The following is a 57,512-nucleotide window of genomic DNA, read 5'->3' as shown; positions in this document are numbered from 1 at the left end:
CACTTCGCTCCAGCTGTAGAACGCCGAGACACGGCCGTCGCCTTGCTGCGGGTCGGGCTTGGGGGCGTAGGTCGGGGCGGCCAGGGCGCTGATCGAAAAGGCCAGGGCGCTAAGGCTGAAGACGAGGGTGGCAGGCAGTTTCATGGACGGGTCTCTTTTCGGAAATTCAGGGTTGTTTGCTCAATTGCGTGGCGACCGCAGGCCAGTAGCCGGTGAGCTGCAGGTCTTGCAGGGCCTGGCGGGTGAAGTGGGTGGCGAGGTCGTGGCGAATGTCGTAGGGCGTGCGGATCAGCCGGTTCTCCAGGGCGTAGCGGGCCAGGGCCTGGTAATGGGCTTCGAGCTGGGCGTCGGTCTTCGGTGCCCAGCGGTCTTTCCAGGCCACCGGGTCGTCCTGGTCATCGCGGCGCAGCACGCTTTCGGCAATGCCGGCGCGAGAGGAGAGCGTGTAGTAGGCGTCGCGGTTCTCTGCCTGGGAGATCCACCAGGCGGCCTTGACCCAGGCGGTGGCGACCAGTTGGGTGAGGTCGGGGTGCTGCTCGACGAACAAATCGGTGCCGAACAGGTCGGAGACCAGGCGCCAGTCGTTGGCGCCTTGCTTGGTCGACCAGAGAATGCGCGCCACGCCTTTGTCTTCCAGGGCATAGGCTTCGTTGAGCAGCACGGCGGCATCGACCTTGCCGGCGGACACCGCGGCGGCGCCAACCTGCGGGTTGAGGTTGGCGATCTTGAAGTCGGCCAGGCTCAGGCCCTGGCTGTGCAGGAAATTGCTGAAGGCGAACTCCCACGGACGGCCACGGTGCAGGGCCAGGCGCTTGCCCTTGAGGTCCTGGATGCTGCGCACTGGCGAGTCGGTGGGCACGACGAGGTAGATGTTGTTGCCGCTGCCACCGGGCACGACCAGCTTGCCCGGCACGCCACCGGCACCGGCGATCACGGTCGGCAGGTCGCCGCGCACGGCGAAGTCCAGGCTGTTGTTGCTGAAGCCCTCGTTGATCTGCGGACCGGCGCCGGCGTGGGGCAGGGCGACCCATTCGAGCTTGACGCCGCGCTCGGCCAGTTGTTGTGCCAGCCAGCCCTCTTCGATGACCCGGCCAGGGATGCCGCCGAATACCGGCGCGCCGCCCTGGGTGAAGGCGACGATGGCGATGCGCACGGCGGGCGGGGCTTCGGCGGCGATGGTGGAGAAGCTCAGTAGCAGGCCGGTGAGCAGGGCCAGGGCGTGACGCCAGGGGGTGTTCATATGCGGCTCCAGGAGGTGGTGGTGCGGTCGGGGCTGCGGTGCAGCCCATCGCGGGGCAAGCCCGCTCCCACAGGTACCGCGCGGTTCTCAGGACCTGCGCTGAACCTGTGGGAGCGGGCTTGCCCCGCGATGGCCGCACAGCGGCCCCAACCACCAACAGGGTGTTACCTCCCCTTGAGCGAAATGCATGCCAGCACCGGCCCGGATCCGCTCCAGCCCCGGTGGCACTAGGCCTTCAGGCCCTCAACCCAGAGCCCTCGCGATGGCCTGGCTGCTGATCCCTGCGCAGGCCATTGCTGGCCCGCTGCTGCTCCAGCAGCAATCGAGGTGTTGATTTTTTCAATATGTTAATTTCGAATATATAAATATTTATTAATAATTTTTGGGTCTAAATTTATTCGTGCACTATGAGGGCGCGCTTCAACTGCCAGGAATGCATCATGTCGCTGATCACTCACCCCAATGCCCGAGAGCTGACCAAGTCGGTACGTGCCACCGTGCTCGTCTTCAAGGACCCACGCTCGCAGGAGCTGCTCAGCCGCATCGAGCGCCTGGCCCCGAGCGAGGCCAACACCCTGATCATCGGCGAGACCGGCACCGGCAAGGAGCTGGTTGCCCGCCACATCCATCACCTGAGCCGCCGTGGCCGTGAGCCGTTCGTAGCGGTCAACTGCGGCGCTTTTGCAGAAACCCTGGTGGAGAGCGAACTGTTCGGCCACGAAAAGGGTGCCTTCACCGGCGCAACCTCGAACAAGGCCGGCTGGTTCGAGGCCGCCAATGGCGGCACGCTGTTTCTGGATGAAATCGGTGACCTGCCGTTGAACATGCAGGTCAAGCTGCTGCGCGTACTGCAGGAGCGCGAGGTTGTGCGCCTGGGCTCACGCACGCCGATCCCGATCAACGTGCGGCTGGTGGCGGCGACCAACGTCAACCTGGCCGACGCGGTGGTGGCCGGGCATTTTCGCGAGGACCTGTTCTACCGTCTGCACGTGGCGACCATCCGCCTGCCGCCACTGCGCGAGCGACCTGGGGATATCCTGCCGCTGGCCGAATTCTTCATCGAAGAGCACTGCCGACGCCTGGGCTATGACCGCGCGTCACTGAGTCTCGAGGCTGAGCGCAAGCTGCTGGCGCATAGCTGGCCTGGCAACATCCGCGAGCTGGAAAACGCCATCCATCACGCGCTGCTGGTGTGCAGGCAGCAGGTGGTGGCACCGCAGGACCTGCACCTGGTGGACATGCGCCCGCAGGCGGTGTTGCCGGGAGAAGTGGCCGTGACGGCAGGATTGCCAGCAGCGGCAGCGGCGCCGGTGAGCCTGGAAAGCGCACTGCTGGCGCTGTTCGAGCAGAACGTGCCGAACCTGTACGAGCATATCGAGGAGACGGTGTTTCGCGCCGCCTACCGCTACTGCCATGGCAACCAGTTGCAGACTGGGCGTTTGCTCAATATCAGCCGCAACATCGTGCGGGCGCGGTTGGAGAAGATCGGTGCGCTGGGGAAAGCCGGGTAGCCGAGGCTTGCTCGGCATGGGCCGCGGGGTGCCTGAGCACCCCACGCAGCCCGCTTAGCCTTCGTAGCCCAGATTCGGCGCCAGCCAGCGCTCGCTCACGCTGACATCCTGGCCTTTGCGGGCGCTGTAGCTGTCGATCTGATCCTTCTCCACCTTGCCGACGGCAAAGTACTGCGCCTGCGGATGGGCGAAGTACCAGCCGCTGACCGCCGCCGCCGGGAACATCGCGAAGTGCTCGGTGAGGAACACGCCGCTGGGGCCGGTTTCGCCGATGGCCGTGCCATCGAGCAGGCGGAACAGGGTCTCTTTCTCGGTGTGATCCGGGCACGCCGGATAGCCCGGGGCAGGGCGGATGCCGCTGTACTGCTCCTTGATCAGCGCATCGTTGTCCAGTTGCTCGTCCTTGGCATAACCCCAGTAGTCTTTGCGCACCCGCTCGTGCAGCCATTCGGCGCAGGCCTCGGCCAGGCGGTCGGCCAGCGCCTTGACCATGATCGAGCTGTAGTCGTCGCCCTTGTCCTGGTAGGCCTTGGCCACTTCCTCGGCACCGATGCCGGCGGTGGTGATGAACCCGCCCACATAGTCGCTGATGCCACTGTCCTTCGGTGCGACGAAGTCGGCCAGCGACCAGTTCGGCTTGCCGTCGGGCTTGATGGTCTGCTGGCGCAGGTGGTGCAGGGTGGCCAGCGGCTTGCCGTCGTCGCCATAGACTTCGATGTCATCATGCGCGACCTGGTTGGCCGGCCAGAAACCGAACACCGCGCGGGCGCTGATGAGTTTTTCACTGATCAGCTTCTCGAGCATGTCGCAGGCGTCCTGGTACAGCGCGGTAGCCGCTTCGCCGACCACCTCGTCGGTGAGGATGCGCGGGAACTTGCCCGCCAGGTCCCAGGAGATGAAGAACGGTGTCCAGTCGATGTACTTGGCCAGTTCGCGCAGGTCGATGTCCTCCAGCACCTTGACGCCGGTGAAGGAGGGCACTGCTGCCTGGTAGTTGGCCCAGTCGTACTGCGGCTTGGCGGCGATCGCCTGCGCATAGCTCAGACGCTCGGTGCGGGCGCTGCGGTTGGCGGTGCGCTCGCGCACTTCCACGTACTCCTGGCGGGTCTTCTCGACGAAGCCAGGCTTGAGCTCCTTGGACAGCAATTGCGTGGCCACGCCCACGGCGCGCGAGGCGTCGGTGACGTAGACCACCGCGTCGTTGGCGTACTTGGGTTCGATCTTCACCGCGGTGTGCGCCTTGGAGGTGGTGGCGCCGCCGATCATCAAGGGCAGGTGGAAGTCCTGGCGCTGCATCTCGCGGGCGACGTGGACCATCTCGTCCAGCGACGGGGTGATCAGGCCGGACAGGCCGATGATGTCGCAATTCTGCTCGCGGGCGGTCTGCAGGATCTTCTCGGCCGGGACCATCACGCCCATGTCGACGATGTCGTAGCCGTTGCAGCCCAGCACCACGCCGACGATGTTCTTGCCGATGTCGTGCACGTCGCCCTTGACCGTAGCCATGAGGATCTTGCCCTTGGCTTCGGGCTTGTCGCCTTTTTCGGCCTCGATGAACGGGATCAGGTGGGCCACCGCCTGCTTCATCACCCGCGCGGACTTGACCACTTGCGGCAGGAACATCTTGCCCGCGCCGAACAGGTCGCCGACCACGTTCATGCCGCTCATCAGCGGGCCTTCGATGACTTCGATGGGGCGCGACGCTTGCTGGCGGCACTCCTCGGTGTCTTCGACGATGTAGGCGGTGATGCCCTTGACCAGCGCGTGTTCCAGGCGCTTGTCCACGGGCATCGAGCGCCACTCTTCGTTTTCCACTTCCTTCGCCGCGCCGCCACCCTTGTAGTCGTCGGCGATGGCCAGCAGGGCGTCGGTGCCTTCAGGGGTGCGGTTGAGCACCACGTCCTCGACCTTCTCGCGCAGTGCCGGCGGGATCTCGTCGTAGATCTCCAGCTGGCCTGCGTTGACGATACCCATGGTCAGGCCGTTCTGGATGGCGTGGTAGAGGAACACCGAGTGGATCGCCTCGCGCACCGGGTTGTTGCCACGGAACGAGAACGACACGTTGGACACGCCGCCGCTGGACAGCGCGTAGGGCAGGTGGTCACGGATGTAGGCGCACGCCTCGATGAAGTCGACGGCGTAGTTGTTGTGTTCCTCGATGCCGGTGGCGACGGCGAAGATGTTCGGGTCGAAGATGATGTCTTCGGGCGGGAAGCCCACTTCGTTGACCAGGATGTCGTAGCTGCGCTGGCAGATCTCGCGTTTGCGTGCCGCGGTGTCGGCCTGGCCGACCTCGTCGAAGGCCATCACCACCACGGCGGCGCCGTAGCGCTTGCACAGCCGGGCGTGATGCTTGAACTGCTCGACGCCTTCCTTCATGGAGATCGAGTTGACGATGCCCTTGCCCTGGATGCACTTCAGGCCCGCTTCGATCACCTCCCACTTGGAGGAGTCGATCATGATCGGTACGCGCGAGATGTCCGGCTCGCCGGCGATCAGGTTGAGGAAGCGGACCATGGCGGCCTGGGAGTCGAGCATCCCTTCGTCCATGTTGATGTCGATCACCTGGGCGCCGGCCTCGACCTGCTGCAGGGCGACCTCCAGGGCTTCGGTGTAGTTTTCCTCGCGGATCAGCCGGGCGAACTTGGCGGAACCTGTGATGTTGGTGCGTTCGCCGACGTTGACGAACAGCGACTGGCGATCGATGGTGAACGGTTCCAGGCCCGACAGGCGGCAAGCCTTGGGAATGTCCGGAATGGCCCGCGGCGGGTACTTGGCCACGGCCTCGGCGATGGCCTTGATATGCGGCGGGGTAGTACCGCAGCAGCCGCCGATGATGTTGAGGAAACCGCTGGCGGCGAACTCCTCGACCACGGCGGCCATTTCCGCCGGGGTTTCGTCGTATTCGCCGAAGGCGTTGGGCAGGCCGGCGTTGGGGTGCGCTGACACGTGGGTGCCGGCCTTGGTCGACAGTTCTTCCAGGTACGGACGCAGGTCCTTGGCACCCAGGGCGCAGTTCAGGCCGACCGAGATCGGGTTGGCATGGCGCACCGAGTTCCAGAAGGCTTCGGTGGTCTGACCCGACAGGGTGCGGCCGGAGGCGTCGGTGATGGTGCCGGAGATCATGATCGGCAGTTCGATGCCGTCATCCTCGAACACCTGCTGCACGGCGAAGATCGCCGCCTTGGCGTTGAGGGTGTCGAAGATGGTCTCGATCAGGATCAGGTCGGCGCCGCCTTCGATCAGACCGCGAGTGGCCTCGATGTAGTTTTCCACCAGCTCGTCGAAGGTGACGTTGCGGTAGCCGGGGTCGTTGACGTCCGGGGAAATCGAGCAGGTGCGGCTGGTCGGGCCGAGCACGCCGGCGACGAAGCGCGGGCGGTCGGGGGTTTCGAGCGTCTTGGCGTCGGCTACCTGGCGTGCGATGCGCGCGCCCTCGACGTTGAGCTCGTACACCAGCGCTTCCATGCCGTAGTCGGCCTGGGAAATCTGCGTGGCGTTGAAGGTGTTGGTCTCGAGAATATCGGCTCCGGCGTCCAGGTAGGCCTTCTCGATGGCGGCGATGACATCGGGCTGGGTGAGCAGCAGCAGATCGTTGTTGCCTTTAACATCGCTTGGCCAATCGGCGAAGCGCGTGCCACGATAGTCGTCTTCCTCGAGGCGGTAGCTCTGGATCATAGTACCCATGCCGCCGTCGAGAATCAGGATGCGCTCCTTGAGGGCATGCTGGAGTGCTTGGAGACGAGCGCTGCGGTCGGACATGAGAACTACCTGGTCGGACAAATAACGGAAGTGCGGAATAATAACAAAGCTGCACGGATTTTAGGCGCATCGCCCGGTCTCATGAATTTGATTCATGTTGGTGGTGCCAAGGCTCAGTCCCAGGGACAGAAAGGCAAATCGTGACAGCTATCAAGAACCAGGACATTCGGCACATGGTGCATCGTTTTATCGTCGCCATCTTCGCCCTGCTCGTCAGCGGCGCAGCATTGGCGCAGGCCCCTCAATCGAGCTCGGCCATCTCTTATACCCGTGACATCCAGCCGATCTTCACCCAGAAGTGCGTGGCCTGCCACGCCTGCAACGACGCCGCCTGCCAGCTCAACCTGGGCAGCGCAGAAGGTGCCGAGCGCGGCGCCTCCAAGGTGCCGGTGTACCAGGGCGAGCGCAGCCAGGCGGTCGCCACCACGCGATTGTTCTATGACGCGCAGAATGAAGAGGGCTGGCGCAAGAAAGGCTTCTACTCGGTGCTCGACAATCAGGGCAGCCAGGCCGCGCTGATGGCGCGCATGCTCGAACTGGGCCACAAGACGCCGCTCACGCCTAACGCCAAGCTGCCCGAGGAGATCGTCCTGGGCCTGAACCGCAATAACATGTGCCCGCTGCCGCACGAGTTCGACGCCTATGCCGGTGCGCACCCGAAAGAGGGCATGCCGCTGGCGGTTACCGGGCTGACCGACCAGGAATATTCGACCCTGCAGCGTTGGCTGGCGGCCGGTGCACCGGTCGAGTACCAGCCGATCCAGCCAAGCCCCAGCGAAGCGAAGCAGATCGCCGACTGGGAAGCTCTGCTCAACCGTCCGGGCTCCACCGAGGCGCTGGTCGGGCGCTGGCTGTACGAGCATTTGTTCCTGGCGCACATCTATTTCGTCGGCGGCGAGCAGGGGCACTTCTTCCAGTGGGTCCGCTCGCGCACGCCCAGTGGCCAGCCGGTCGACGTGATCGCCACGCGCCGCCCCAACGACCCGCCGGGCAATGACTTCTACTACCGGTTGATCCCGGTGCAGGGCGTGATCGTGCACAAGACGCACATCACCTACCCGATGGGGCCGCAGAAGCTCAAGCGGGTCAAGCAGCTGTTCTACAGCGGCGACTGGCGCGCCACCTCGCTGCCGGGCTATGGCCCGCAGCGCCGGGCCAACCCGTTCGAGACCTTCGAGGCGATTCCGGCGGTGGCGCGCTACCAGTTCATGCTCGACAACGCCGAGTACTTCGTGCGCACCTTCATCCGTGGCCCGGTGTGCCGCGGGCAGATCGCCACTGACGTGATCCGCGACAACTTCTGGGCGCTGTTCCAGGAGCCGGCCCATGACCGCTACGTCACCGATGCCGCCTACCGCGGCCAGGCCACGCCGTTGCTGGCCATGCCGGGGCAGATCGACGATGTCGGCAGCGTGCTGAGCCTGTGGCGTGCCTACCGCGACAAGCGCAACGACTACGAGACCCTGCGCCGCGAGGCCTACGCCGAAATGCCAGCGCCGAGCTGGTCGACGCTGTGGGCAGGCAACGACAACGCCTTGCTCAGCATCTTCCGCCACTTCGACAGCGCCTCGGTGAGCAAGGGGCTGATCGGTGACGTGCCGTTGACCATCTGGCTGTTCGACTACCCGCTGCTGGAGCGCACCTACTACCAACTGGCGGTCAACTTCGACGTGTACGGGAATGTCTCGCACCAGTTGCAGACGCGCCTGTACTTCGACCTGATCCGCAACGGCGCCGAGGTCAACTTCCTGCGCCTGATGCCGGCCAACAAGCGCGGCGCGATTCTCAGCGACTGGTACCAGAACAGCGGCAAGGTGAAGATGTGGCTCGACTACACCGACATCGACACCGATACCCCAAGCGCCCTGCAACTGAACGAGCACAATGCCACGCGCGACTTCGGCCTCAAGCTGCTGCAGCGCACCGGCAGCCTGAACGCAGCACCCGATCCGATCAACCGCTGCACCGGTGCCTACTGCTCGCGACCACAGATGAACGAAGCGTTTCGTGATGTGGAGCAGAGCCTGAGCCGCCTGGTGTCGCGCCCGGCGGCAGGGCTCAAGGTGATCGGCCAACTGCCCGAGGCGACCATGCTGCGCATCGAAGGGCAGGGCGGTCAGCGTCAGGTCTACAGCCTGTTGCGCAACCGCGCGCACAGCAACGTCGCCTTCCTGCTGGGCGAGGCCTATCGCTACCAGCCGGGGCTGGACACCCTGACCCTGTATCCGGGCGTGCTCAGCAGCTACCCGAACTTCATCTTCAACATTCCGGCCAGTGACGTACCGGAGTTCGTCGAGGACATGGAGGCTGCGCGTGACGACCAGGGCAAGTTCGAGCGTATCGTCGAGCGTTGGGGCGTGCGCCGCAGCCACCCGCAGTTCTGGCGGTACTTCCACGACCTGAACACCTACATCAAGGAGACCGAGCCGGTGGAGGCGGGCGTGCTGGACATGAACCGCTACGAGAACCTCTGATCGATTGCCGGGAAAGGCGTCCGACCTTTCCCGGCTTTCTGCGGTCGGACCTGTGGGTGGCCCCGGCGATGCGTTGCAGCCCATCGCGTGACAAGCTCGCTCCCACAGGCGGGAGCAGGCGGGTTCCGTGATTCGCGCGAGCAGTGCTCGCCGGTGGGCCTGAATGCACCAAGAACCGCAGGACAACCCATGCTGTATTCGCTTCAAGCGCTTCGGGCGTTCGCCGCCTGGGTGGTGGTCTGCCACCACTTCATGCAGATCTTCTTCGATTTCAATGCCAAAGGCCCCGTCGGCCGCCTGCTCGCCGAGCGCGGCGCGGTGGGGGTCGACATCTTCTTCGTCATCAGCGGCCTGGTGATCTACCTCTCGACCCGCGACAAGGAGATCGCCCCGCGCGAATTCCTGCTCAACCGCGCCTTGCGCATCGTCCCGGCGTACTGGTTCTACACCTTGCTCATGGCGCTGCTGTTGCTGGTGGCCAGCCGCTGGATGCCGCATCAGGTGTTCGAGTGGCAGCACCTGGTGCTGTCGCTGTTGTTCGTGCCAGCGGAAAACCCGGGTGGCTATGGGCTGTACCCCACCCTCAACGTGGGTTGGACGCTGAACTTCGAGATGTTCTTCTACCTGCTGTTCGGCCTGGCGTTCCTGGTACGCCAGCGTCATCACCTGGTGCTGGTCACCGCGGCGCTGCTGCTGGTCAGCGAGGTGCTGGGGCGCCTGGGTGTGCTCAGCCGCTTCTACAACAACGACATCATCTACGAGTTCCTGCTGGGCATCGGCCTGGGTGTGCTGTACCGGCGTGGACTGATCCGCGAGGGGCTGTGGCTGCCGCTGGCGGTGCTGGCGGCGGCGGGGTACGCGCTGTACCAGCTCGACGCCTCGCAGCGCCTGCTGCACTGGGGCCTGCCGAGTGCGATGGTGGTGCTGGCCTTCATCGCGCTGGAGCCGTACTTTCGCGGCAACCGGGTGCTCAAGGCGCTGGGCGACTGTTCGTACTCGGTGTATCTCACCCACGTGCTGGTACTGTGGGGCGGCTGGTTCATCAGCCAGCGGCTGCGGCTCAATCCGTATCTGGTGTTCGCCTTCTGCGTACCGTCAATCGGACTAATGTCGTGGTTCAGCTACCAGTGGCTGGAGCGTGGCCTGTATCGGCGCCTCAAGGCCTGGTTCGGGGCGCGCGGGACACGGCAGGTGGCGCCTGCACTATCCCGAGTCAATTACTAGGACTTTGTTCGAGGCCTGGCTTGGCGTACACTGGGCGGCAAGTCTGTGAGGAACTTCCATGAGCGCTATAACCATTACCGACGCCGCCCATGATTATCTGGCCGATCTGCTCTCGAAGCAGAACACGCCCGGGATCGGCATCCGCGTTTTCATCACCCAGCCGGGCACCCAGTACGCCGAGACCTGTATCGCCTACTGCAAGCCGGGCGAAGAAAAGCCTGACGACACCGCCGTGGGTCTGAAGAGCTTTACCGCCTACATCGACGCCGTCAGCGAGCCGTTTCTCGAAGACGCACTGGTCGACTACGCCACCGACCGCATGGGCGGGCAACTGACCATCAAAGCGCCGAACGCCAAGGTGCCGATGGTCAACGAAGACAGCCCGATCAACGAGCGCATCAACTACTACCTGCAGACCGAGATCAACCCCGGTCTTGCCAGCCACGGCGGCCAGGTGAGCCTGGTCGATGTGGTCGACGACGGCATCGCCGTGCTGCAGTTCGGTGGCGGTTGCCAGGGTTGCGGTCAGGCGGACGTCACCCTCAAGGACGGCATCGAGCGTACGCTGCTCGAGCGCATCCCGGAGCTCAAGGGTGTGCGTGACGTGACCGACCACACGCAAAAAGAGAACGCCTACTACTGATAGGCCCTATCGCGGGGCAAGCCCGCTCCTGCAGGTACGGCGTCGTACCTGCAGGAGCGGGCTTGCCCCGCGATTGCATTCGCCACCCGCCAAAAATGCCTTTGCCTAGCAACAAAGTGTTACTGTTTCAAGCCCTGCGACAACAGGCCGCAGCCCGTAAATCAAGGGCTGCGGGCCGATCTTCCGGGTGTCGGGTAGCTGGTCTCAGGGTGTCATGCCAGAATGCCCCGGTTTTTCGACCGGCCCTGCTCGAGGGCCGGCACCTTCCCTGTAAAGGATGGTTCCATGACTGATCTACTGACCCGGCGCGCGGTCGTCGCCGGGATGGGCGTACTGGGGCTTGGCCTGCTGGCGGGTTGCAACCCGGCCCGGGGCCTGGACTTCAAGTACGGCAAGAACATGAGCAACGAGATCCTTGGACGCAAGTTCAAGCTCAAGGATCCGCAGGGTAACGAGCGTACCCTGTCGAGCTTCTACGGCTCGATGCCGATGATCTTCTTCGGTTTCACCCAGTGCCCGGCGGTCTGCCCGACCACGCTGGCACGCGCCGCGCAGATCCGCAAACTGCTCAAGGGCCGTGACCGCGACCTGTTCCAGGTGGTGTTCATCACCCTGGACCCGGAGCGTGATACCCCTGAAGTGCTCGACGCCTACGTCAAGGCCTTCGATCCATCGTTCGTCGCCCTGACCGGCACCCCGGAAGAAATCGAGGAGGTGGCCAGGGAGTTCAAGGTGTTCTACGAAAAGGTCCCTGCCGGCGACACCTATACCATTTCCCACTCGTCCACCAGCTACGTCTACGATACGCGTGGCACCCTGCGCCTGAGCCTGGGCCATTCCCTGAATGCCCAGGAATGCGCCGAAGACCTGCGCACCCTGATGGAGATCTGCTGAATGTCGATGCAACCGATCAAGCGCGGCCTGGCCGCTCTCGCCCTGCTGGGCCTGGCCCTGCCGGCCCTGGCCGACACCACCGTAAGCGATGCCTGGGTGCGCGCCAGCGTGCCGCACCAGCAGTCCACCGGTGCCTTCATGACCCTGACCGCCAGCACCGACAGCAAGCTGGTGAGCGTGGCTTCGCCGGTGGCCAAGACCGTGCAGGTGCACGAGATGACCATGAATGGCGATGTGATGGGCATGCGTGAAGTGAAGGGCGTGGAGCTGCCGGCCGGCAAGCCGGTGACCCTCGATCCCAACGGTTTGCACGTGATGTTGATGGGCCTGAACGAGCAGGTGAAGGAAGGGCAGCAGGTGCCACTGACCTTGACCATCGAAGATGCCAAGGGCCAGAAGCAGACACTCGAGGTGCAGGCGCCGGTCAAGCCGCTGACTGCCGAGATGGATGCCGGGCACGACCACATGCACATGAAGCACTGAGTACCGACAAGGGCCGCGCAAGCGGCCCTTGTTCTTTCTGCTTGCTGTCGTTCAGCTACGGAATCGCGGCAGCGGCCGGTCGATGGTCAGCGAAGTCAGGGTTTTGCGAACCTGGGCTTCGTCGGCCTCCAGGGCCTTGAGGCTCGCGCGGATCTTGCCGGCCGAGGGCACATCGCCCTGCCGGTCGATCCAGTCGGCGATTTCCTTGCAGGCGCTGCTCAGGCAGGCCTGGCGCTGGTTCATCAGCGTGATGAGGGTGGTGAGCTCTCGTTCTGACATGGCAGGATTCCTCCGTTCAGCCTTCTCAGTGTAGCAGCGGCTGGCGGTCTTGCCGGGCGACGGGTCAGTGGTTCAGGCAGGCGAGGCGGTAGGCGCCTGGCGTCACACCGAAGGCCTGTTTGAACTGCCGGCTGAGGTGGCTTTGGTCGGCGAAGCCCAGTGCAAAGGCCACTTCCGAAGCCGGCAGGCCACGGCGCAGGAACTCCCGGGCGCGGGCCAGGCGACGCTGCTTGAGCCAGGCATGGGGCGGCAGCCCGGTGGCCTGGCGAAACACCCGGGCAAAGTGGAAGGGTGACAGGTTGACCGCCGCGGCCAGTGCCTCCAGCGAAGGCGGGTCGGCCAGTTGGCTCTCCAGCAGTTCGCGGGCCCGTGCCACCGCCAGCGGTTCGTGGCCGGGGGCAGCAGGTTCGCTGCAGTGGCCATGACGTTGTACCAGCGCCAGGACCGCCTCGCGCCAGGCGGTTTGCTGCTCCAGCGCGCTCGCGCCGGCCTCCGACAGGCGATGCACACGGCTGAAGGCCGCCGCCAGGGTCGGGTCCTGCACCACGCTCTGCCTGAAGTGCGGCAAGCCGTGGCGGCCCAGCTCCAGCTCGTCCAGCACCCCGGTGACACGTTCGTGTTCCGGATAGAACGCACGGTAGCGCCAGCCCGCCTCGTGGGCCTTGGCGCCGGTGTGCAATTCGTCGGGGTTGATCAATACCACGCTGCCGACCGGCGCCAGGTGATCACTGCCCCGGTGCCAGAAACACTGGGCGCCGGACTCTATCACGGTGAACACATAGCCTTCGTGCACATGCGGCGCAAAGCGCTGCTGTACGTAGCGGGCGTGCAGCATCTCGACATCGCCGAGGGCTGGTGCCTGCCACAGGTGGATCTGTTCGCGCAGGGGCGTGCTCATGTCAGCCAGCTGCGCAGGACAAAGAAGATCAGCATGCTCGCCAGCATGCTCAGCAATACGCTGCGGGTCAACAGCACCAGGGCGATGGCCACCAGCGAGCCGAGCAGGTACGGATTGAGCGGATCGAGGTTCAGCTGATGCTCGGGCAGGAAGATGATCGGCCCGCAGATTGCCGTGAGCATTCCCGGCACGGCGAAACCGAGGAACTGGCGCACGTTGGAGCCCAGGCGCAGGGGCAGGCGCGGCTCGAGAAAGACGTAGCGATTGAGGAACACCACCACACCCATGGCGACGATCAGCAGCCAGATCATGCGCGGCTCCCGGCGAATTTCTGACAGACAAAACCCGCAGCCATGCCCAGCAGGCCGGCGGCCACCAGCGCCGTTTCCCAGTGCCAATGGCTGAACAGCACCGAGCAGAACAGCGACACCGCCACGCACACCAGGGTCGGCACGCTGCGTACCAGCGGGGTGATCAACGCGACGAAGGTGGCGACGATCGAGAAGTCCAGGCCGAGCTGGTCCAGGTGCGGGATGTTCTGGCCGAGGATGATGCCGGCCAGTGTGAAGAGGTTCCAGGCCACATAGAAGGTCAGGCCCACCCCCAATGCGTACCAACGGTTGAACTGTTGCTGGTCGTGGTGGCTGGTCAGGGCGAAGAGTTCGTCAGTAAGCAGAAAGCCCAGCCCCAGTCGCCAGCGGGTCGGCAGGCCGGACACCACAGGGCGCATCGACAGCCCATAGAGTAGGTGCTGCGACGTCAGCAACAGGGTGGTGAGCAGGATCGACAGCAGCCCAGCGCCGCTCTTGAGCATGCCGATCGCCACCAGTTGCGCAGCTCCAGCAAAAACGATCGCCGACAGCCCTTGGCCTTCCCAGGCGCTGAGGTTGGCTTCGATGGCCATGGAGCCGGCCAGCAGCCCCCAGGGCGCAACGGCGAGCGATAACGGCAGGATGGCGACGGTGCCTTGGGTGAAAGCATGGCGGGCGAGGGGCGGACTGCTGGACATGGCGGCTACGGACAGGGGCAGGGATGTTCAGCATGCCAGAGGAAAAAGCTGCCTGGCTTGAACGATCTTGCTGGTTTGCGGGTGCGATGCGCTTCACGACATTTTTTTCACATCCCCTTGCTAGGATCGCCGCCACAAGAAGGAGCGATCGATGATTCAAGTGTTGCGCAAGCGTGGTGTAAAGCTGACCTTGACGGCGACGGCAGGCGTGGTGGCCTGCGCCCTGGGCTTCTTCGCCTGGCAGACGTTCTATCCGGTGCAGGCCTCCGATGGCTGGCACGTGCAGGTGCTGCACCGTGACGTGGCCAAGGCCGCCTCGCTGCTGCCGCTGGCCGATGGCAGCCTGTTGGTCAGCCGTGAGCTGGACGATGGGCTGGGCAGCATTCTCAAGATCACCCCACAGGGCGAGCGGGTGGTAGTGGTCGATGGCCTGTCCAAGCCTGACGGCATGGTCGCGGTCGAGGGCGGCTGGGTGTTCAGCCAGGAGGGCGGACTGGCCCCGGTCAGCGTGTCTCGCGATGGCCAGATCACCGCCTTGTTCAACGGCGAAAGTGTGCAGGGCCTATGGAACGATGGCGATCACCTCTACGCCATCGAGGATCGCAAGGGCGATGGCCGCCTGATGCGCTACGACTGGCAGAGCGGCCAGGTGGAAGTGCTGCGCTCGGCGCTGACTGAAACCGAAGGCCTGACCCGCTGCAGCGGTGGTCAGTTGCTCTATACCGAAAAGGCTGCCGGCAAGATCCGCGCGCTGAACGAAGGGGGTGAAGACCCGGTAGTGGCCGAGGGGCTGCGCAATCCCACCTTCCTGTTCTGCGACCAGCGCGGGCTGTGGATCAGCGAAGACTCCACGCATCGCGCGCGCCTGCTGCGCATCGATGCCGATGGCAAGCGGCATACCGTGTTGTCCTTCCTCAAGGCGCCGCAGTCGATCGTGCCCGATGGCAAGGGTGGCTACCTGCTCGCCGAAGGCGGCCGCGATCGCGTCCTGCACCTGTCGCCGCCCGAGCAGGAACTGGATGCGCATGTGGCCAGCCTCGACGGCCAATAGCCCTGGCCCGTTGGGCGGGCAATGCGTTGCGGCAAGCCCTCCCAGGGCCGGCAAGCGTTTCACTTGGGTTGCGCGATCAGCAGCAGCGACTGCGGCCCCGGGCTTTGGGGGTGTTGCGGCTCCTGTAGCGTGCACAGGTTGAAGCCTGCCATGTCCAGTGCGGCAAGCCAGCTGGACAGCGTGCGGAAATACCAGGGCATGGGTTCCCAGTTGCCCTCGAAGCCTGCAAAGGACTCGACCCGCCAGCCATCCTGGTAGTTGCCCGCGGCAGCACTCCACGGGTGCAGGGTCTGGATCAACAGTGCGCCGTCGTGTGCCAGCCTTGGCGCCAAGGCGCCGAGCAGCGGGATGATGTCCTGATGCAGCAGGGCGAAGTTGGCACAGATCAGCGAATAGTCCCGACCGATCTCCACCTCGGCGCCAATCAGTTGCGCGTAGCTGGCCAGGTGCACCTGCGCCGAGCCTGCAGCCTTGGCCGACTCGACCAAGGTCCTGTCGCCGTCTACACCCACCGCCTCGATTCCCCGGCTCTCCAGGGCGCGCAGCAGCCAGCCCTCGCCACAGCCGAGGTCGAGCACACGCTCCGGCTGGCGGCCGAGGATCGCCAGCAAGATCGCCTGGTCGGTGACCTGGCGGCGCGAGGCGATGCTGCCGCTGCGCACGGCCTCGATCCAGGCCTTGGCATTGTGCTGCCAGCTGTCCAGTAACTGGGTGGTGGGATTGGGCATTGATTGGCCTGCGTAGCGTGGGCGGTGAACAGCATTCTAGTGCAACCCTGCCGCGATACTTGTGCATCGGCCCATGCCGCCGCCACACTGGCCTCCCTGGACAAGGAGCAGCGCATGGCACTTTCGACGACGGATTTCACCACCCGATTGCTGATTGACGCGGGCATCGGCCCTGGCATGCGGGTGCTGGATGTCGGCTGTGGAACGGGCGATGTTAGCGTGCTGCTCGCCGAGTTGGTGGGGCCTGACGGGGCGGTGGTCGGCGTCGACCAGTCTCTGGCCGCGCTTGAGCTGGCGCGCCAGCGTTCGCCTGTTTCAGGCCATGCCCCGGTCGAGTTCGTCGCCTGTGACCTGCATCGCTTGCCTGAAGCCCTGGGGCTGTTCGATGCCATCGTCGGTCGGCGGGTGCTGATGTACCAGCCAGACGCCGTCCTGGCTGTGCGCAGGTTGTCCAGGCTGTTGCTGCCTGGTGGCGTGCTGGTGTTCCAGGAACACGACAGCACCCTGACTCCGGCAAGCCTGGCGCCTTTTCCGCTGCATCGCCGTGTCCAGCAGTGGCTGCAGCGCATGCTCGCCCACGAAGGGGCGGACCTGCATATCGGCTTCAACCTGCATCGCATCTTCACCGAAGCCGGACTGCAGGTGCAGAGTCTGCGCGCCGAATGCCTGTTGCAGACCCCGGACAGTCCCTACGGGCTGGCAGCGATCATACGTGCGTGCCTGCCACGAATCCTCGAGCACGGCATCGCCACGGCGCGTCAGGTGGGGATCGAAACGCTACAGGCACGGCTGGATGCCGAGCGCATGCAGTCGCAGGGGATCTATATCGGCGACATGGCCTTCGGGGTGTGGGCGAACAAGCGTTGACGCAATAGGAGAGGGGCTTGCCAATCGCTAATGATTCTCGTTAATGTAATGTTATTACGTTATCAAATGCCCTATCGGAGAATCACCATGCAAGTCTTGTCATCCCTCAAGCACGCCAAGCTGCGCCACCGCGACTGCCAGGTGGTCAAGCGCCGCGGCCGCCTGTATGTCATCTGCAAGTCGAACCCACGCTTCAAGGCGCGCCAAGGTGGCGTGAGGAAGAAGCGCGGTTGAGCGGCAGGTCTGCTTTCAAGGGTGTGAGCAAGACGGTTGCTCCCATCCGCGAATGTGCGGCGGTATACTCGCCGCCCGTTCGACTGTTAATCCGAGTATTTCAATGGGTTTTTCCGCTACCGTCACACCTGAGCCGCGTCGCCTTGGCGCGCCGCTGATTGCCCTGGCCCTGCTGCTGGCAGGCGCCTGGTTCCTCAACCTCAATGCCGGTTTCAAGCAGGTGCTGTTGCTGTTGGTTGGCGCGGCGCTGGGCCTGACCCTCTACCATGCCGCTTTTGGCTTTACCTCGGCCTGGCGGGTGTTCATCAATGAACGCCGTGGCGCAGGCTTGCGCGCGCAGATGGTCATGTTGGCGCTGGCGGTCCTGCTGTTCTTCCCGGCGCTGTCGGCGGGCAGTTTGTTCGGCAACCCGGTCACCGGTCTTGTGGCCCCAGCCGGGGTGTCGGTGGTGTTCGGCGCGTTCATCTTCGGCATCGGCATGCAACTGGGCGGTGGTTGTGCCTCGGGCACGCTGTTCACTGTCGGTGGCGGCAATGCGCGGATGCTGGTAACGCTGCTGTTCTTCATCATCGGCTCGGTCACCGCGACCCACCATGCCGACTGGTGGTTCGCCTTGCCCTCGTTCCCGGCCACCTCGATCGTCCAGGCCTGGGGCATGGGGCCTGCGCTGGTGGCCAGCCTCGCACTGTTCGGGGTGATCGCCTGGGTCACCGTGGTGCTGGAGAAGCGTCGCCATGGCGCACTGGAAGCACCCGTGAACAGCGAGCACCAAGGCCTGCGTCGTTTCCTGCGCGGGCCGTGGCCGCTGGTGTGGGGCGCAATCGCGCTGGCACTGCTGAACTACGCCACCCTGGCGCTGGCCGGACGCCCTTGGGGCATCACCTCGGCCTTCGCCTTGTGGGGCGCCAAGACCTTGAGCGGGTTGGGCGTGGATGTGGGCAGCTGGGTGTTCTGGGAGGCGCCGGCCAACGCCAAAGCCTTGGCTGCACCGCTGTGGCAGGACATCACCACGGTAATGGACCTGGGGATCGTGCTAGGTGCCTTGCTCGCTGCCGGCCTGGCTGGACGCTTCGCGCCGAGCCTGAAGATCCCGGCGCGTTCGCTGATCGCCGCGGTGATCGGCGGCCTGCTGCTGGGGTACGGTTCGCGCCTGGCCTATGGCTGCAACATCGGCGCCTATTTCAGCGGCATCGCCTCAGGCAGCGTGCATGGCTGGTTGTGGTTGGTGGCGGCTTATACCGGCAACCTGATCGGTGTGCGACTGCGGCCGCTGTTCTTCGCTGGCGAGCGACGCGCAGCGACCCTGACCGGTTGCTGAGGCGCGTTCAGGGCACTGCAGCGTAAGCGATAGGTGCCTGCCAAATGTTGAGAAACTACATGAGGTTTTTCTATAAATGACCTCATGTATGTTTCTTATGCTATTGATATACATAAGATTATTTTTCTGATGATTCCAATCTTGCCGCGGCTCTGAACCTTACAAGCTGATCCTCTGTTTTCGTTGTGATGACAATTCGATAATGATTCTCATACGATATTCGTTATCATATGAATGCCGGTCAACCGGTATCCAGGACTTTCATCGAATCGAACAAGGAGAAAGGCAGCGATGTTCGCGCCCATCAGCCGTAGCATGACCCTCACCCTGGGTTTGTGCGCCACCGTCATCAGCCCGGCAGGGTTGGCCGAAGAGCGCGAAAAGCGTTCCGAGGAAGGCGTACTGGAGCTCGGCTCCACCGAAATCCTCGCCCAGGGCCTGGGCAGCACCACCGAGCACACCGGCTCCTACACCACCGGCAGCATGAGCGCCGCCACGCGCCTGAACCTGTCGATCAAGGAAACCCCACAATCGGTCTCGGTGCTGACCCGCCAGCAGCTGGACGACTTCCAGCTCGACACCCTGTCCGAAGCGCTGAGCCACGTCACTGGCGTGACCGTCCAGCGCAACGACTCCGAGCGACCGACGTACTATGCGCGCGGCTACTCGATCAACAACTTCCAGATCGATGGAATGCTCAACACCTTCTCGGGGCTCAAGTCCGACTCCGACACCATCATCTACGACCGTATCGAGGTGGTGCGTGGCGCCACCGGCCTGACCACCGGCGCGGGTGATCCCTCCGGCACCATCGCCATGGTGCGCAAACGCCCGACCCATGAGCTGGCGGTGAAGACCGGCATCAGTGCCGGCAGTTTCGACAATTACTACAGCTACCTGGACGTTGGCGGCCCGTTGGGCTGGGACGGGCGCTTGCGTGGGCGCACGGTGCTGGCCTATCGCGACAACACGTCGTACATGGACCACTACCAGACCCAACGTGAGGTGGCCTACGGCATTCTCGAGGCCGACCTTACCGACAGCACGGTGCTGGCGGTCGGCTACGACTACCAGAACAAGCATGTCCAGGGCTCCAGCTGGGGCACCGTGCCCTACTGGAACGCCGATGGCAGCAAGGCCAACCTGCCGCGCTCGACCAACCTGGCGGCGCCCTGGTCGTCCTGGCCGCTGAAGGACCAGACGGTGTTCGCCACGCTCGATCAGCAACTGGGCAATGATTGGCTGCTCAAGGCGGCCTACACCCACCGCCAGAGCGACAGCGACGGCAAGGTCTACTACGGCGGCAATGGCTTCCCCGAGGCCGACCGCAGTGGCATGAAAGCCTGGAGCAGTCATTTCTCCGGAGAGGAGCAGATGGATGCCGTGGACTTCAACCTTGCCGGCCCCTACCAGCTGCTGGGCCGTACCCACGACTTCATGATCGGCTACGGGGTCTCCGAGCGACGCGACAGCTCGCCGTACTACACCGGCCGCAACGATCCGCAGGGCTACGCGATCATCCCCGACTGGAAATACATGGGCGGGATTCCCAAGTTCTACGATCGCAAGACTGGCCTGGATGAATCGCGCTCGCGCATCGAGCAGAAGGCCGGCTACATCGCTACCCGGCTCAACCCCACCGATCGCCTGCACCTGGTCCTTGGCAGCCGCTACGGCAGTTGGAAGACCACCAGCAAGCCCTGGACATACGATGACAACCTGGCGGTCACCGACATCTCCCGCAGCGAGCAGACCCAGAACGACCAGTGGACGCCCTATGCCGGTGTGCTTTACGACCTCAACGAGCAGTTCACCGTCTATGTCAGCTACACCGACATCTTCAACCCGCAGACCAACAAGGACATCAGCGACAAGTACCTGGACCCGGTCGTGGGCAAGGTCTACGAGCTGGGCCTGAAGGGCAGCCTGTTCGAGGATCGGGCCAACCTCAGCGCCGCGGTGTACCGTAGCAAGCAGGACAACGTTGCGGAGGTCGACGACTCTGTGCCGCCAGGCCCCAACGGCGAGCAGTACTACAAGTCCGGTGGCAAGGGGGCGGTGGTCGAGGGCTTCGAGGCCGAGTTGGCAGGCGAGGTGATGGCGGACTGGCAGATGAGCCTGGGCTACAGCTACACCCACGCGCTGCGTGGCGACAAGACGCGCAAGGACACGGCCCGACCGATGAATCTGGTGCGTTTCTCGAGCACCTACAAGGTGCTGCCAAAACTGACCGTGGGCGGCACCCTCGACTGGCAGAGCCACACCTTCGGTGTCGGCAACCGCCCGGTGGGGCGCAATGCATCGGGTGGCATCATCACCGTCAGGGACCGCATGAGCCAGCGGGCGTTCTCGGTGGTCGGGCTGATGGCCCGCTACCAGGTCGACGAACACCTGTCGGCCTCGGTGAACGTGAAGAACCTGTTCGACGAGCACTACTACAACAACCTGGGGTTCTACAACGGCGTCTATAACGGCGAACCGCGCACCCTGATGGTCAGCCTGGACTGGTCGTTGTAGCGTCTTGCGCCTGGCCTGCGATGTGCACGCGCTCGCAGGCCAGGCTCAGCGCCCCAGCGGCAACGCCACTGCGATCATCGCGAACAGCGCGCCGCAGCAGCGGTTGAAACCCTTGCCGCCCTTGGCCAACCACGGCCTGATGCGACCGGCCAGGCGTGCCAGCAGGTATTCGACCAGGCATTCCACGCAGGCGAACGTCGCCGCCATCACGATGAACTGCAGGGCCAGGCCGCGTTGCGGGTCGATGAACTGTGGCAAAAAGGCGCCATAGAACAGCAGCACTTTCGGGTTGGACAGCGCCGACAGCAAACCCTGGCGAAACAATCCGGTATTTCCCAGCCGGGCCTGGCCCTGGGCCAGGTCCAGGTGCAAGGGTGGGGCACGCCAGAGCTGGATGCCGAGCCACAGCAGATAGGCGCCGCCGACCCACTTGAGCACTTGCAGCACGGAACCCGACGTCTGCAGCAGTGCGCTCAGCCCGAACATCGCCAGGGCGATCAGGGCGCTGAAACCACACATGCCGCCGAGGATGGTGAACAGCGTTCGCCGCGCGCCGTAGCGGGCGCCATGAGTGAGGGCCAGCAAACTGTTCGGCCCCGGGGTCAGTGACAGGCCGATGCTTGCCAGCAGGTAGATGAGCCAGGTGTCGAGTGCCATGAGAACGCCTTGTAGGGGAAGGGGCGGCGGGCCCGCTGCGCGGAAGCGGCCCTGTGAGTGCGGAGTATAGGGCCGCTTGTCTTTATGCATGGGTATGAACTGACAGTTCAACTGTTGGCTTGCCAACACCCTGCGCACACTTTGCCCGCCATCGATCACCACGTATTTGGCAAATCCCAGCAAAATCAGGGGGTTGAAACCCGGCACAACTCCTGCAAATGCCCCTGCATGCCCAGTCATCCGCAGGAGCGCCCTTGAACCGACTCAACTTCCCTTTGATCCCGCTCTGTGCCGTGCTGGCGCTGGTCGGCTGCGAGCGTGCCGAGCAGGTCACGACCCATAGCGACCAGCCGGTGCGCGGCGGAACCCTGGTCTATGCCACCGACCGCGAGCCCACCTGCCTGGACCCGCATGTGGCGGGTGACATGCCGCAAGTGTTCGTGGCCCAGCAGTACCTGGATTCGCTGGTGTCGATGGACAGCGACGGCCGTATCGGCCCTTGGCTGGCCGAGCGCTGGGAGGCGTCCGCCGATGGCCTGAGCTACACCTTCCACCTGCGCCACGACGTGCATTTCACCGACGGAACGCCGTTCAATGCCCAGGCGGTCAAGGCCAATCTCGACCACATGGCCGACCCCAAGACCCAGTCCAGCACCGCAGGCGGCTATATCCGCCAGTATCGCGGCACCGACATCGTCGACGAATACACCGCCGTGGTGCACCTGGCCACGCCTTACGCCGCCTTCCTCGAAGTGCTCGCCCAAGGCTTTCTCGGTATCCAGTCACCCACCGCGCTCAAGCGCAGCCGTGACGAGAACTGCGAAAGCCCGGTGGGCAGCGGGCCATTCAAGGTGCTGCGCTGGGACCGGCAGAACCAGGTCGAGCTGGTTCGCAATGCCGACTACAACTGGGCGCCGCCGACTGCCAGGCACCAGGGCCCGGCGTATCTCGAGCGTATCGTGTGGAAGTTCATCCAGGAGCCTTCGGTGCGTTTCGCCTCGCTGCAGGCCGGTGAGGTGGACGTGATCGAGAGCGTGCCGCCCGAGTCGCACGAGGCGGCGCGGCGCAATCCGGATGTCGAGCTGATCATTGCCCAGCGTCCCGGCAACCCCACCAACGGCACGTTCAACCTGCGCCGGGCGCCCTTCGATGATATCCGTGTGCGCGAAGCTTTCGTGCGCAGCGCCGATATCGAAGGTGCGCTCAAGAGTGTGTACTTCGGCGAGTTTCCGCGAGCCGGCGGCCCGCTCAGCGTGGCCACGCCGTTCTACAGCGGCGAGTTCGAGCGCAGCCAGGACTACGATCCGCAGCGCGCCGCCCGATTGCTCGATGACGCAGGCTGGACCGGGCGTGATGCGCAGGGTTACCGCACACGCAATGGCAAGCGCCTGAGCGCGGTGGTGCTGATCGGCGCGCGTACACCGCCTTCGGAGCTGACCCTCTGGGAGCAGGTGCAGGCCACCACCCGTCAGGCCGGCCTGGAGCTGGTGATCGACCAGATGAGCGACGCCCAGGTCACCGCGCGTCAGGCCGCCTGGGACTATGACATCCGCACCGGCTATTGGAACACCAACACCCCGGATGTGCTGCGCATCATCTTTGGCTCGGCGTTCGTCCAGCCGGCAGGCGTCGGCGGCTATCACCAGAACTCCTCAGGCTTCGCCGATCCGGGCTTCGACGCGCTGCTCGACGACGCCCTCGCCACCCAGGACCCGGAGCGCCGTCGGGCGCTGTACTTCAAGGCTCAGCAACAGGCCGCCAGCCAGTACCTGCAATTGACCACTTACCCGCAGAGCACCCGGCTGGGCCTCTACAAGACGGCCCACGGTGTGCGCCTGGAGCCCTCGCTGGCGGTGACCTACCTCTATGACGCATGGGTGAGCAAATGAGTGAAACGACGACCCTGACCGATCCCCGTCGCGAGCGCCTGCGTGTGCTCGGACGTCGCGCCGCCATTCGCCTGGGCGGCGGCCTGCTGGTGCTGTGGGCGGTGGCGACCCTGACGTTCTTCGCCCTGCGTCTGATGCCGGGTGACCCGGTGCTGGCGATTCTCGGTGGCACCACCGGCAACCCGACGCCGGAGGCCATCGAGGCAACCCGGCGCGAGTACGGCCTGGATAAACCGTTGCCGGTGCAATACGCGCTGTATCTCGGGCGTCTGGTGCAGGGCGACCTGGGCCAGTCCTATTCCCAGCACCAGCCTGTGACCCGCGTGCTGGCGGAACAGGCCGGGGCAACCCTCGAGCTGACGTTCGCCGCACTGGTGCTGGCCTGGTTGCTGGTGCTGCTGCTGACGGTGGTCACGGCTGGCCGTGGCCGGCTCATCGGCGGACTCGCCTCGCTGGCTGAAACCCTCAGCGCCGCCTTGCCGCACTTCTGGCTGGGGGTGGTGCTGCTGGCGGTATTCGCCTTCGGCTTGCGCTGGTTCCCGCCGGCGGGCAGCGATAGCCTCGCAAGCCTCGTGCTGCCGGCATTCTCCCTGGCCATTCCGCTGGCAGGGTTCATCGCCCAGGTGACCCGTGAATCACTCGAGCTGACCCTCGATCAGCCCTTCATCCTCAGCGCCCGCAGCCGTGGCCTGAGCGACCTGGCGGTGCGCTTCCGGCATGCCCTGCGCCACGCCCTGCTGCCGGGCGTGTCGCTGTCGGGCTGGGCCATCGGTGCGCTGATCAGCGGGGCGGTGGTGTGCGAAGTGATCTTCTCGCGCAAGGGCGTGGGCCGTCAGTTGTACCAGGCGGTGCAACTGCAGGATTTGCCGTTGGTGATCGGCATCACCCTGGTGGTGGCTGCTGCCTACGTGCTGGCCAACGTTCTCGTGGACCTGCTCTATCAATGGATCGACCCACGCCAACAGGAGACGAGCGCATGAGCGACCTGATTCTTGAACACAGCCAGACGCCAGTGCGTCGACAAGTGCGTTTGCCCTGGCCGCCGCTGGGGGCGAGCCTGGCGATCCTGTTCCTGCTGGCGCTATTGCTGGCGGCGCTGGCGCCGGGGTTGTTCACTCGCATCGACCCGTTGGCGATCGTGCCTCGTGAGGCCTTCCAGGCACCGAGCTGGACGCACTGGCTGGGCACCGACCAGTCGGGGCGCGACATCTTCGCGCGTATCGTCCACGGCGCGCGTCAGAGCCTGCTGATCGGCGTGGCGGCCACCTTGCTGTCGATGGCCATCGCCGTCAGCCTCGGGCTGCTCGGCGGATTGGGCGGGGCGCGGGTGGATCGTGGCGTGGGCTGGCTGCTGGAGGTGCTGTTCGCCTTTCCCAGCCTGGTGCTGGCGCTGCTGTTCGTGGCGGTGTTCGGTAGCGGTGTTGGCCCACTGATCATCGCCACCGGTCTGGGTGGGGCTCCTGGCTACGCGCGGATGGTCCGCGGCCAGGTGCTGGCGGTGCGCAATTCGGGCTATATCGAAGCGGCGCGAGCGCTGGGGCACCCGACCGCACGCATTGTCTTGCGTCAGTTATTGCCCAATGCCATGCGGCCGTTGGTGGTGACCCTGACCATGGGCGTCGGTCAAGCCATTGTCTGGGCATCTGCCCTGAGTTTCCTGGGCCTTGGTGCCCGACCACCTGCGCCTGAGTGGGGCACCATGCTGTCGATGGGCCGCGATTTCATCGCCAGCGCCTGGTGGCTGACCTTTTTCCCCGGCCTGTTCATCGTACTCACCACGTTAGCGACCACCGCGGCCGGCCGCTACCTTCAACACCGCCTGGAGGGCCGCCTGCCATGAGCGACAAGACCTTGATCGTCGAGGGCCTGAACGTGACGTTCGAAGGCCGCAGCGTGGTGCGTGAACTGTCTTTCACCCTGGCGCCGGGTCGCTGTGTGGCCCTGGTGGGGGAGTCTGGCTCGGGCAAGAGCGTCAGCGCCCGCAGCCTGGTGGGGTTGGTGGGTGCGCGTGGCGAGGTGACCGCGCGCACCTTGGGCTTTGGCGGTCGCGACCTGCTGGCCCTGAGCGAGCGTCAGTGGCGTGCGGTGCGTGGCAAGGATATCGGCTTCGTGCTGCAGGATGCGCTGGTGTCGCTCGACCCGCTGCGGCCCGTGGGCAAGGAAATCCTCGAGGTGTTGCAGACCCATGGCTATGGAGATCGGGCGCAGCGCGCTGCGCGCGTGCTGACGCTGCTCGAACGGGTCGGGGTGCCGGATGTGGCGTTGCGTGCGCGGCAGCGGCCAGGCCAGCTTTCTGGAGGGCTGCGCCAACGGGCGCTGATCGCCAGTGCGCTGGCACTGGATCCGGCGCTGGTGATCGCCGACGAACCCACCACTGCGCTCGATGCCACGGTCCAGGCGCAGATTCTTGAGGTGTTCCAGCAGATCAAGGCGCGGGGGGCATCGTTGCTGATCATCAGTCATGACCTGGCGGTGGTCGCGCAACTGGCCGATGAGGTGGTGGTGCTGCGCCATGGCGAGGTGGTGGAGCAGGGGCCGATGCAGCAGGTGCTGCGCCAGCCACGACATCCCTATACCCAGGCGCTGTTGGCCGCGGTGCCGGCGGAGCATCCGCGTGGCAGCCGCCTGTCGCCGGAGCGTTCGGGCGAGCGAGTAGCGCGTAGCGTCGTGCCTGGCGAGGTGCTGCTGCAGGCCCATGGCCTGGGCAAGCGCTACACCGGCCCTGACGGCGTTGTGCGTCAGGTGGTCAAGGGCGTGGACTTCACCCTGCGCGCCGGGCAGACCCTGGGCATCGTCGGTGAGTCCGGCTCGGGCAAGACCACGGTTGCGCGCATTGCCCTCGGACTGCTGCAACCGGACCAGGGCGAGGTGCTGTATCGCGGCCAGCCATGGAACCGCCCGGGCAATGCCGTGAGCGAAGCCAGCCGCCGCCCGCTGCGCCAGCAGATCAGTGTGATCTACCAGGATCCGCTGGGTTCGTTCGACCCGCGCTGGACCGTGGCACAGATCCTCGATGACGCCTTGCAGGTGGCGGGCTTCGCGGCTGCGGCGCGCCCGGCGCGCGTTCATGTGCTGCTCGAACAGGTGCGCCTGCCGGCCAGCCTGGCCAGCCGCCGCCCGTTGCAGCTCTCCGGCGGCCAGCGCCAGCGTGTGGCGATCGCCCGCGCCATCGCCAGCGAGCCGAAGCTGATCATCTGCGACGAGCCGGTGTCGGCGCTGGACGTGTCGGTACAGGCCCAGGTACTCGACCTGCTGGCCGACCTGCAGGACACCTTGGGCCTGGCCTATCTGTTCATCTCCCACGACCTGGGCGTGATTCGCCATGTCAGCGATGACGTGCTGGTGATGCGCCATGGCCAGGTGGTCGAGCACGCGCCGGTCGAGCAGTTGTTCGAGCAGCCTGCCCACGAATACACCCGCCGTCTGCTCGGCTCGGTGCCGCGCCTGCCGGGCAGCGGCGCCGAGCTGGTGGTGCCGCCGCTGGACCTGGAACACGAAGCCTTCGACCTGTTCGATGAATCACGCCTCTGGAAAATCGCCATTTAAGGATTGCCCCATGACCACCTTCCAACGTTTCCCCTCCCAAGCTCCCGCCGCCAGCGTCGAGGCCTTGAAGGTGCGCATCGATGCACTGCTGCCACATATCGCCGCCGGTGCGGCCGAACGCGAGCGTGAGCGCCAACTGCCTTTCGAGGCCATTGCCCAACTGGCTGCGGCCGGGCTCTACACCGTGCGCATTCCGACCCGCTATGGTGGGCCCGGTGGCACGGTGAGCGATGTCATCGAGCTGCTGCTGAAGATCGCGTCGGCCGATTCCAACGTTGCCCAGGCCCTGCGCCCGGGTTTCGCCTTTGTCGAGGGCCTGCTGGTGTCGAGCGCAGAGGATGCCGAACAGGAGCGCGAGCGCTGGTTCGCGCGCTACCTGCAAGGCGCGGTGATCGGCAATGCCGGCTGGGAACTCGGCGGCGCCAATGGTGCCATCGCCGCACGGCTGGTCCGCGAGGGTGACCACTATCGCGCCAATGGCAGCAAGTTCTATAGCACCGGAGCGTTGTTCGCCGACTATGTCAGCGCGGTGGCGCTGGATGAGGACGAGCAACCGGTGTCGTTCATCCTCCCGCGTGATCGCGATGGCCTGGAGCTGGTCGATGATTTCGATGCCATGGGCCAGCGCCTGACCGCCAGCGGCACCACGCACCTGCGCAATGTGCGGGTGGAGGAGAGCGAACTGCGCACGCGTACCGTGGAGGAGGGCAGGCGCACGCTGGTGACGCCGTTCCTGCAGCTGTTCCTGGGCACCGTGCTGGCCGGGATCGCCCGCAATGCGCTGGACGATGCCACCCGCTTCGCTCGCGAGCATGCCCGGCCGATCAAGCACAGCACGGCCAGTCGTTCGGTGGACGACCCGTATGTGGAACTGAGCGTGGGCGATATCGCAGCGCGCGCCTACGGCGCCGAGGCGCTGGTGCTGAAGGCGGCCGCCACGATCGACCGGGCCTGGGCGGCGCAGTTGGACGAGGCAGCGGTGGAGCAGGCTGCCCTTGAGGTGGCGCAGGCCCAGTACCTGGTCGCAGAGCTTGCACTCAAAGCGGCCGAGACGTTGTTCGACGTCGGCGGCGCCTCGACCACCGGGCGCGCGCACAATCTCGACCGCCATTGGCGCAATGCCCGGACCGTGGCCAACCACAATCCACGGCAGTGGAAGGCGGCGGTGGTCGGGGCCTGGCAGCTCAAGGGCACCCGCCCACCGGTGTCGGGGTTGTTCTGAGGAGGCGCTATGCAAACCTGCACTCACAGCTTGCACATTCAATGATGTTCCTTGCGCGCCACTGCAGGTATGCTCGGGGAAGCCTTTCCGAACTGTCCTGATCCAAGGAGCTGCACGCTGTGTTCAAACATGTCGATGCCTATGCCGGCGACCCGATTCTCTCGTTGATGGAAGCCTTCAAGGTCGATCCCCGTGCCGACAAGGTCAACCTGAGTATCGGCCTGTACTACGACGAAGCCGGTGTGGTGCCGCAGCTGCCATCGGTAGGCCAGGTCGAGGAACGCCTGGCCGGCCAGCCGCATGAAGCCTCGCTCTACCTGCCCATGGAGGGCCTGGCCAGCTACCGCCAGGCGATCCAGGCACTACTGTTCGGTGCCGACCACCCAGCCGTGACCGGCGGGCGTGTCGCCACTGTGCAGACCGTGGGTGGCTCGGGTGCGTTGAAAGTCGGTGCCGACTTCCTCAAGCGCTACTTCCCGCAGTCCGAGGTGTGGGTCAGCAATCCGACCTGGGACAACCATCGCGCGATCTTCGAAGGCGCGGGCTTCAAGGTGCACACCTACCCGTACTTCGACCAGGCCACCCGCGGCCTGGACTTCGATGGCATGCTGGCAAGCCTGCAAACCTTGGCCAAGCACAGCATCGTCCTGCTGCACCCGTGCTGCCACAACCCCACCGGCGTCGACCTGAGCCAGAGCCAGTGGCAGCAAGTGGTCGAGGTGGTCAAGGCGCGTGAGCTGATCCCGTTCCTCGACATCGCCTACCAAGGCTTCGGCGAAGGCCTGGCCGAAGACGCCTACGCCATCCGGGAAATGGCCCGTGCCGGTGTGCCGTGCCTGGTCAGCAACTCGTTCTCCAAGATCTTCTCGCTGTACGGCGAGCGGGTAGGGGGGCTGTCGGTGGTCAGCGATGATGCACAAAGCGCTCAGAGCGTACTGGGTCAGCTCAAGGCTACCGTGCGCCGCAACTACTCCAGCCCACCCAGCCATGGTGCACTGCTGGTCGCTGGGGTGCTCGGCGATGCCGGCCTGAACGCCCAGTGGCAGGCGGAAGTCGAGACCATGCGCAAGCGTATCCTCGACATGCGCCAAGGGCTGGTCGATGCACTGGCCAAGCAGTTGCCAGGCCAGGACTTCCAGTTCTTCCTGCGCCAGCGCGGCATGTTCAGCTACACAGGCTTCAGTGCCGAGCAGGCACGTCGCCTGCGTGACGAGTTCGGTGTGTACATCATCGACAGCGGCCGGGTGTGCATGGCGGGCCTGCGTCCGGACAACCTGCAGCGTGTCGCCGAGGCATTCGCGGCGGTGCAACAGGGCTGATCCGCCGGCCCAGGCATGCCTGGGCTGTGGGAGCGGGCTTGCCCGCGAATGAAGACGTGAGATTACCGACGCCTTCGCGGGCAAGTCGCAGCGGCGAACCGCCGCTCCCACCATCATCCGCTTCCTTTTCCCAAAACAGGTGCCGTCCCTCGGACGGGGCTTCGCAACAGCACCTATTCAGTGCACAATCGCGCCCCTCTTTTTCGGTTGAGGTGGCGAGAGGCTTCTATTTCGCCACTCTCAGCCTGTTGCAGTCTTGCGAGTGGAGTTGCACCCGGAATGAATGAGCAGGCCCAAAGCGTTGAACAACGCTTCGAATCGACCCAACAAGCCACCCTCGGTAGCTGGTCGCGTCAAGACACCACCTGGATGCTGGGCCTGTTCGGCACGGCCATCGGCGCAGGTACGCTGTTCCTGCCGATCAACGCCGGCCTCGGCGGTTTCTGGCCGCTGCTGATCCTGGCCGTGCTGGCCTTCCCCATGACCTACTACGCACACCGTGCGCTGACCCGCTTCGTGCTGTCCGGCAGCAAGGGCGGCGATATCACCGAGGTGGTCGAGGAGCATTTCGGCATCACTGCCGGTGCGCTGATCACCGTGCTGTATTTCTTTGCCATCTTCCCGATCCTGCTGATCTACAGCGTGGCGCTGACCAACACGGTCGCAAGCTTCATGGAGCACCAGTTGCACATGACGCCACCGCCCCGGGCGATCCTCTCGTTCGTGCTGATCCTCGGCCTGCTGGCCATCGTGCGCTGCGGTGAGCAGGCCACGGTCAAGGTCATGAGCCTGCTGGTGTATCCCTTCATCGTCGCCCTGGCGCTGCTGGCCCTGTACCTGGTGCCGCACTGGAATGGTGGCATTCTCGATACGGCTGGCCAGTTGCCGTCTGGCTCGGCGTTCGTGCACACCCTGTGGCTGGCGATCCCTGTAATGGTGTTCTCGTTCAATCACTCGCCGATCATCTCGGCCTTCGCGGTCGACCAGAAGCGTCGCTATGGCGATCATGCCGATGAGCGCAGCGGGCAGATCCTGGCCCGTGCCCACCTGCTGATGGTGGTGATGGTGCTGTTCTTCGTGTTCAGTTGCGTACTGACCCTGAGCAGCGCGCAACTGGCCGAGGCCAAGGCGCAGAACCTGTCGATCCTGTCGTACCTGGCCAACCACTTCAGCAATCCGGCCATCGCCTTTGCTGCGCCGCTGATCGCTTTTGTCGCGATTGCCAAGTCGTTCCTGGGCCACTACATCGGTGCCAGCGAAGGCCTCAAGGGCATCATCGTCAAGACCGGCCTGCGCCCGGGCGCCAAGGCCCTGGACCGCGTGGTCGCGGCACTGATGCTGGTGGTGTGCTGGATCGTCGCCACGCTCAATCCGAGCATTCTGGGCATGATCGAGTCGCTGGGCGGGCCGATCCTCGCGGTGCTGCTGTTCCTGATGCCGATGTACGCCATCCGCCGTGTGCCGTCGATGCGCAAGTACAGCGGCGCGATGTCCAACCTCTTCGTCCTGGTGATCGGCCTGGTGGCCCTGAGCTCGGTGGTCTACGGCCTGCTGAACTGAGGCCGTTGCACAGCGCAGGCGGGCGCGCGGCAATCCGCGCCTGCCTGTTGCTCTAAGCTTGCAGCCCGGCGCTAAAAGCGATTAACTCGGAATCCTTTTCAAACCCCGTATAAGGATTTCTGCCATGGCTCAAGTGACTCTCAAAGGCAACCCGGTTCAGGTCAAGGGCGAGCTGCCCAAGGTCGGTGCCCAGGCGCCTGCCTTTTCCCTGGTCGGCGAAGGCCTGGCCGACAAGTCGCTGAAGGACTATGCCGGCAAGCGCAAGGTGCTGAACATCTTCCCGAGCGTCGACACCCCGACCTGCGCCACCTCGGTGCGCAAGTTCAATGCCCAGGCCAATGACCTGACCAACACCGTGGTGCTGTGCATCTCGGCCGACCTGCCGTTCGCCCAGGCCCGCTTCTGCGGCGCCGAAGGCCTGGAGAATGTAAAGAACCTGTCGACCCTGCGTGGTCGTGAGTTCATCGAGAACTACGGCGTTGCCATCGCCGACGGCCCGCTGGCCGGCCTGACCGCCCGCGCCGTGGTGGTGCTGGATGAAAACGACAAGGTGCTGCACGCCGAGCTGGTCGGGGAAATTGCCGACGAGCCGAACTACGAGGCGGCTCTGGCTGTCCTGAAGTAAACGCTGGCCAGAGGGTCGCCCCGCGGCCCTGGCGGTTTACACACTGTTACGCCGGCCCGGAAGCCATTCCGGGCCGTTTTCATTTAAAGTTCATCGTTTTAGCAACGTCAGCCAATGGTAAATGCCTGGTAAAGGCCCTTTGCTAAAACGATGCCAGTGCTTATCGTTCAAACCTCCCCAGTCGCCATTCTCTGAACAAGGTTCGTTCAACCCATGCAAGCTTCTGCCTCCCGTTCTCCCCGTCGCTGGCTGTTCGGCCTGCTGATCCTGCTGCTGGTGGCCTTGCTGGCCTGGTGGCTGTGGCCTGCCGCTGCCCCGACGCACAAGGAGCAGGGCGTGCGCATGGGCAAAGGCGGGCGCCCAGGCTTTGGTGCCTCCAGCGACCCGGTGCCGGTGCGCGTCGAGCCGGTGCGGGTCGGCGACTTCCCGCTCTACTACAAGGCGCTGGGTACGGTGACGGCGACCAACACGGTCAATGTTCGCAGCCGGGTGGCGGGTGAGTTGGTCAAGATCCACTTCAAGGAAGGGCAGCAGGTCAAGGCTGGCGACCTGCTGGCGGAAATCGACCCGCGTTCGTACCGTATCGCCCTTCAGCAGGCAGAGGGCACCCTGGCGCAGAACCAGGCGCAGTTGAAGAACGCTCAGGTCGACCTGGCCCGCTATAAAGGCCTGTATGCCGAAGACAGCATCGCCAAGCAGACCCTGGACACCGCCGAGGCTCAGGTGGCGCAGTTCCAGGGGCTGGTCAAGACCAACCAGGCGGCAGTCAATGACGCGCGCCTGAACCTCGAATTCACCCAGATCCGTGCACCGATCAGCGGTCGCCTGGGGCTGCGCCAGCTCGACCTGGGTAACCTGGTGGCAGCCAACGACACCACGGCGCTGGTGGTGATCACCCAGACCGAGCCGATCAACGTCGCCTTCACCCTCCCGGAAACCGAGCTGTCCACGGTGCTCGAGCGCTACCGCAGCGGCGCGCGCCTGCCGGTCGAAGCCTGGGACCGTGGCGACAGCAAGCTGCAGGCCACCGGCGTGCTCGGCAGCCTCGACAACCAGATCGACACCACCACCGGCACCCTGAAGTTCAAGGGTTTCTTCGAGAACAAGGACCTCGCCCTGTTCCCCAACCAGTTCGTCAACGTGCGCCTGCTGGCCGACACCCTCAAGCAGGTGGTGCTGGCCCCGGCGGCGGCGATCCAGTTCGGCAACGACGGCACCTTCGCCTATGTGGTCAACGGCGAGAACAAGGTCAATGTGCGCAAGCTCAAGGTCGGCGCCAGCGACGGCGAGAACAGTGTGATCCTGGAGGGCCTGAAGGCTGGCGAGCGTCTGGTGCTCGAAGGCACCGACCGCCTGCGCGAGGGCACCCAGGTCGAGGTGGTCGAAGACAGCTCGCAAGTCCCGACCACCCCTGGCCAGCACCTGCAAGGCCAGGAAGCCAAAGGTTCGGCCCAGACCGGTGAGTCGAGCAAGGCGGGCGCATGAACATCTCGCGGCTGTTCATCCTGCGCCCGGTCGCCACCACGCTGAGCATGCTGGCCATCGTCCTGGCCGGCCTGATCGCCTACAAGATGTTGCCGGTGGCGGCCTTGCCCCAGGTCGATTACCCGACCATCCGTGTCATGACCCTCTACCCGGGCGCCAGCCCTCAGGTGATGACCAGCGCGGTCACTGCGCCGCTGGAGCGCCAGTTCGGCCAGATGCCGGGCCTCAGCCAGATGGCCTCGACCAGTTCGGGCGGCGCTTCGGTGCTGACCCTGCGCTTCAACCTGGACATGAACATGGATGTCGCCGAGCAACAGGTCCAGGCTGCGATCAACGCCGCCAGCAACCTGCTGCCCAGCGACCTGCCGGCGCCGCCGGTGTACAACAAGGTCAACCCCGCCGATACCCCGGTGCTGACCCTGGCCATCAGCTCCGGCACCCTGCCACTGCCAAAGCTTAACGACTTGGTCGACACCCGCGTGGCGCAGAAGATCGCCCAGATCAGCGGTGTCGGCATGGTCAGCATCGCCGGCGGCCAGCGCCAGGCTGTGCGGATCAAGGTCAATGTCGATGCCCTGGCCGCCAACGGCCTGAACCTGGACGATGTACGCACTTTGATCGGCGCCTCCAACGTCAACCAGCCCAAGGGCAACTTCGATGGCCCGACCCGGGTGTCGATGCTCGATGCCAACGACCAGCTGCGTTCGCCCGACGAATACGCCAACCTGATCCTCAAGTACAACAACGGCGCACCGCTGCGCCTGAAGGACGTTGCCGAGATCGTCGACGGTGCCGAGAACGAACGGCTGGCGGCCTGGGCCAACGAAAACCACGCGGTGCTGCTGAACATCCAGCGCCAGCCCGGCGCCAATGTCATCGAAGTGGTCGACCGCATCAAGCAGATGCTGCCGTCGATCACCGACAACCTGCCGGCCGGCCTCGACGTCAGCGTGCTCACCGACCGTACCCAGACCATCCGCGCTGCGGTGCGCGATGTGCAGCACGAGCTGCTGTTCGCCATCGCCCTGGTGGTGATGGTGACCTTCGTCTTCCTGCGTCGGGTCAGCGCCACCATCATTCCGTCGATCGCCGTACCGCTGTCGCTGATCGGCACCTTCGGTGTGATGTACCTGGCCGGCTTTTCGATCAACAACCTGACCTTGATGGCCCTGACCATCGCCACGGGTTTCGTGGTGGACGACGCCATCGTCATGCTGGAGAACATTTCCCGGCACATCGAAGAAGGCGAAACGCCGATGCAGGCGGCGCTCAAAGGCGCCCGGCAGATCGGCTTCACCCTGATTTCGTTGACCTTCTCGCTGATCGCCGTGCTGATCCCGCTGCTGTTCATGGCCGATGTCGTCGGCCGGCTGTTCCGCGAGTTCGCCATCACCCTGGCGGTGGCTATCCTGATTTCGCTGGTGGTATCGCTCACGCTCACGCCGATGATGTGCGCGCGTTTGCTCAAGCGTGAACCCAAGGAAGAGGAGCAGAGCCGTTTCTACCGCGCCAGCGGTGCCTGGATCGACTGGCTGATCGAACGCTACAGCCACGCCCTGACCTGGGTGCTCAAGCACCAGCCGCTGACCTTGCTGGTGGCGGTGGCCTCGCTGGCGCTGACGGTGTTCCTCTACATCATCGTGCCCAAGGGCTTCTTCCCGGTGCAGGACACCGGGGTGATCCAGGGCATTTCCGAAGCCCCGCAATCCATCTCGTTCAACGCCATGAGCGAGCGCCAGCAGGCGCTGAGCAAGGTGATCCTGCAGGACCCGGCGGTACAGAGCCTGTCTTCGTACATTGGGGTGGACGGTGACAACGCCACGCTCAACAGCGGACGCCTGCTGATCAACCTCAAGCCCCATGCCGAACGTGATGTCACGGCCAGCCAGGTGATCAGCCGCCTGCAGCCGCAGCTCGACCGGCTGGTGGGTATTCGCCTGTTCATGCAGCCGGTACAGGACCTGAGCATCGAGGACCGGGTCAGCCGCACCCAGTACCAGTTCAGCCTGTCCTCGCCTGACCCGGACATGCTCGCCGAGTGGAGCGGCAAGCTGGTCCATGCCCTGCAACAGCGCCCTGAGCTCACCGACGTTGCCAGCGACCTGCAGGACAAAGGCCTGCAGGTGTACCTGGTGATCGACCGCGACATGGCCAGCCGCCTGGGCATCACCGTCGCGCAGATCACCAACGCCCTGTACGACGCCTTCGGCCAGCGGCAGATCTCGACCATCTACACCCAGGCCAGCCAGTACCGCGTGGTGCTGCAGTCGCAGGCAGCGGCCAGCATTGGTCCGCAGGCGCTGGAGTCGATCCACGTCAAGGCCACCGATGGCGGCCAGGTTCGCCTCTCGGCGCTGGCGCGCATCGAACAGCGCCAGGCACAGTTGGCCATTTCGCACATCGGCCAGTTCCCCGCCGTGATGATGTCCTTCAACCTCGGCCAGGGCGTGTCGTTGGGCGAAGCGGTGCAGGTGATCGAGCAGGTGCAGCAGGACATTGGCATGCCGTTGGGCGTGCAGACCCGCTTCCAGGGCGCCGCCGAAGCCTTCCAGGCCTCGCTGTCGAGCACCTTGCTGCTGATCCTCGCCGCCGTGGTGACCATGTACATCGTGCTCGGCGTGCTCTACGAGAGCTACATCCACCCGGTGACCATCCTCTCGACCCTGCCGTCGGCGGCAGTGGGCGCCTTGCTGGCGCTGCTGCTCAGCGGCAACGATCTGGGGATGATCGCCATCATCGGTATCATCCTGCTGATCGGTATCGTCAAGAAGAACGCGATCATGATGATCGATTTCGCCCTCGAGGCCGAGCGTCACCAGGGCATGACGCCGCATGAGGCGATCTACCAGGCGGCGCTGCTGCGTTTCCGGCCGATCCTGATGACCACCCTGGCGGCGCTGTTCGGTGCCTTGCCGCTGATGCTCGCCACGGGCTCCGGTGCCGAACTGCGCCAGCCGCTGGGCCTGGTGATGGTGGGCGGGCTGCTGGTCAGCCAGGTGCTGACGCTGTTCACCACGCCGGTCATCTACCTGTACTTCGACCGTCTGGCGCGCCGCTGGCGCCCGGCTGACGACACCGCGCAGGCCGAGGCATGAACCTTTCCGGTCCGTTCATTCGCAGGCCAGTAGCGACCATGCTGCTGAGCCTGGCGATCATGCTGCTGGGCGGTGTCAGCTTCGGGTTGCTGCCAGTGTCGCCGCTGCCACAGATGGACTTCCCGGTGATCGTGGTGCAGGCCAGCCTGCCGGGTGCGAGCCCCGAGGTGATGGCCTCGACTGTGGCAACGCCGCTGGAGCGCAAGCTGGGCAGCATCGCCGGGGTCAGCACCCTGACCAGTAGCTCCAGCCAGGGCTCGACGCGGGTGATCATCGGCTTCGACCTGGGGCGCGACATCGACGGTGCCGCGCGCGAGGTGCAGGCTGCGATCAACGCTACCCGCAACCTGTTGCCCAGTGGTATGCGCAGCATGCCGACCTACAAGAAGGTCAACCCGTCGCAGGCGCCGATCATGGTGCTGTCGCTGACCTCGGACGTATTGTCCAAAGGGCAGCTGTACGACCTTGCCGACACCATCCTCTCGCAGAGCCTGTCGCAGGTCGCCGGGGTAGGGGAGGTGCAGATCGGTGGCAGTTCGCTGCCGGCCGTGCGCATCGAACTCGAGCCGCAACTGCTCAATCAGTACGGCCTGGCCCTGGACGATGTACGCACCGCAGTGGCCAACGCCAACCAGCGTCGGCCCATGGGCTTCGTCGAGGACGCCGAACGCAACTGGCAGGTACGCGCCAACGACCAGCTGGAAAAGGCCGATGACTACAAGCCGCTGGTGATCCGCCAGCAGAACGGTGCGATCCTGCGCCTGGCCGATGTGGCCAAGGTCAGCGACGGCGTCGAGAACCGCTACAACAGCGGCTTCTTCAACGACGATGCGGCGGTGCTGCTGGTGGTCAACCGCCAGACAAACGCCAACATCATCCAGACCGTGCAACAGATCAAGGACCAGCTTCCGGCCCTGCAGTCGCTGCTGCCGGCCAGCGTCAAGCTCAACATCGCCATGGACCGCTCGCCAGTGATCAAGGCCACGCTCAAGGAAGCCGAGCACACCCTGCTGATCGCCGTGGTGCTGGTGATCCTGGTGGTCTACCTGTTCCTCGGCAACCTGCGCGCCTCGCTGATCCCGAGCCTCGCTGTGCCGGTGTCGCTGGTGGGCACCTTTGCGGTGATGTACCTGTGCGGCTTCTCGCTGAACAACCTGTCGCTGATGGCGCTGATCCTGGCCACGGGCCTGGTGGTGGACGATGCCATCGTGGTGCTGGAGAACATCTCCCGGCATATCGAGAACGGCGCCAAGCCCATGCGCGCGGCGTTCCTGGGCGCCAAGGAAGTGGGTTTCACCCTGCTGTCGATGAACGTTTCGCTGGTGGCCGTGTTCGTTTCCATCCTGTTCATGGGTGGCATCGTGCGCGGGTTGTTCCAGGAGTTCTCGATCACCCTGGCGGCGGCGATCCTGGTGTCGCTGCTGGTGTCCCTGACCCTCACGCCGATGCTCTGCTCGCGCTGGCTCAAGCCCCATGCGCCACAGGGCCAGACGCGCCTGCAGCGTTGGAGCGACCGGGTACACCAGCGCATGGTCGAGGGGTACGACAAGAGTCTGGGCTGGGCCTTGCGCCACCGGCGCCTGACCCTGATCAGCCTGCTGGCGACCATCGTGCTCAACGTTGCCCTGTACGTGATCGTGCCCAAGACCCTGATGCCACAGCAGGACACTGGCCAGCTGCAAGGCTTCGTGCGCGGTGATGACGGCCTGTCGTTCACCGTGATGCAACCGAAAATGGAAACCTACCGCCGTGCGCTGCTCAAGGACCCTGCGGTACAGAGCGTTGCCGGCTTCATCGGTGGCAACAGCGGCACCAACAATGCCTTCGTGCTGGTGCGCCTCAAGCCTATTGGCGAGCGCAAGGAAAACGCCCAGAAGGTCATCGAGCGGCTGCGCAAGGAGCTGCCCAAGGTGCCGGGCGGACGCCTCTATCTGATGGCCGACCAGGACCTGCAGCTCGGTGGCGGTGGCCGTGACCAGAGCACCTCGCAATACCTCTACACCCTGCAGAGCGGCGATCTGGCGGCCCTGCGCGAGTGGTTCCCGAAAGTGGCTGCGGCCTTGCGCAAGCTGCCCGAGCTGACCGCCATCGATGCCCGTGACGGTGCCGGCACCCAGCAGGTGACGCTGGTGGTCGATCGCGACCAGGCCAAGCGCCTGGGCATCGACATGGACATGGTCACCGCAGTCCTGAACAACGCCTACAGCCAGCGGCAGATCTCGACCATCTACGACAGCCTCAACCAGTATCAGGTGGTGATGGAGATCAACCCCAAGTACGCCTGGGACCCCAGTACGCTCGAGCAGGTGCAGGTGATTACCACCGATGGCGCGCGCGTGCCGCTGTCGACCATCGCCCGCTACGAGAACAGCCTGGCCAACGACCGTGTCAGCCACGAAGGGCAGTTCGCGTCCGAGGATATTTCCTTCGATGTCGCCGAGGGCTACAGCGTCGACCAGGCCCTGGCCGCGCTGGAGCGCGAGGTGGCCAAGCTGGGCCTTCCCGAGTCGGTGATCGCCAAGCTCGGTGGCGACGCCGATGCCTTCACCAAGAACGCCGAAGGCCAGCCGTTCATGATTCTCGGCGCCCTGGTGCTGGTGTACCTGGTGCTGGGCATTCTCTACGAAAGCTACATCCACCCGCTGACGATCCTCTCGACCCTGCCTTCGGCCGGCGTCGGTGCGCTGCTCACGCTGTACCTGACCGGCGGGGAATTCAGCCTGATTTCGTTGCTGGGCCTGTTCCTGCTGATCGGGGTGGTGAAGAAGAACGCCATTCTGATGATCGACCTGGCCCTGCAACTGGAACGCAACGAAGGCCTGTCGCCGGAAGAGTCGATCCGCCGCGCCTGCCTGCTGCGCCTGCGGCCGATCCTGATGACCACCATCGCTGCCATCCTCGGTGCGCTGCCGCTGCTGCTCAGCCAGGCCGAAGGCGCGGAAATGCGTCAGCCGCTGGGCCTGACCATCATCGGTGGCCTGGTCTTCAGCCAGATCCTCACCCTCTACACCACGCCGGTGGTCTACCTGTACCTGGACCGCGCGCGCCACCGTTTCAACCGTTGGCGCGGCGTGCGCACCGACGCCGCCCTGGAAACCCCGCTATGAACTTTGCCCAGACCCCGCTGCACCGTGCCCTGCAACTGCTGACCCGTGGCCGTGGCTCGCGCCTGCTCGGTGCCGGCCTGTGCGTGGCGATGCTCAGCGCCTGTACCCTGAGCCCGGATTATCATCGCCCGGAGGTCAGCAGCCCGGCGCAGTTCAAGCAGGCCGAGGGCTGGACCCAGGCCAACCCGTCGGATGCCATCGCCCGCGGTGCCTGGTGGGAGCTGTACGGCGACAAGGGCTTGAACGCTTTGGTCGAGGAGCTCAACCGCAGCAACCAGACGGTTGCCCAGTACGAAGCGCAGTACCGTCAGGCCCAGGCCCTGGTACGCAGCAGCCGCGCCTCGCTGTTCCCGTCGCTGAACCTCACCACCAGCAAGAACCGTTCAGCCCAGGGCACCGGCAGCTCCAGCTCCAGCCTGTCGAACAACAGCAGCGGCATTCGCGACACCTACAACGCGCAGTTGGGCGTGAGCTGGGAGATCGACCTCTGGGGCAAGTTGCGCGAGACCATGAACGCCAATGAGTCCAGCGCCGAGGCCAGCCTGGCCGACATGGCGGCGATCCGTCTGAGCCAACAGTCGGAGCTGGTGCAGAACTACCTGCAACTGCGCGTCATCGACGAGCAGAAGCGCTTGCTCGAAGCCACCGTGGCCGCCTACGAGCGCTCGTTGCGAATGAACCAGAACCAGTACCGTGCAGGCGTCGCCGGCCCCGATGCCGTCGCTCAGGCGCGTACCCAGCTCAAGAGCACCCAGGCCGACCTGATCGACCTGGCCTGGCAGCGCGCCCAGTATGAAAACGCCATCGCCGTACTCATGGGCAAGGCGCCTGCCGAGTTCTCGCTGGCTGCCAGCAATGATATTCCGGCGCTGCCGCCGATCCCGGTAAGCCTGCCGTCGCAGTTGCTGGAGCGCCGCCCGGACATCGCCTCGGCGGAGCGCAAGGTGATGGCGGCCAACTCGAACATTGGTGTGTCGCGCGCAGCCTATTTCCCCGACCTGTCGTTGAGCATGAACGGCGGCTATTCGAGCAGCAGCTTCAACAACTGGATCGAGCTGCCGAACCGCTACTGGTCGGTCGGGCCACAACTGGCGCTGACCCTGTTCGATGCCGGCAAGCGCAGCGCCGAGGTGGACCGCACCGTGGCGGTCTACGACCAGACCGTGGCGCAGTATCGGCAGACCGTGCTCGATGGCTTCAAGGAGGTCGAGAACTACATGGTGCAACTGAAGGTGTATGCCGACGAAGCCGTGGTCCGCCAGGAGGCGCTGGATGCTGCCCGCGAGTCGTTGCGCCTGACCGAGAACCAGTACCGCGCCGGGCTGATCGGCTACCTGGACGTGGTGAACGTGCAGACCACAGCGCTGAGTAACGAGCGCAGTGTGCTGAATCTGCTGCAGGGTCGCCTGGTGGCCAGTGTGCAGTTGATCGCGGCATTGGGTGGCGGCTGGGAGGCGGGGCCGGCTTTCGCCGAGGCTGACAAACAGTAAGGTTGCAGTGCCGGCGTGATCGCGGGGCAAGCCCGCGATAGCGTCGGCACCGTGCGTAACCGACCGCTGGATCTTCCACCCTGTAGCCCCCGCAAAATCCCGTGCCTTTGCTCCCTGTTCGCGTAAAATCCTCCGCCTTTTCCGGGCCCTTCTTCGCCCTCTGCCGGAACTTGAAATGCTGACAGGTAGCTACTCCTCTTCGCTGGTGTTGATCTCGCTGTGCGTGGCCATCCTGGCATCCTACACCGCACTCGACCTCGCAGGCCGCATCGCCACCGCCAAGGGTCGCGCGGTGTATCTGTGGATGGGCGGCGGGGCGCTGGCGATGGGAACCGGCATCTGGTCGATGCACTTTATCGGCATGCTGGCCTTCGAGTTGCCCATCGAGCTGGGCTACGACCTGGGCTTGACCGCGCTGTCACTGCTGATCGCCGTGTTGTCTGCAGGCTTTGCCTTGTGGTTGGTCAGCCAGCCGCGGTTGAGTTGCCCGCAGGTGGGCTTGGGTGCGCTGTTCATGGGTACCGGGATCGCCTGCATGCACTACACCGGCATGGCTGCCTTGCAGATGCTGCCCGGGATCGACTACGACCCGGCGCTGTTCGGTGCTTCGCTGGCCATCGCCATGGGCGCCTCGGCGGCAGCCTTGTGGATTGCCTTCCGCCTGCGCAGGCAGACGCCGTACGTTCGGCAGATCCGCGGTGCCGCAGCGGTGCTGATGGGGGTTGCCATCGTCGGCATGCACTACACCGGCATGGCGGCGGCCAACTTCCCCGTGGGCAGTTACTGCGGTGCGCTGGTCGGCGGGTTGTCTGGTGACTGGCTGGACTATGCAGTATTGATCACCACCCTGGCGGTGCTGGCGGTGGCCTTGCTGACGTCGGTGCTGGACGCGCGCCTCGAATCCCGCACCGCGGAACTTGCGCGCTCATTGACCCAGGCCAATCAGGAGCTGACGCAACTGGCCCTGCATGACACCCTGACCGGGCTGCCGAACCGCACCTTGCTGGCCGACCGTATCGAGCAGGCCATGGCCAAGGTGGCAGAGCAAGGCGGTTGCTTTGCGCTGATGTTCATCGACCTGGACGGGTTCAAGCCGGTCAACGATGCCTTTGGTCACCATGTTGGCGATCAGTTGCTCAAGGCCGTGGCTGCGCGGTTGCGCGGGCATCTGCATAGCCAGGACACCCTGGCGCGGATTGGCGGTGACGAGTTTGTCCTGCTGGTCGAGTTGCAGGAGCCCGACGATGCCGTGGGCGTGGCGGACAAGCAGGTCAACCTGGTGGCCAGGCCGTTCCGCGTGGCAGACCACGACCTGCAACTGTCGGCAAGCGTGGGTATCGTGCTCTATCCGGGTAATGGCCAGGACCAGCACGAACTGTTGCGCAACGCCGATGCGGCCATGTATCACGCCAAGAGTGCCGGGAAGAACGGCTACAGTTTTTTCGACACCTCGATGAACAGCAATGCCCGCCAGCAACTGCAATTGCTGCAGGACCTGCGCGCGGCGCTCGAGCATGGCCAGTTCCGCCTGTATTACCAACCCAAATTCGACGCGCACCAATGCACGCCGATCGGCGCCGAGGCCTTGTTGCGCTGGGAGCACCCCCAGCAGGGGATGTTGCTGCCGGACCGTTTCATCGGCCTGGCGGAGAAGACCGGCCTGATCATCCCCATCGGCGAATGGGTGCTGGGCGAGGCCTGTCGGCAGATGCGCCTGTGGCTGGATCAGGGCCATGAACATTGGCGCATCGCGGTGAACCTGTCGGCCATCCAGTTCTGCCATTCAGGACTGGTCGACAGTGTCGCCCGGGCCCTGGCCGATAACGGCCTGCCGGCCAACCGCCTGACCCTGGAGATCACCGAGACCACCGCCATGCGCGATGCCGATGCCAGCCTGACGGTGTTGCAGCGCCTGTCCGACATGGGCGTCGATTTGTCCATCGACGACTTCGGCACGGGCTATTCCAGCCTGATGTACCTCAAGCGTCTGCCGGCGAACGAACTGAAGATCGACCGCGGTTTTGTCCGCGACCTGGAGCATGACAGCGACGATGCCGCGATCGTCTCGGCGATCGTTGCACTGGGGCAGGCGTTGGGCTTGCGGATCGTGGCCGAGGGCGTTGAAACCGACCGTCAGCAGGACTTCCTGACCCGCTTGGGCTGCGACTCGTTGCAGGGTTACTTGCTGGGGCAGCCGGTACCGGCCGAGCAGTTCATGCAAGGGCTGAAGCAGGGCGAGGAGGGTTAACCGGCGTCGCGCAGGGTAGGGAAGGGCATGAACGCGTCCATCTCGGCTTCGACTGCCTCGATGATGCGTTCCACATCTGCCGCGGCCATGATCGCGGCGCAGGGAATACCAGCGATGGCCAGTACGGTTTCGCCGGTGGCCCGATCGAACAACCGCGCGACCATGCTGCGGGGTGCATCCATGCTGGCCTCGAAGCCCAGGGGGTGGAAATGCCAGCGCATTACCTGGCAGGCGTTGGGGAACGTCATCTTGTTCATGCCAGCCTCCATTTCCGGGTATTCGGGCGCCTGGTCGTTGTACGGCGAAACTTAAACATAGCAGCTACGGCGCCAGTGTCGCGCAGCGAACATGACAAATTGGCGAATGCTTGACCCAGGTCACATCCATGCGGCTCTGGTAAACCAGCCGCGGCCATGCGTGCAAACGTTTTCCTCGTGGCTTGGCGAGGAACGGCTGCGAGCTTGAGCGACCTGCGCTTTCAGACCAGCGGTCAACTGAGCAGGCCGGCAGCGATATTGATGGTGAAGCCCAGGATCGCGGTGTTGAACACGAAACCGACCAGGGAGTGGGCCAGTACCACCCGGCGCATGCCGCGGCTTGCCACGCCGATGTCGGAGGTCTGGACCGCGACACTGAGGGTGAAAGCGAAATAGTGGAAGTCCCAATAGTCGGGGTTGCGCTCGCCATCGGCGAAGCGCAGAGGGGGTTCCTTGCGGCTGTCGGTGTAGAACAGCCGCGCATAGTGCAGGCTGAAGATACAACCGATCAGCAACCAGGATCCGGCCACGGTCAGGCCGGTATACAGGTAGTGCAGAGCCTGCGCGCTACCGTGCAGGCCGCGGCTGGAGGCCAGTTGCAGGGTCACGGCGACCAGGCTGGCAATGGCAGCGATGCACACGGTAAACAGCACCAGGCCTGCGTTCTCGTCCTCGATGTTGGCCACCTTGCGCACGGTCTGCGATGTGGCGCGCCAGGTCAGCCACAGCACCAGCGCCAGGTACAGCCAGACGCCGAGGTTCCAGCCGGCGAGAAAACGTTGGGTCCAGTCGTCTGCGGGGATCAGCCAGCCGCCGAGCAGGCCGACGAGCGTGGCAAGGGTCAGGCGTGGGTGGGTGTGGGTCAGGCGGTAGAAAGCCATGGGCGCTCGGCGGTGGTGAGTTGCCTTCCACTTTAGCCTGCACCAGGTGATGTTGTATCGCCACGTGTTCGATCCGAACTCGATCATCAGGTAGCATCCGCGTTCGCCATCAATAAAAACCTTGCGTATCAAGGTGATGATTCGCTTCACGCAACAGGATCCACGTTTTGACCGATTCCCTGCACAATCCCTTGCTGCAGTACCTGGCACGCCTGGCGCCCTCCAGCCAGTTGACCATGCGCTATATCCTCCAGGATGCCGCCGACCGGCTGGGGTTCGCCGACTGTGACATCGCCGCGGTGCCCTGGCACCTGATCGAACCTGGCCACGTGATTGCCCTGGTGTCGGCCTTGCGTGCCGATGGGTTTGCACCCAACACGTCCTCGCTGTACGTCAATGCCGTGCGCGGGGTGATGAACGAGGCCTGGCGCCAGGGCCTGATCGACCACGAGCATCTGCTCAGGATTCGCGAGGTCAAGCCTGCGAGTGGCACGCGCCTGCCGCCGGGTCGCAACCTGCGCCGCAGCCTGATCCGCGAGCTGATGGAGGTGTGTGCTGCCGATCCGCGGCCGCAAGGTGTGCGCGATGCGGCGATCATCGCCTTGCTGTACGGCACCGGCATGCGCAAGTCCGAGTCGGTGGACATCGACTTGTGCGATGTCGATTTCCACGAGCGCAGCCTGCAGGTGCTGGGCAAGGGCAATCGGCAACTGGTCAAGTACGCCCCGGCCTGGGCCTTCGACAAGCTGCAGGCCTGGCTTGACCTGCGCCGCGCGCAACTGCCGGAGGGCACGGGGGACGATCCCTTCCTCTTCAACCGGATCCGCCGGGGCAGCCATATCACCCGTGCGCGCATCACCAAGCATGCGATCTACTACATCGCCCGCCAGCGCGGCGCGCAGGTGGGGGCGAAGATCATGCCGCACGATTTTCGTCGGGCGTTCATTACCCGGGTGATCGAAGAGCACGATCTGTCGATTGCCCAGAAACTCGCCCACCACGTGAATATCCAGACCACGGCAGGTTATGACCGCCGTGACGACAACGAGCGGCGGCGGGCGGTGGACCGGTTCGACTATTGAGGTCAGCGTTTCGCCCCGGCCCGCGTCGGTGAGTACCACTGCCAGCAGGAGCTCCCCGAGGGGGCAAGGGTCAGTGCGGGATGACGGAGGGCACTTCGTCGCCACCCAGCGAAAAGCGATACCCGGTGTCGATCTCGGGGGCGGGCCGCTGGCAGTGGGTGCGGCTGAGCAGGAACTCGAACGCCGGCTCGTACAGCCCGTCACGCACCACTGCGCCGGCAAGGACCTCGACCTGGTACCAGCCGTTGTCGAGTTCGATCATCGGCCGGCCTGGCACCTGATAGCGGGCCATGAAGTCGCCAAGGGTCTTGTTGGTGAAGTGCTGCAGCATGCGCCAGGTGAAAAGCATCAGCGCACGGTTCTCCACGTGCAGCACGTAGCCTGCGCGGCGGTGTGCCACGCGATTGCCGGCTTCGAGCAAGGCCGGGGTTCGTTCGTCAAGGCTGAAGATGATGCGGTAGGGCAGGTTATCGATGCCCGCCAGAGGCAGTACCACGCCTTCGAGCACGGCGCGGTCGCCGCTGTCGGTGCTGGTGAATTCGCGGGCAAGGTCGTCGGGTAGCGCGTTTTCATCCTTGAAGCGCGCCAGGCGCTGGATGTCGCCGACGAGGAAATAGTCGACCAGGTCGTTCAGGACTTCGCTGAATTCGTAGCGCATCGGCTTTTCCTTGTTCTATGTGCGCTGGCGGGTAAACAGAATGTAGCGGATGCCGTGGGGGCTGTCGCCTCTACCGCATTGCGCTGTGATCAATGGCGTTGGGCGATCTGGATCAGGTTGCCGCAGGTATCGTCGAATACCGCCACGGTGACGGGCCCCATTGGCGTAGGTGGCTGGGTGAACAGGACGCCGCCCGCGTGCAGGCGCGTGTATTCGGCCTGGATATCACGCACTGCGAAGGAGGTGGCCGGGATGCCGTCGGCCTTGAGTGCAGCCTTGTAGGTTTTGGCGGCCGGATGGGCGTCGGGCTCGAGCAGCAGCTCGACACCATTGGGGTCGTTGGGGGAGGTGAGGGTGAGCCAGCGGTACCGGCCCATGGCGATGTCTTCTTTGGGCTGGAAGCCCAGAACGTGATGATAGAAAGCCAGGGCCTTGGCCTGGTCGTCGACGAGGATGCTGGTGACTACGATCTTCATAGGCTGCACCGTTCCTGAGGGACGTACCTTGAAGTAAAGACGCTGTACGGCATTTGACCAGTCTGATGGCGTCAGGCGCCGAGGCCGCTGCGCACCCCATGCATCCGCCTCACTGCGGCGACCCGAACATTGCCGTCCAGTAGATCCCCGCATCGCTCTTGGGGTCCACGGCGTAGGCGGCGCCCAGTTCGCGGTAATCGGGGTTCATCAGCGTTGCGCAGTGGCCAGGGCTGGCCAGCCAGCCATCGACCACCTTGCGTGGCGTGTCGCGGCCGGCAGCGATGTTTTCGCCGATCTGCTGGTAGAGATACCCGGCAAGCTCGGCCCGGTCACCCGGCGTGCGACCCTCTCGGTCGATATGATCGAAGAAGTTCTGGTTGGCCATCGCCCGCGTGTGGTTGGCGGCGGCACCGGCCAGCGTGGCATTCCAGCTCAGGGCCGGTGCCGCAGCGAAGGGCTGCCCGCCGCATTGGCGCGGGATCTTGCGCGCGGCATTGACCTCTTGCAGCAGTTTCTGACCCTCTGCCTGCCAGTCACCCAGACGCCCGCTGAGCAGCGGGCGCGCCAGCACGATGCGCCAGTCGCGGCCTTCCTGGCTGACACCGATATCCACGAACTGCGGGTCGAGCACTACCTGGCAGAAGCTTTCTTCGATGGCGTGCATCGCCGCCTTGGCATCCCGTGGCCCGGACAGGCTGATGGCCTGGACGTTGACCATGGGGTAGGCGGCACGGGTCATGGCCTGCTGCAGGTCGCGGGTGCCTTCCGGCGACAGCGCCAGGCGGGTGTCGCTGTTGAGCGGCGGCAGCTCCAGCGAGCCTGCGGCGCCGCAGCGCTGGGCCTGGCTGCGGTAGGCATTGATCGACTCGATCAGTTGCGCTTCGTCGCCGCTGATCGCCTGGGCACTGGTGGAAATGACCAGGCCGAGTGACAGGGCGCCAAGGCAGGCAACAGATGACAGGACGCGCATCAAGAATCTCCCTATGACTGGCAGCGACCTCGTGTTGGCGCTGCCCATCCTACACAAGCCGTAGGCTGTTGGTCTCGTCTTGTGAGTTGCAGTAAACCACCGGCAACCGATTGTTGCGGCAAAAGAGGCAGTAGACCGGCGAAGGGCGAAAAAGTGCGATTGGTTGGAAATAATTCGCAATATCCATTATAAACACGACTCACTCGCAATCATGCATGCCAGGAAGGCGCTCCATTCACTTGATCGGGAGCCTTTCATGGCACGTTCCTGTCCTTTTCGTCCGACCCTGCTCGCCCTCTGCTGTTCCCTTGGCGTTGCCGCCCATGCTGCTGACGCGCCGCTGGAGCTCGACGCCACCGCCATCAATGCCGATGCCGTCAAGGCGCCTCGCACCCAGTTGCCGGAGGCCTTCGCAGGTGGGCAAGTGGCCCGTGGCGGGCAGATGGGCGTGCTGGGCAACCAGGACATGATGGACGTGCCGTTCACCATGACCAGCTACACCTCCCAGTTGATCGAGGATCAGCAGGCCGAGGATATCGGTGATGTGCTGCTCAATGACCCATCGGTGCGCCAGTCGTTCGGCTTTGGCAACCAGTCCCAGGTCTTCGTGATCCGCGGCCTGCCGTTGAGCGGCGACGATGTGTCGTTCAATGGCTTGTATGGCGTGCTGCCGAGGCAGATGATCTCCACCGACGCGGTAGAGCGGGTCGAGCTGTTCAAGGGCCCCAACGCGTTCCTCAACGGTGCCAGCCCTACCGGCACCGGCCTTGGCGGCAACGTCAACTTGCAGCCCAAGCGCGCCGGCGACACGCCGATCCGGCGCTACACCCAGGACATCAGCAGTGATGGCCGGGTGGGTGAGCACCTGGACATCGGTCAGCGTTTCGGTGAGGACAACCGTTTCGGTGCGCGCCTGAACCTGTCCCAGCGTGAAGGCGAAACCGCCGTGGACGACCAGGACCAACGCAGCAAGCTGTTCGTCGCCGGGCTGGACTACCGTGGTGACCAACTGCGCCTGTCGGCCGACATCGGTTACCAGAAGCAGCGCGTCAATCACCTGCGCAACTCGGTGCGCCTGGGGTCGGCGGTGACCAGCATCCCGCGCGCGCCGAGCGCCGATCACAACTACGGCCAGGACTGGTCGTGGACCGAAACCGAAGACACCTTCGGCATGCTGCGCGGCGACTACGACTTCAACGAGAACTGGAGCGGGTACATCAGCGGTGGCGTCAAGCACACCCGTGAGAACGGCTTCTACGGCACGCCGGTCCTCACCAACGCTGCCACGGGCGCCGCGACCATCGGCGGTTCGCAGATCCCGCACAACGAAGACAACACCAGCCTGATGGCCGGTATCAACGGCCGCTTCCAGACCGGCCCGGTGAGCCACCAGCTGAATCTCGGTGCGGCGAGCATCTGGACCCAGCAGGAAAACGCCTATGTGTTCTACAGCTCGCAGAACACCAACATCTTCAACACCAACCCACTGCCCAAGCCGACGACGCCTACGCTGGTCGGTGGCATGCTCGATGACCCGGGCGTGACCGGCAAGACCCGCAACCGCAGCCTGGCGTTGTCCGATACCGTGGGCCTGTTCGACGACACGCTGCTGCTCACCGCAGGCGTGCGTCGCCAGCAACTGCGCGTCGAAGGCTATGCCTACCGCGGCACGGGGGTGGACGCCGGACGCACTGCGTTCTACGACGAAGCGGTCACCACGCCGGTGTATGGCATCGTCTACAAGCTCAACCCGTCGGTCTCGTTGTACGCCAACAGCATCCAGGGCCTGGCCCAGGGCGCCACGGCGTCGGGGCAGGTGGTCAACCTCGGTGAGGTGTTCCCGCCGGCCAAGACCAAGCAGATCGAGGCGGGCATCAAGTTCGACCGCCAGACCTACGGTGCCAACCTGGCGGTGTTCCGTATCGAGCGGCCCACCGATGGCTACGTGCAGGGCAATCTTTATGTGCAGGACGGCGAGCAGGTCAACAAGGGCGTCGAACTCAGCGTGTTTGGCGAGCCGGTGCCGGGCCTGCGCCTGATGGCCGGTGGTACGCGCATGGACACGGAACTGAAGAACACCCAGAACGGCACCAACGATGGCAACCACGCGGTGGGTGTCCCGACCTTCCAGCTCAATGCCAGCGTCGACTGGGACGTGCCAGGGCTCGACGGCGTGGCGCTCAATGCACGCATGCTGCGCACCGGCGGGCAGTACGCCAACCCGGCCAACACCCTGAGCCTGCCGACCTGGAACCGTTTCGACGTCGGTGCGCGCTATCGCTTCAAGGTGCAGGAAAAAGACATCACCTTGCGCATGAACGTCGAAAACCTGACCGACAAGAACTATTGGGCCTCGGCCAACGGCGGTTACCTGACCCAGGGCGACCCGCGGTTGGTGAAGTTCTCCGGGACCCTCGATTTCTGATGGCCCGTCGTCGCGCTAGCGCGCCAGTGCCTGGTTGGGCTTGTAGAAGATGAAGTGCGTGGTCTGCGCTGTGCGCCGATAGGCCTTGGCCCAGTCTGGCCGCACAGTGCGATCATGGAAGTACAGCGCTCCGGCGGTGCTGTCCTGCAACTGCTGGTTCAACGCCTTGCGCGCGATTTCCTTGGCGACCCCGTAGCGCTCCTTTTCCTCGACCTGGTCAGGGCGCCCGTCGCACCACCAGGAGAACTGGCAGCTCTTGCTCTCGACGCCTTGCTTGACCACGCCGCAGATGGTGTCGGGGAAGCCGTCCTTGCCCAGGCGGTTGAGCACGACGCTGGCGACCGCCTTCATGTCTGTCTCGTCGGCGCCCTTGGCTTCCCAGTAGAGGGTGCGGGCAAGGCAGGTAATGCTGTCGTCCAGCGGCGCCTGCCCGGCCGGGTCCACGGCCTGCACCTCGGTGGGGGTGATCTTCTCCGGCGCCTTGGGTGGCGGGGCGTCGTTTACCACTTTTTGTTCGAGCGCCTGGGCCTTGTCTTCGGCGACTGCAGCCTTGGCGCTCTCGGCGGCATGCAACGGGCCTGCGGGCAGGGCCAGGAACAGGCTGATGACCATCCACGAGTGGCGCATGATCGGGCTTCCGCGTCAGTGAGCTGACTCCATTCTAGCCAAGCGGCTTCAACTTAGCGTGAGGCTGAGCATCAATGGCAGGGTGGCTGCTGCAGCGACGGTCTGCAACGCGATGATGGTCGCCATCAGCGGCGCGTTGCCCCCCATCTGCCGGGCCATGACGTAGGACGACGACGCGGTGGGCAGTGCCTGGAACAGCACGGCCACCACGGCGGCCTGGCCGCTGAGACCGAGCAGGCGACACAGGCCGAAGGTGGTCAGTGGCATGACCAGGAACTTGAACGCCGAGGCGGCCACCAGGGGCTTGACCTGCTGGCCCATCCGCGCGCCGCCCAATGCCGCTCCGACGCACAGCAACCCAAGGGGCAGGGCGGCCTGGCCAAGGGCCTTGACCGTCGGTTCCAGGCCCGCCGGCAGGCCAAGGCCGGTGACCCGCAGCAGCAGGCCAGCCGCACAGCCCACGATCAACGGGTTGGCGAAAATCGCCCGCAGCACGGTGAGGGGAGAGCTGTGGCGAGCGCTGAATCGGGCGAACACCAGTACGCAAAGCAGATTGACCAGCGGCACGATTGCCGCGTTGGCCACGGCCGCCAGGGCGATGCCGGCGCTGCCGTAGATGCCTGCCGCCAGGGTCGCGCCGATGTAGTTGTTGAAGCGTATGCCGCCCTGGAACACCGAGGTGAAATCAGCGCCATCGTGGCCTGCTGCGCCCTGGTAGAGCACCAGCAGGAGCGCGCCGGCCAGGGTCGAGAGCATCAGCACGCCGACCATGCCGAACACCGGTACACCCTCCAGGTTGGCGGTGGCGAGGCCATGCAGGAACAGCGAGGGCAGCAGCACGTAGTAGCTCAGGCGCTCGGCGCCGGGCCAGAAACCCTCCGCGAGAAAACCGCGCACCCGCAACAGGGTGCCGAGGGCGATCAGCAGGATGATGGGCACCAGGGTGGTGAGGAGCAGGGGCAGCATGGTCGCGGTTCCGTGGTCGGGTACCGGCACAGGTTAGCGGGGTGAGTCAGCAGAAAAAAACGTTGTTTTCTGCATTCACTGTTGAGGAAAACTGCATGGTTGTAGGTGGCTGCGTGATCAACTGCCCAAGGCGGTCTTGAGCACCGCGCTCAGGTGCCGGCGCTGACTCTTTTCATGTTCCAGCAACACCACGTGGCGACTCAATTGCGGCTCGCCAAAGGGCAGCACGGTGGCGGGCGGCAGCCGTTGCAGGTCATCGTCGCTCATCGGGATGATCGCCACCCCGAGGCCCATTGCCGCCATGCGTGCCAGGGCTTCCTGGCTGTCCAGCTCCATCTGCTCGCTGACCTGCAAATGCTGGCGGCGCAGTTCCTGTTCGATCTGCCGGCCCGCCCAGGCGCGTTTGTCGAAGCGCAGGAACGGTTGGCTGGCGAGCAGTTGCGCCAGGCTTTGCCCGGCCAGATCGGGGCTGGCCACAGCCCAGAAACGGTCCGAGAACAGCGGGCTGAACTGCAGGCTCTGCGGGTAGGGGCTGACCGGTTCGGTGGTGATGGCGGCGTCCAGTTCACCGTCTTCGATCCGCCGGGCCAGCTCTGCGGACATGCCCGAGACCACGCTGATGTGCAGATGTGGATGGTGCGCCTTGATCCACACCAGCGCCTTTGGCAGGCGTCGGGCGAGCACGGTATGGATCGCACCGATACGCAGCCGACCACGCAGGCTCGGGCCGCTGGCCAGGGTGTCGGCCAGCTCGTCGTAGGCAGTGAGAATGCTTTCGGCCCGCGCCACGGCCAATTGCCCGGCTTCGGTGAGTGTCACCTGGCGGCGGCTGCGGTCGAACAGCGGCACTTGCAGTTCGTCCTCGAGCGTCTTGATGTGCAGGCTGACCGCCGAAGGGGTCAAGCTCAGCAGGTCGGCGGCGCGGGCGAAGGTGCCGTGGCGGGCGATGGTGACCAGGGTACGCAGGGCTTTGAGGGACACGCGACGGTTCTCCTGCACAGGAATGCCCGGCACGGTACGCGCATCGCGCCTCTGGGGGCAAGCGCCAGGCGGGTCAGTAGACCCAGACCTCGACCCGGCGATTGCGCAGGCGTCCCTGTTCCAGGTCGTTGTCGGCCACCGGCAGTTCATCACCCATGCCGGTGACATCCCGGATCTCCACGCCATTGCGCGCCAGTTCGCGGCGCACGGCCATGGCGCGCAGGCGCGAGAGCAGGGCGGCGCGGCCGGGTGTTTCCTTGGGGTCGCCAAACCCCACCAGTACCGTTTTGTCATGCAGCTTGCCGGCCTGACGCAGGTAGTCGCTGACCCGCTGTACATCGCGCAAGGCCTTGTTGTCGAGGCTGGCGCTGCCTTCCTGGAAACGGAAGTTGACGCTCAGGCGCTGGGCCTCTGCAGCCAGGGCACGGTATTGCGCGGGCATCTGGGCCTGTACCGCGACCGGCACTGCCTTGACCTGCTGCGAGACAAAACCCTGGGCGGCGACAATGGCCTGGCCGGCTGCGCTCTGGGTGAATTCGGCCAGGGCCTTGGCCTGAGCACTCGGGTGAGTCGGCAGATAGAAGAACAGCCGCCGCGACAGTGGATAGTCTTCGCTGGCCACGGCTGCACGGGTTGGCAACAGGGCTGGAGCATCGCCCTCGGCGATGGCCAGCAGCTTGGCGCCATGCACGGTGGTCAGGCTGCTGAAGCCGATGGCCGCAGGATCGGCCTTGACCCGTTCGGCCAAGGCGTCGCCGGATTCGAAGCGTTTGGCCCGTGGCGAGAGCTCCAGTGCCTGCGGTTGCAGAACCAGGGCGCGAAAGGTTTCGAAGGTGCCGGAGCGGTCGTCACGGGCGTACAGGTGAATGGGGCCGCCCGCTACGCCGAGTTGCTCCCAGCGTTGGATCTGGCCAGAGAAGACCTGTGCCAATTGTGCGGTACTCAACTGCTGCAGGCGGTTGTCGGGGTGCACCATGACCGCGACGCCGTCCAGGCCGATCACCTGCTCGCTGGCCGCGCTGCGCAGGTCGCCCAGACGTTGCAGTTGCTGGGCTTCCTGGTCGGAGATAGGGCGCGAGGCGGCGGCAAGGTCGGCTTCGCCGCTGTCCAGGGCACTGAAGCCGGTGCTGGAACCATGTGCGGCGATATTGATCAGCAATGGCTGGCCCTGGGCGTCGCGGGCACGGATGTCAGTCTCGTTGGGCCGTTTCCCACGTTCGCTGCGGATGTCTTGTGCACCTTGGCTTTGCAGCAGCCCGCGCACCAGCGCAGGGCCCAGTGCTGCGCCAATGGTGTTGGAGCCCTGGATACGCAGTGTGGCGGGCTCCGCCTGAGCCAGCAGGGGTAGCAGGCAGAGCAGAACAGCGAGAGGGCGGGGCATGCCGGGATCCTTGAGGCACAGGTATGTCCGGCAGATTACGACAGGGGTGTGAATGGAAAATGACGATCAGGCGCAGGCGATCGTTCAGAAGGTTGGCGGCGTGATCACCCAGATGACCACCGTGTCCACCTCGCCAGGGTTGCCATAGCGGTGTGGCTCCTGGCTAGGGAAACTGAAGCTGTCGCCTTCTTCGAGCAGGAAGTGGCGTTCGCCTACCCACAGCTCGAAACGCCCTGACAACACATAGCCGGCTTCCTCGCCTTCGTGGCTGTAGCTTTCCTGGCTGTAGGCGCCCGGCGGGAAGCGCGAATGCAGCATCTCCAGCTGGCGGTTGGGTTGCGGGGTGAGCAACTGGTCGACCACGCCATCTTCGTAATGCACGCTCAGGCGGCTTTGCCTGCGCACCACGAAGCCTTGGTCCTCGGGCGCGGTGCTGGCTTCGCTGGCGAAGAACCACTGGATGGTCACGCCCAGGCTGCGGGCGATGTTGAACAGCGCCGGGATCGACGGGTATGAAAGGTTGCGTTCCAGCTGGCTGATGTAGCCGGCGGTCAGCTCGCTCAGACGGGCCAGCTCCGCCAGGGTCATGCCGCGGCGCTTGCGCAGGCCGCGGATGCGGGAACCGAGGAACTGCGGGGCGGCAGTGCCGCCTTCGGCGAGTTGCGGGACGAGGGGACGCTGGCTCATCAAGTGTCGGTCCATCGGCAAAACCGGGAGTATGACCAGCCTCAGAGCGACCAGGCAACCGCCAGGCCGTCATGGATCGCCTCTTCAGCGGTTCGCGGGGCCAGGCAGTCGCCGATGCGCCGTACTTCGACCAACCCGGCCAGCTCCTGGGCCAGGGTGTCGACAGGCTGGTGACCCAGGCACAGCACCAGGGTGTCGATCTGTTCGAAGATCATGGGCTCGCCACTGGCGGTGTGTTGCAGGTACACGGTGTTGTCGTCGGTGCCGTAGAGGCGGGCGTAGGGGGTGATGGGGATCCCGAGGCGGTGCAGTTCCCCGGCCATCTGGTCACGTACGTAGAGCGGCAGGCTCTCGCCGCAGTGAGTACCGTTGACCGCCAGTTGCACGTGATGGCCTTCACGCACCAGGCGTTCGGCGATGCCCGGGGCGATCCAGTCGCAGCGCCAGTCCAGCACCAGCACCGAGCGCCCCAGGGCGTGCTCGTTGCGCAGCACCTGCCAGGCATCCACCACCTGCAACTCGCCGCTGCGCTCGAATGCAGGCCAGTAAGGGGTGGCGCCGGTGGCTGCGATCACCAGGTCTGGCCGTTCGCGCTCGACCAGCGCGCGGTCTACGCGGGTATTGCGTACCACCTGCACGCCGGCCAGTGCCAGTTCGCGCTGCAGGTTGGTGCTGGCGCCGCCGAACTCGCTGCGCCGCGGCAGCAGTTGCGCCAGCAGCACCTGGCCGCCGAGCTGCGGGCCCGCTTCATACAGCGTCACCTCATGGCCTCGGGCGGCGGCGACGATGGCCGCCTTCATGCCTGCCGGGCCACCACCGGCCACCAGGATGCGCTTGCGCAGGGGCGCGGGTGTGACGCTGCCGTACTGCAGTTCGCGACCGGTTTCCGGGTGCTGGATGCAGGAGATCGGCAGGCCACGGTGGAAATGGCCGATGCAGGCCTGGTTGCAGGCGATGCAGGCGCGCACGTCCTCGACACGGCCTTGTTCGGTCTTGGCCGGCATCTGCGGGTCGCAGATCAGCGCACGGGTCATGCCGCACACATCGGCCTGGCCGCGGGCGAGCATTTGTTCGGCTTCCTGTGGCTGGTTGATACGGCCAGTGACGAACAGCGGGATGTCCAGGCGCGCCTTGAAACTGCCGGCTTCGCGGGCCAGGTAGGCCGGCTCGATGGCCATCGGCGGGACGATATGCACCGCGCCACCCAGGGTGGCCGAGGTGCCGGCGACGATGTGCAGGTAATCGACCTGGTTCTGCACCGCGATGGCGGCCGCCAGTGATTCGTCTTCGCTCAGCCCTTCGCTGTCGCGTTCGTCAGCGCTGATGCGCAGGCCGACGATGAACTGTTCGTCAGTGGCTGCACGCACCGCCGCCAGCACTTCGCGCAGAAAACGCAGGCGGGCTTCGAGGTTGCCGTTGTAGCCATCGGTGCGACGATTGACGCGTGGGTTGAGAAACTGCGCGGGCAGGTAACCATGGCTGGCCACCACCTCGACGCCATCCAGCCCGGCCTGGTGCAGGCGCCGGGCTGCACTGGCGTAGCCCTGGACGATTTCGTCGATCATCGGCTGCTCCAGGGCGCGCGGCATCACGCGAAAGCGCTCGTTGGGCACCGCCGAGGCCGAGTAGGCCACCGCCAGCAAGCCATCGGCCGATTCCATGATCTCCCGGCCGGGATGGAACAACTGCGACAACACCACGGTGCCATGTGCATGACAGGCCTGGGCAATGCGCCGGTAGCCGTCGATGCAGGCATCGTCGGTGGCCATCAGCACGTGAGAGGTGTAGCGCGCACTGTCGTGCACCCCGGCGACCTGCAGCACGATCAGGCCGGCGCCGCCCTCGGCGCGGGCGCGTTGATAGGCGACGAGCTTGTCGTTGACCAGGTTGTCGGTGGGCAGACAGGTGTCATGACCACTGGACATGATGCGGTTCTTCAGGCGTTTGCCACGGATCTGCAAGGGTTCGAACAGGTGAGCGAAGGCAGTCGACATGCGTGCGGGCTCCAGCGTGCGTTCTTGTTTTTTTCATGGAAGTGTACCTTCAGTAAAAAATCAACTTGTTTTTTTACTTTGGCAGGACTAGCTTCGGCTCACCCCCTCGTACCGGGGTAAGCTCGTCCCACAAGAACAACCTGGATGACACCATGCACCCCAGCGAACGTACCCTGCGTGAGGAACTGGCCGCCTGTTATCGGCTGATTGCCCATTTCCGCATGACGGACCTGATCTTCACGCACATCTCGGTGCGCATACCCGGCCCCGAGCATCATTTTTTGATCAATCCCTACGGCCTGCTGTTCGAGGAAATCACCGCGTCCAACCTGGTGAAGATCGACTTGCAAGGGCGCGCCGTGGAGGCGTCGCCGTACCCGGTCAATCCGGCGGGCTTCGTCATCCACAGCGCCATCCACGGCGCACGCGAGGATGCCCAGTGCGTGTTGCACACCCACACCCGCGCCGGGTGCGCGGTGGCGGCGCTTGAGTGCGGGCTGCTACCGGTCAACCAGATCTCCATGGAGTTCTACGGCAAGGTTGCTTACCACGACTATGAAGGGGTTGCCCTGGACATGGACGAGCAGCAGCGCCTGGTCGCCGACCTCGGCGACAAGCCGGTGATGATCCTGCGCAATCATGGGTTGCTGACGGTAGGACGCACGGCGGGCGAGGCGTTTCTGCGCATGTTCTATCTGGAGAAGGCCTGCGAAATTCAGTTGGCGGCGCAGAGCGCCGGGAAGGTGGTGCTG

Annotated in this window: 47 protein-coding genes (2 of these 47 running past the window's edge); 27 read left to right on the top strand and 20 right to left on the bottom strand. The window is 64.8% G+C overall.

Annotation, left to right across the window (positions count from 1 at the left end; genetic code table 11):
- Together AB688_RS16130 and AB688_RS16125 are read right to left on the bottom strand one after the other, a co-directional pair.
- Positions 1-144, bottom strand: the 5' portion of a protein-coding gene (locus tag AB688_RS16130; RefSeq protein WP_063545105.1) for a lipase family protein. The gene continues 1,080 nt to the left of window position 1, outside the view; only the first 144 of its 1,224 coding nucleotides appear in the window; its start codon is at positions 142-144; its stop codon lies beyond the left edge, outside the window.
- Between the two features lie 22 nt (positions 145-166).
- Positions 167-1,240, bottom strand: a complete 1,074-nt coding sequence (locus AB688_RS16125; protein ID WP_063545104.1) for an ABC transporter substrate-binding protein — start codon at positions 1,238-1,240, stop codon at positions 167-169.
- Positions 1,241-1,680: 440 nt separating this feature from the next.
- Here AB688_RS16125 and AB688_RS16120 point away from each other — a divergent pair, with 440 nt between their 5' ends.
- Positions 1,681-2,751, top strand: coding sequence for a sigma-54 interaction domain-containing protein (locus AB688_RS16120; protein ID WP_063545103.1), 1,071 nt, complete (start codon positions 1,681-1,683; stop codon positions 2,749-2,751).
- Positions 2,752-2,805: 54 nt separating this feature from the next.
- Here the strand turns inward: AB688_RS16120 and metH are convergent, their stop codons facing one another.
- Positions 2,806-6,513, bottom strand: a complete 3,708-nt coding sequence (gene metH / locus AB688_RS16115; protein ID WP_054890839.1) for a methionine synthase — start codon at positions 6,511-6,513, stop codon at positions 2,806-2,808.
- A gap of 173 nt (positions 6,514-6,686) precedes the next feature.
- Between metH and AB688_RS16110 the strand changes: the two genes are divergently transcribed.
- From AB688_RS16110 to AB688_RS16090, 5 genes are all read left to right on the top strand, one after another.
- Positions 6,687-8,987: a fatty acid cis/trans isomerase gene (locus AB688_RS16110; RefSeq protein ID WP_063545102.1), complete on the top strand. Its 2,301-nt coding sequence runs from the start codon at positions 6,687-6,689 to the stop codon at positions 8,985-8,987.
- 189 nt (positions 8,988-9,176) lie between these two features.
- Positions 9,177-10,211 (top strand): acyltransferase family protein, encoded by a 1,035-nt coding sequence (locus tag AB688_RS16105; protein ID WP_063545101.1) that lies wholly within the window; start codon positions 9,177-9,179, stop codon positions 10,209-10,211.
- A 58-nt stretch (positions 10,212-10,269) separates the two neighbouring features.
- A complete protein-coding gene (nfuA, locus tag AB688_RS16100; RefSeq protein WP_063545100.1) occupies positions 10,270-10,854 on the top strand; it encodes a Fe-S biogenesis protein NfuA in 585 nt (194 codons plus the stop codon).
- 285 nt (positions 10,855-11,139) lie between these two features.
- Entirely contained in the window at positions 11,140-11,748 is a 609-nt protein-coding gene (locus AB688_RS16095) for an SCO family protein (RefSeq protein ID WP_063545099.1), read from the top strand.
- Entirely contained in the window at positions 11,749-12,231 is a 483-nt protein-coding gene (locus AB688_RS16090) for a copper chaperone PCu(A)C (RefSeq protein WP_063545098.1), read from the top strand. It abuts the gene before it with no gap.
- Positions 12,232-12,282: 51 nt separating this feature from the next.
- On the opposite strand, the gene AB688_RS16085 is transcribed toward AB688_RS16090, so the two are convergent.
- The 4 genes from AB688_RS16085 to AB688_RS16070 all read right to left on the bottom strand — a co-directional run bounded on the left by AB688_RS16085 (position 12,283) and on the right by AB688_RS16070 (position 14,417).
- A complete protein-coding gene (locus tag AB688_RS16085) occupies positions 12,283-12,510 on the bottom strand; it encodes a hypothetical protein (protein ID WP_054890833.1) in 228 nt (75 codons plus the stop codon).
- A 64-nt stretch (positions 12,511-12,574) separates the two neighbouring features.
- Positions 12,575-13,408 (bottom strand): AraC family transcriptional regulator, encoded by an 834-nt coding sequence (locus tag AB688_RS16080; protein WP_063545097.1) that lies wholly within the window; start codon positions 13,406-13,408, stop codon positions 12,575-12,577.
- Entirely contained in the window at positions 13,405-13,719 is a 315-nt protein-coding gene (locus AB688_RS16075) for an AzlD domain-containing protein (RefSeq protein WP_054890831.1), read from the bottom strand. Before AB688_RS16075 ends, AB688_RS16080 begins: the two co-directional genes overlap by 4 nt.
- Complete coding sequence (locus tag AB688_RS16070) at positions 13,716-14,417, bottom strand: AzlC family ABC transporter permease (RefSeq protein ID WP_063545096.1); 702 nt, start codon at positions 14,415-14,417, stop codon at positions 13,716-13,718. Before AB688_RS16070 ends, AB688_RS16075 begins: the two co-directional genes overlap by 4 nt.
- Positions 14,418-14,568: 151 nt before the next feature.
- On the opposite strand from AB688_RS16070, the gene AB688_RS16065 reads away from it, so the two are divergent.
- Positions 14,569-15,468 carry a hypothetical protein gene (locus AB688_RS16065; RefSeq protein WP_063545095.1) on the top strand — a complete coding sequence of 300 codons (900 nt, stop codon included), beginning with the start codon at positions 14,569-14,571 and terminating at the stop codon, positions 15,466-15,468.
- Positions 15,469-15,527: 59 nt separating this feature from the next.
- Here AB688_RS16065 and AB688_RS16060 read toward each other — a convergent pair whose 3' ends face one another.
- Positions 15,528-16,196 (bottom strand): class I SAM-dependent methyltransferase, encoded by a 669-nt coding sequence (locus AB688_RS16060; protein ID WP_063545094.1) that lies wholly within the window; start codon positions 16,194-16,196, stop codon positions 15,528-15,530.
- A gap of 114 nt (positions 16,197-16,310) precedes the next feature.
- Between AB688_RS16060 and AB688_RS16055 the strand changes: the two genes are divergently transcribed.
- From AB688_RS16055 to AB688_RS16040, 4 genes are all read left to right on the top strand, one after another.
- Complete coding sequence (locus AB688_RS16055) at positions 16,311-17,063, top strand: methyltransferase domain-containing protein (protein ID WP_063545093.1); 753 nt, start codon at positions 16,311-16,313, stop codon at positions 17,061-17,063.
- Between the two features lie 87 nt (positions 17,064-17,150).
- Positions 17,151-17,297, top strand: coding sequence for a type B 50S ribosomal protein L36 (ykgO, locus tag AB688_RS16050; protein WP_063545092.1), 147 nt, complete (start codon positions 17,151-17,153; stop codon positions 17,295-17,297).
- 103 nt (positions 17,298-17,400) lie between these two features.
- Positions 17,401-18,615 (top strand): YeeE/YedE family protein, encoded by a 1,215-nt coding sequence (locus tag AB688_RS16045; RefSeq protein ID WP_063545091.1) that lies wholly within the window; start codon positions 17,401-17,403, stop codon positions 18,613-18,615.
- A 291-nt stretch (positions 18,616-18,906) separates the two neighbouring features.
- Entirely contained in the window at positions 18,907-21,132 is a 2,226-nt protein-coding gene (locus AB688_RS16040) for a TonB-dependent siderophore receptor (protein ID WP_063545090.1), read from the top strand.
- Between the two features lie 45 nt (positions 21,133-21,177).
- Here AB688_RS16040 and AB688_RS16035 read toward each other — a convergent pair whose 3' ends face one another.
- The gene (locus tag AB688_RS16035) at positions 21,178-21,789 is read right to left on the bottom strand and encodes a LysE family translocator (protein WP_063545089.1); all 612 of its coding nucleotides are present in this window, start codon (positions 21,787-21,789) and stop codon (positions 21,178-21,180) included.
- Between the two features lie 218 nt (positions 21,790-22,007).
- Between AB688_RS16035 and AB688_RS16030 the strand changes: the two genes are divergently transcribed.
- The 13 genes from AB688_RS16030 to AB688_RS15970 all read left to right on the top strand — a co-directional run bounded on the left by AB688_RS16030 (position 22,008) and on the right by AB688_RS15970 (position 43,375).
- Positions 22,008-23,678, top strand: coding sequence for an ABC transporter substrate-binding protein (locus AB688_RS16030; RefSeq protein WP_063545088.1), 1,671 nt, complete (start codon positions 22,008-22,010; stop codon positions 23,676-23,678).
- Positions 23,675-24,658 carry an ABC transporter permease gene (locus AB688_RS16025; RefSeq protein ID WP_063546749.1) on the top strand — a complete coding sequence of 328 codons (984 nt, stop codon included), beginning with the start codon at positions 23,675-23,677 and terminating at the stop codon, positions 24,656-24,658. Before AB688_RS16030 ends, AB688_RS16025 begins: the two co-directional genes overlap by 4 nt.
- A complete protein-coding gene (locus AB688_RS16020; protein ID WP_063545087.1) occupies positions 24,655-25,518 on the top strand; it encodes an ABC transporter permease in 864 nt (287 codons plus the stop codon). The genes AB688_RS16025 and AB688_RS16020 overlap by 4 nt, the downstream gene beginning before the upstream one ends.
- Positions 25,515-27,224, top strand: a complete 1,710-nt coding sequence (locus tag AB688_RS16015; protein ID WP_063545086.1) for a dipeptide ABC transporter ATP-binding protein — start codon at positions 25,515-25,517, stop codon at positions 27,222-27,224. The genes AB688_RS16020 and AB688_RS16015 overlap by 4 nt, the downstream gene beginning before the upstream one ends.
- A 10-nt stretch (positions 27,225-27,234) precedes the next feature.
- Positions 27,235-28,446 carry an acyl-CoA dehydrogenase family protein gene (locus AB688_RS16010; RefSeq protein WP_063545085.1) on the top strand — a complete coding sequence of 404 codons (1,212 nt, stop codon included), beginning with the start codon at positions 27,235-27,237 and terminating at the stop codon, positions 28,444-28,446.
- Positions 28,447-28,565: 119 nt separating this feature from the next.
- Positions 28,566-29,765 carry an aromatic amino acid transaminase gene (locus tag AB688_RS16005; RefSeq protein ID WP_054890818.1) on the top strand — a complete coding sequence of 400 codons (1,200 nt, stop codon included), beginning with the start codon at positions 28,566-28,568 and terminating at the stop codon, positions 29,763-29,765.
- A gap of 279 nt (positions 29,766-30,044) precedes the next feature.
- Positions 30,045-31,325, top strand: coding sequence for a serine/threonine transporter (locus tag AB688_RS16000; RefSeq protein ID WP_063545084.1), 1,281 nt, complete (start codon positions 30,045-30,047; stop codon positions 31,323-31,325).
- A 124-nt stretch (positions 31,326-31,449) separates the two neighbouring features.
- Positions 31,450-31,950, top strand: coding sequence for a thiol peroxidase (gene tpx / locus AB688_RS15995; protein WP_063545083.1), 501 nt, complete (start codon positions 31,450-31,452; stop codon positions 31,948-31,950).
- Positions 31,951-32,163: 213 nt separating this feature from the next.
- Positions 32,164-33,435: an MdtA/MuxA family multidrug efflux RND transporter periplasmic adaptor subunit gene (locus AB688_RS15990; RefSeq protein ID WP_063545082.1), complete on the top strand. Its 1,272-nt coding sequence runs from the start codon at positions 32,164-32,166 to the stop codon at positions 33,433-33,435.
- Positions 33,432-36,530: an MdtB/MuxB family multidrug efflux RND transporter permease subunit gene (locus AB688_RS15985; protein ID WP_063545081.1), complete on the top strand. Its 3,099-nt coding sequence runs from the start codon at positions 33,432-33,434 to the stop codon at positions 36,528-36,530. Before AB688_RS15990 ends, AB688_RS15985 begins: the two co-directional genes overlap by 4 nt.
- Positions 36,527-39,637 carry a multidrug efflux RND transporter permease subunit gene (locus tag AB688_RS15980; RefSeq protein ID WP_054890813.1) on the top strand — a complete coding sequence of 1,037 codons (3,111 nt, stop codon included), beginning with the start codon at positions 36,527-36,529 and terminating at the stop codon, positions 39,635-39,637. Before AB688_RS15985 ends, AB688_RS15980 begins: the two co-directional genes overlap by 4 nt.
- Positions 39,634-41,127, top strand: a complete 1,494-nt coding sequence (locus AB688_RS15975) for an efflux transporter outer membrane subunit (protein WP_054890812.1) — start codon at positions 39,634-39,636, stop codon at positions 41,125-41,127. Before AB688_RS15980 ends, AB688_RS15975 begins: the two co-directional genes overlap by 4 nt.
- Before the next feature lie 175 nt (positions 41,128-41,302).
- Positions 41,303-43,375 (top strand): putative bifunctional diguanylate cyclase/phosphodiesterase, encoded by a 2,073-nt coding sequence (locus AB688_RS15970; protein ID WP_063545080.1) that lies wholly within the window; start codon positions 41,303-41,305, stop codon positions 43,373-43,375.
- On the opposite strand, the gene AB688_RS15965 is transcribed toward AB688_RS15970, so the two are convergent.
- Both AB688_RS15965 and AB688_RS15960 read right to left on the bottom strand, forming a co-directional pair.
- On the bottom strand, positions 43,372-43,632 hold the full coding sequence (locus AB688_RS15965) for a DUF1652 domain-containing protein (protein ID WP_054890810.1): 261 nt from the start codon (positions 43,630-43,632) through the stop codon (positions 43,372-43,374). The two genes, AB688_RS15970 and AB688_RS15965, sit on opposite strands and share 4 nt — an antisense overlap.
- Positions 43,633-43,865: 233 nt before the next feature.
- Entirely contained in the window at positions 43,866-44,513 is a 648-nt protein-coding gene (locus tag AB688_RS15960; protein WP_063545079.1) for a DUF1345 domain-containing protein, read from the bottom strand.
- Positions 44,514-44,680: 167 nt separating this feature from the next.
- Between AB688_RS15960 and AB688_RS15955 the strand changes: the two genes are divergently transcribed.
- The gene (locus AB688_RS15955) at positions 44,681-45,595 is read left to right on the top strand and encodes a site-specific integrase (RefSeq protein WP_063545078.1); all 915 of its coding nucleotides are present in this window, start codon (positions 44,681-44,683) and stop codon (positions 45,593-45,595) included.
- A gap of 70 nt (positions 45,596-45,665) precedes the next feature.
- Here the strand turns inward: AB688_RS15955 and AB688_RS15950 are convergent, their stop codons facing one another.
- From AB688_RS15950 to AB688_RS15940, 3 genes are all read right to left on the bottom strand, one after another.
- Positions 45,666-46,253 (bottom strand): hypothetical protein, encoded by a 588-nt coding sequence (locus tag AB688_RS15950; RefSeq protein ID WP_054890807.1) that lies wholly within the window; start codon positions 46,251-46,253, stop codon positions 45,666-45,668.
- Between the two features lie 89 nt (positions 46,254-46,342).
- Positions 46,343-46,729, bottom strand: a complete 387-nt coding sequence (locus AB688_RS15945; protein ID WP_063545077.1) for a VOC family protein — start codon at positions 46,727-46,729, stop codon at positions 46,343-46,345.
- A gap of 109 nt (positions 46,730-46,838) precedes the next feature.
- Positions 46,839-47,699: a CAP domain-containing protein gene (locus AB688_RS15940; protein WP_054890805.1), complete on the bottom strand. Its 861-nt coding sequence runs from the start codon at positions 47,697-47,699 to the stop codon at positions 46,839-46,841.
- 256 nt (positions 47,700-47,955) lie between these two features.
- On the opposite strand from AB688_RS15940, the gene AB688_RS15935 reads away from it, so the two are divergent.
- Complete coding sequence (locus tag AB688_RS15935) at positions 47,956-50,124, top strand: TonB-dependent receptor (RefSeq protein WP_063545076.1); 2,169 nt, start codon at positions 47,956-47,958, stop codon at positions 50,122-50,124.
- A gap of 15 nt (positions 50,125-50,139) precedes the next feature.
- On the opposite strand, the gene AB688_RS15930 is transcribed toward AB688_RS15935, so the two are convergent.
- The 6 genes from AB688_RS15930 to AB688_RS15905 form a co-directional block, all read right to left on the bottom strand.
- Positions 50,140-50,751 (bottom strand): cell wall hydrolase, encoded by a 612-nt coding sequence (locus tag AB688_RS15930; RefSeq protein ID WP_063545075.1) that lies wholly within the window; start codon positions 50,749-50,751, stop codon positions 50,140-50,142.
- Between the two features lie 48 nt (positions 50,752-50,799).
- Positions 50,800-51,717, bottom strand: a complete 918-nt coding sequence (locus AB688_RS15925; protein WP_054890802.1) for an AEC family transporter — start codon at positions 51,715-51,717, stop codon at positions 50,800-50,802.
- A gap of 117 nt (positions 51,718-51,834) precedes the next feature.
- Positions 51,835-52,698 carry a LysR family transcriptional regulator gene (locus AB688_RS15920; protein WP_063545074.1) on the bottom strand — a complete coding sequence of 288 codons (864 nt, stop codon included), beginning with the start codon at positions 52,696-52,698 and terminating at the stop codon, positions 51,835-51,837.
- Positions 52,699-52,771: 73 nt separating this feature from the next.
- Positions 52,772-54,079 (bottom strand): substrate-binding domain-containing protein, encoded by a 1,308-nt coding sequence (locus tag AB688_RS15915; protein ID WP_063545073.1) that lies wholly within the window; start codon positions 54,077-54,079, stop codon positions 52,772-52,774.
- Positions 54,080-54,163: 84 nt separating this feature from the next.
- Positions 54,164-54,766, bottom strand: a complete 603-nt coding sequence (locus AB688_RS15910; RefSeq protein WP_063545072.1) for a cupin domain-containing protein — start codon at positions 54,764-54,766, stop codon at positions 54,164-54,166.
- A 41-nt stretch (positions 54,767-54,807) separates the two neighbouring features.
- Positions 54,808-56,760, bottom strand: a complete 1,953-nt coding sequence (locus AB688_RS15905; RefSeq protein WP_063545071.1) for an FAD-dependent oxidoreductase — start codon at positions 56,758-56,760, stop codon at positions 54,808-54,810.
- Between the two features lie 152 nt (positions 56,761-56,912).
- Between AB688_RS15905 and AB688_RS15900 the strand changes: the two genes are divergently transcribed.
- Positions 56,913-57,512: the 5' portion of a class II aldolase/adducin family protein gene (locus AB688_RS15900; RefSeq protein ID WP_063545070.1), read on the top strand. The gene runs 156 nt beyond the window's last position; 600 of the gene's 756 nt are visible here — the first part of the coding sequence; it begins with the start codon at positions 56,913-56,915; its stop codon lies off the right edge, out of view.

This window comes from Pseudomonas putida, assembly GCF_001636055.1.
In the GTDB taxonomy this organism is placed as follows: domain Bacteria; phylum Pseudomonadota; class Gammaproteobacteria; order Pseudomonadales; family Pseudomonadaceae; genus Aquipseudomonas; species Aquipseudomonas machongensis.
The sequence above is the reverse complement of the archived record's forward strand: the minus strand, read 5'-3'. Positions and strand labels throughout refer to the sequence as shown.

Bases quoted from the DNA above. Each gene is read 5' to 3' on its own strand.
- AB688_RS16125 (WP_063545104.1), bottom strand. From the start codon at position 1,240: ATGAACACCCCCTGGCGTCACGCCCTGGCCCTGCTCACCGGCCTGCTA.
- AB688_RS15970 (WP_063545080.1), top strand. From the start codon at position 41,303: ATGCTGACAGGTAGCTACTCCTCTTCGCTGGTGTTGATCTCGCTGTGC.
- AB688_RS16120 (WP_063545103.1), top strand. From the start codon at position 1,681: ATGTCGCTGATCACTCACCCCAATGCCCGAGAGCTGACCAAGTCGGTA.
- AB688_RS16105 (WP_063545101.1), top strand. From the start codon at position 9,177: ATGCTGTATTCGCTTCAAGCGCTTCGGGCGTTCGCCGCCTGGGTGGTG.
- AB688_RS16000 (WP_063545084.1), top strand. From the start codon at position 30,045: ATGAATGAGCAGGCCCAAAGCGTTGAACAACGCTTCGAATCGACCCAA.
- AB688_RS15975 (WP_054890812.1), top strand. From the start codon at position 39,634: ATGAACTTTGCCCAGACCCCGCTGCACCGTGCCCTGCAACTGCTGACC.
- AB688_RS16095 (WP_063545099.1), top strand. From the start codon at position 11,140: ATGACTGATCTACTGACCCGGCGCGCGGTCGTCGCCGGGATGGGCGTA.
- AB688_RS16070 (WP_063545096.1), bottom strand. From the start codon at position 14,417: ATGTCCAGCAGTCCGCCCCTCGCCCGCCATGCTTTCACCCAAGGCACC.
- AB688_RS16080 (WP_063545097.1), bottom strand. From the start codon at position 13,408: ATGAGCACGCCCCTGCGCGAACAGATCCACCTGTGGCAGGCACCAGCC.
- AB688_RS15985 (WP_063545081.1), top strand. From the start codon at position 33,432: ATGAACATCTCGCGGCTGTTCATCCTGCGCCCGGTCGCCACCACGCTG.
- AB688_RS15980 (WP_054890813.1), top strand. From the start codon at position 36,527: ATGAACCTTTCCGGTCCGTTCATTCGCAGGCCAGTAGCGACCATGCTG.
- AB688_RS15940 (WP_054890805.1), bottom strand. From the start codon at position 47,699: ATGCGCGTCCTGTCATCTGTTGCCTGCCTTGGCGCCCTGTCACTCGGC.
- AB688_RS15965 (WP_054890810.1), bottom strand. From the start codon at position 43,632: ATGAACAAGATGACGTTCCCCAACGCCTGCCAGGTAATGCGCTGGCAT.
- AB688_RS16015 (WP_063545086.1), top strand. From the start codon at position 25,515: ATGAGCGACAAGACCTTGATCGTCGAGGGCCTGAACGTGACGTTCGAA.
- AB688_RS16020 (WP_063545087.1), top strand. From the start codon at position 24,655: ATGAGCGACCTGATTCTTGAACACAGCCAGACGCCAGTGCGTCGACAA.
- AB688_RS15905 (WP_063545071.1), bottom strand. From the start codon at position 56,760: ATGTCGACTGCCTTCGCTCACCTGTTCGAACCCTTGCAGATCCGTGGC.
- ykgO (WP_063545092.1), top strand. From the start codon at position 17,151: ATGCAAGTCTTGTCATCCCTCAAGCACGCCAAGCTGCGCCACCGCGAC.
- AB688_RS15925 (WP_054890802.1), bottom strand. From the start codon at position 51,717: ATGCTGCCCCTGCTCCTCACCACCCTGGTGCCCATCATCCTGCTGATC.
- AB688_RS15915 (WP_063545073.1), bottom strand. From the start codon at position 54,079: ATGCCCCGCCCTCTCGCTGTTCTGCTCTGCCTGCTACCCCTGCTGGCT.
- AB688_RS16010 (WP_063545085.1), top strand. From the start codon at position 27,235: ATGACCACCTTCCAACGTTTCCCCTCCCAAGCTCCCGCCGCCAGCGTC.
- AB688_RS16085 (WP_054890833.1), bottom strand. From the start codon at position 12,510: ATGTCAGAACGAGAGCTCACCACCCTCATCACGCTGATGAACCAGCGC.
- AB688_RS16065 (WP_063545095.1), top strand. From the start codon at position 14,569: ATGATTCAAGTGTTGCGCAAGCGTGGTGTAAAGCTGACCTTGACGGCG.
- nfuA (WP_063545100.1), top strand. From the start codon at position 10,270: ATGAGCGCTATAACCATTACCGACGCCGCCCATGATTATCTGGCCGAT.
- AB688_RS15935 (WP_063545076.1), top strand. From the start codon at position 47,956: ATGGCACGTTCCTGTCCTTTTCGTCCGACCCTGCTCGCCCTCTGCTGT.
- AB688_RS16030 (WP_063545088.1), top strand. From the start codon at position 22,008: ATGCCCCTGCATGCCCAGTCATCCGCAGGAGCGCCCTTGAACCGACTC.
- AB688_RS16110 (WP_063545102.1), top strand. From the start codon at position 6,687: ATGGTGCATCGTTTTATCGTCGCCATCTTCGCCCTGCTCGTCAGCGGC.
- AB688_RS16035 (WP_063545089.1), bottom strand. From the start codon at position 21,789: ATGGCACTCGACACCTGGCTCATCTACCTGCTGGCAAGCATCGGCCTG.
- AB688_RS15990 (WP_063545082.1), top strand. From the start codon at position 32,164: ATGCAAGCTTCTGCCTCCCGTTCTCCCCGTCGCTGGCTGTTCGGCCTG.
- tpx (WP_063545083.1), top strand. From the start codon at position 31,450: ATGGCTCAAGTGACTCTCAAAGGCAACCCGGTTCAGGTCAAGGGCGAG.
- AB688_RS15930 (WP_063545075.1), bottom strand. From the start codon at position 50,751: ATGCGCCACTCGTGGATGGTCATCAGCCTGTTCCTGGCCCTGCCCGCA.
- AB688_RS15960 (WP_063545079.1), bottom strand. From the start codon at position 44,513: ATGGCTTTCTACCGCCTGACCCACACCCACCCACGCCTGACCCTTGCC.
- AB688_RS16040 (WP_063545090.1), top strand. From the start codon at position 18,907: ATGTTCGCGCCCATCAGCCGTAGCATGACCCTCACCCTGGGTTTGTGC.
- AB688_RS16045 (WP_063545091.1), top strand. From the start codon at position 17,401: ATGGGTTTTTCCGCTACCGTCACACCTGAGCCGCGTCGCCTTGGCGCG.
- AB688_RS16090 (WP_063545098.1), top strand. From the start codon at position 11,749: ATGTCGATGCAACCGATCAAGCGCGGCCTGGCCGCTCTCGCCCTGCTG.
- AB688_RS15945 (WP_063545077.1), bottom strand. From the start codon at position 46,729: ATGAAGATCGTAGTCACCAGCATCCTCGTCGACGACCAGGCCAAGGCC.
- AB688_RS16055 (WP_063545093.1), top strand. From the start codon at position 16,311: ATGGCACTTTCGACGACGGATTTCACCACCCGATTGCTGATTGACGCG.
- AB688_RS16075 (WP_054890831.1), bottom strand. From the start codon at position 13,719: ATGATCTGGCTGCTGATCGTCGCCATGGGTGTGGTGGTGTTCCTCAAT.
- AB688_RS16060 (WP_063545094.1), bottom strand. From the start codon at position 16,196: ATGCCCAATCCCACCACCCAGTTACTGGACAGCTGGCAGCACAATGCC.
- AB688_RS15950 (WP_054890807.1), bottom strand. From the start codon at position 46,253: ATGCGCTACGAATTCAGCGAAGTCCTGAACGACCTGGTCGACTATTTC.
- metH (WP_054890839.1), bottom strand. From the start codon at position 6,513: ATGTCCGACCGCAGCGCTCGTCTCCAAGCACTCCAGCATGCCCTCAAG.
- AB688_RS16025 (WP_063546749.1), top strand. From the start codon at position 23,675: ATGAGTGAAACGACGACCCTGACCGATCCCCGTCGCGAGCGCCTGCGT.
- AB688_RS15910 (WP_063545072.1), bottom strand. From the start codon at position 54,766: ATGAGCCAGCGTCCCCTCGTCCCGCAACTCGCCGAAGGCGGCACTGCC.